Below are 47,107 nucleotides of genomic sequence, written 5' to 3'. Positions count from 1 at the left end.
CCAGCGTTCAATCTGAGCCATGATCAAACTCTTCAATTAAAAGTTTTTTGAAACCTAAGTTTCAGCTCAATGAATCCTGATTGTTTGTTTCTACTTTTAAAAAAGTAAAATCAAAACGAATTGACTATATAGTCACTCAGTTACAATTGAGACTCTGAATTTGTTTGCGTCCCTACCGAAGTAGTTCTGCTGTTAGAACTCAATCTGTACGAGTGCCCACACAGATGATTGCTTCATATTGTTAAAGAACGTGTCGAGCCACTTTCGCGTCTCGAGGGCTGTGCATTTTACTCAACCCCACTTTGTTGTCAACACTTATTTTGAATTTCTTTAGTAAGTTTCAAAGTTCAGTTTTACTTGACTCACATGACTCGTTTGATTGCTTGTTTGTAAGCATTCCGCCGTGTCAGTGGGTGCGCATTATAGGGAGAATCGAAAACGATGCAACCCCTTTTTTAAAGAAAACTTAGAAAAACAGATCGTTCGTATGAAAATACAGCTAAACAGGCCAATATTTACCATTATGTCGCAAGAATAGATCCTTCTAGTTACATTTAACTTTGAAAAAGAGCTTAGTAGATAGTTAGTTATGAAGAGAAATAGCTTGAAATGATATATTTATACGTCGCAAAAGAAAAAGCCGAGCTATTGCTCGGCTTTTTTGTGTTTTACAACACTAATTACTCTGCAGACTGCGCGTCTTCTTGAACTTCTTCAGTCGCTGGGCGATCTAGTAGTTCAATGTAAGCCATTGGAGCGTTGTCACCTGTACGGAAGCCACACTTAAGAATACGAGTGTAACCACCTTGACGATCCGCGAAACGAGGACCAATCTCAGAGAACAATTTACCAACTACTTCTTTATCACGCGTGCGAGCAAACGCTAAACGACGGTTTGCTACGCTGTCAGTCTTAGCCAGTGTGATTAAAGGTTCAATTACACGGCGCAGCTCTTTTGCTTTAGGCAAAGTTGTTTTGATGACTTCGTGCTTCACCAAAGAACCAGCCATGTTGCTGAACATCGCTTTGCGATGGCTGCTGTTACGGTTTAATTGACGACCACTCTTACGATGGCGCATGACCCTATCCTTCTAACTAAACTAATATAGTGATTTAGATTATTCAGCTAGGCTTGCAGGCGGCCAATTTTCTAGGCGCATACCTAGAGAAAGACCACGTGAAGCTAGCACGTCTTTAATTTCAGTTAGAGACTTCTTACCTAAGTTAGGCGTTTTAAGAAGCTCAACTTCAGTGCGCTGAACTAAATCACCGATATATTGAATTTGCTCGGCTTTCAAACAGTTTGCTGAACGTACTGTTAGCTCAAGATCATCAACTGGACGAAGCAGAATAGGATCGAATTCTGGCTTCTCTTCTTTCTCTTCTGGCTCAGTTACATCACGTAAATCTACGAATGCATCTAATTGCTCAGCTAAGATAGTAGACGCACGGCGGATCGCTTCTTCAGGATCTAAAGTGCCGTTTGTTTCCATATCAATGATTAACTTGTCTAAGTCTGTACGTTGCTCAACACGGGCTGATTCAACCGAGTACGCAATACGTTCAACTGGGCTGAATGATGCATCAAGCAGCAGACGACCAATTGGACGCTCATCGTCATCAGAGGATAAACGACTAGATGCCGGCACATAACCGCGACCGCGCTCAACACGAATACGCATGCTGATCTCGCTGCTATCTGTCGTAAGGTGACAGATAACGTGATCTGGGTTGGCGATAGTTACATCACCATCGTGCTGAATATCAGCCGCAGTCACAGGGCCTACACCAGATTTAGTCAGGGTCAGAAAAACTTCATCTTTGCCTTCTAAAGTTACTGCTAGACCTTTAAGGTTTAACAGAATTTCAATGATGTCTTCTTGTACGCCCTCTTTCGCGCTGTACTCATGCAATACACCGTCGATTTCTACTTCAGTTACTGCACATCCAGGCATAGATGATAACAGTATACGGCGTAAGGCATTACCCAAAGTGTGACCGAAGCCACGCTCTAATGGTTCTAAAACTACTTTAGAACGCGTTGGGTTGATAGCGTCGATATCGACTAACCTTGGTTTTAGGAATTCGGTAACAGAACCCTGCATTTTATCCTCTCTTAACTCTTAACTTTACTTAGAGTAAAGTTCGACGATTAGTTGTTCGTTAATGTCCGCAGACAGATCTGAACGCTCAGGTAGGCGCTTGAAGCTACCTTCCATTTTCTTACCGTCAACTTCAACCCAAGTCGGCTTTTCACGTTGCTCAGCCAACTCTAGAGCAGCGATGATACGTGCTTGTGTTTTTGACTTCTCACGAATTACAACAGTATCTTCTGGAGTAATTACGTATGAAGGGATGTTCACTACACGACCATTAACTAAAATCGCTTTGTGGCTTACTAACTGACGTGCTTCAGCGCGTGTGCTAGCAAAACCCATGCGATATACAACATTGTCTAAACGTTGCTCTAAAAGCTGTAACAAGTTTTCACCTGTATTACCTTTAAGGCGAGCAGCTTCTTTGTAGTAGTTACGGAATTGCTTTTCTAATACACCGTAGATACGACGTACTTTTTGCTTTTCACGTAGCTGTAAACCGTAATCAGATAAGCGACCTTTACGAGCGCCGTGCTGACCAGGTGCAGTCTCAAGTTTACACTTAGAGTCGATAGCTCTTACGCCGCTCTTAAGGAACAGGTCAGTACCTTCACGACGACTCAGCTTGAGCTTAGGGCCCAAATATCTTGCCATGTTATTTCTCCTAACCTATTGTTAAACGCGACGTTTCTTCGGTGGACGACAACCATTATGAGGGATTGGCGTCACGTCAGTGATGTTGGTGATACGGTAACCAGCAGCATTCAAAGCACGTACAGCAGATTCACGACCTGGACCTGGACCTTTGATGAAAACTTCTAGATTTTTTAAACCGTATTCTTGAGCAGCAGTACCTGCACGCTCTGCAGCAACCTGAGCCGCGAATGGAGTAGATTTACGTGAACCACGGAAACCTGAACCACCTGCTGTTGCCCAAGATAGTGCATTACCTTGACGGTCGGTAATTGTTACAATAGTGTTGTTGAAAGAAGCATGAACGTGAGCCATACCATCAGCAACTTGCTTTTTAACCTTCTTACGACGAATTGGTGCTTTAGCCATAATCTACCCCACCTTATTTCTTGATAGGCTTGCGAGGACCCTTACGAGTACGCGCGTTAGTCTTAGTACGTTGACCACGTAGTGGTAACGAACGACGGTGACGTAGGCCACGGAAACAACCAAGGTCCATAAGGCGCTTGATATTTAATGTAACTTCACGACGAAGGTCACCTTCTACAGTGTACTTGCCAACTGCTTCACGCAATACGTCAAGTGTTTCGTCTGAAAGTTCACCGATTTTTGTGGTCTCGGCGATACCAGTCGCTGCTAAGATTTCCTTAGAGCGAGTCTTACCTATGCCATAAATAGCAGTTAAACCGATAACTGCATGTTTATGATCAGGGACGTTAATGCCAGCGATACGGGCCACTAACACATCTCCTATATTTGAATTTGGTAATCATCTGTTTGAAAAGCCCGTAAGGATACTCAAACGAAGACCAAATCACAACTAAAAACACAGGCCGAGTAAATAACTCAGCCTGCACGACTGTTTAATTAGCCTTGCCTTTGCTTGTGCTTAGGCTCACTGCAAATTACGCGTACTACACCAGCACGTTTAATAACTTTACAGTTACGGCATATTTTCTTAACGGAAGCACGTACTTTCATTGCTCAACTCCGTAAACTGACCTTATCGGCCGTAGCCTTTAAGGTTCGCTTTTTTCAGCACAGAATCATACTGATGTGACATCAGATGCGTCTGTACTTGTGCCATAAAGTCCATGATTACAACAACGATAATCAAAATTGATGTACCGCCGAAATAGAATGGCGTTTGCCATGCCATAGTCATGAATTCGGGCACCAGACAGATAAAGGTTATATACAAAGCACCTGCCAATGTCAGGCGTGTCATCACTTTATCAATGTATTTAGATGTCTGCTCACCTGGACGAATACCTGGGATAAATGCGCCAGATTTTTTCAGGTTATCTGCTGTTTCACGCGGGTTAAATACCAACGCGGTGTAGAAAAAGCAGAAGAAGATAATAGCCGCAGCTAAAACCATCGCATATAAAGGTTGACCTGGAGTCAACGTTGTAGCGATTGCTTGTAGCACATCAGCGACCGGACCTTCACCCTGGCCGAACCAGCTTGCAATTGTACCAGGGAACAGAATTATACTGCTAGCAAAGATTGGTGGAATAACACCCGCCATGTTTACTTTCAGTGGTAAGTGCGTGCTTTGAGCAGCAAATACCTGACGACCTTGTTGACGCTTTGCATAGTTAACGACGATACGACGTTGACCACGTTCAAAGAATACAACTAGGTAAGTAACAGCGAATACGATTACAGCAATCAATAACAGTACAAGTACATTCAGATCACCTTGGCGCGCCATTTCGGCTGTCGAACCAATAGCAGACGGCAGGTTAGCTACGATACCAACAAAAATCAGAACTGAGATACCGTTACCGATACCACGTTCTGTAATTTGTTCGCCCAACCACATTAGGAACATAGTACCAGTTACTAAACTCACTACAGCAGTGAAGTAGAAACCGATACCAGGGTTAACAACTAACCCGTCCATCATGCCCGGTAAGCTTGTAGCAATACCGATTGATTGGATTGTAGCAAGCACAAGCGTGCCGTAGCGTGTGTACTGGCTAATTTTCTTACGCCCTTGCTCACCTTCTTTCTTAAGCTCTATAAACGGCGGATACATATGCGTTAATAGTTGCGTAATAATCGAAGCCGAGATATACGGCATAATACCCAGTGCTAACACTGAAGCTCGCTCAAGCGCACCACCGCTGAACATGTTAAACATTTCAACAATGGTGCCCTTTTGTTGCTCGAAGAAATCGGCAAGTACAGCGGCGTCAATCCCAGGGATCGGCACAAATGAACCTAGACGGTAAATAATGATAGCACCCAATACGAATAGTAATCGACGTTTCAATTCCGAAAGTCCACCTTGTGCACTTTTCATATCTTGACCTGGTTTAGCCATTAGTACTTCCTTAGTCTTCTACCTTGCCTCCGGCAGCTTCGATAGCTTCGCGTGCACCTTTAGACACTTTAATGCCTTTAACGGTAACAGCGCGTGAAACTTCGCCAGATTTTACAACTTTAACGAACTGGATGTTCTTTTTAATGATACCAGCTGCCTGTAACGCGTTCATATCTACCACATCGCCTTCAACTTTAGCGATTTCGTATAGATTTACTTCTTTAGACACAAGAGACTTGCGTGAAGTGAAACCAAACTTTGGTAGACGTTGTTGCATAGGCATTTGACCGCCTTCGAAACCAACGCGTACTTTACCACCAGAACGTGATTTTTGACCTTTGTGACCACGACCACCAGTCTTACCAAGACCAGAACCGATACCACGGCCAACACGCTTACCAGCGGCTTTTGAACCTGCAGCAGGTGAAAGTGTATTCAAGTTCATCGAATTACCCCTCAACCTTAACCATGTAAGAAACTTGGTTGATCATACCGCGAACTGCTGGCGTGTCTTCTAGCTCAACAGTGTGGTTGATACGACGTAAACCAAGGCCACGTAATGTAGCTTTATGTTTCGGTAAACGACCGATTGAGCTACGTACTTGAGTTACTTTTACTGTATTTGCCATGGTGTCTTACCCCAAGATTTCGTCAACGCTAAGACCACGCTTCGCTGCAATACCTTGTGGAGAATTCATGTTCTCTAGGGCTGCAATCGTTGCGCGAACGATGTTGATCGGGTTAGTTGAACCGTATGCTTTAGATAGTACGTTTTGTACGCCAGTAACTTCTAGTACTGCACGCATCGCACCACCGGCGATGATACCTGTACCTTCAGATGCAGGCTGCATGTAAACTTTTGAACCCGCGTGGCGACCCTTGATTGGGTGCTGTAGCGTGTTACCGTTTAGTTCAACAGAGATCATGTTGCGACGTGCTTTTTCCATTGCTTTTTGAATAGCAGCAGGAACTTCACGTGCTTTACCATAACCAAAACCTACTTTACCTGCGCCATCACCAACTACTGTTAGTGCAGTGAAGCTAAAGATACGACCACCTTTAACCACTTTAGACACACGGTTTACCGCGATTAGCTTTTCAGCCAAATCAGGCTGTTGTTGCTTTGCTTCTACGTTAGCCATTGTCTACTCCTAGAATTGCAGACCGGCTTCACGCGCTGCATCAGCAAGCGCCTTCACACGGCCGTGATATTTAAAGCCACTGCGATCAAAAGCAATCTTTTCGATGCCTTTGTCAGCTGCACGTTCAGCAACCGCTTTACCAACTGCTTGAGCAGCTGCAACGTTACCTGTGCCTTTAACTGTTTCGCTAATTGCTTTTTCAACAGTAGAAGCAGCAGCCAGTACAGTACCCTCAGCAGTAACTACTTGAGCGTAAATGTGACGTGGCGTGCGGTGGATAACAAGACGCGTTGTGCCTTGTTCAATATAATTTCTACGAGTGCGTTTAGCACGACGTAGACGAGCTGTTTTTTTATCCATCGTCTTACCTTACTTCTTCTTAGCCTCTTTACGGCGTACATTCTCATCTGAGTAACGAACACCTTTACCTTTATAAGGCTCAGGTTTACGGTATGCACGAATGTTAGCAGCTGTTTGACCAACTAACTGCTTGTCTACGCCCTTAACTAGAACTTCTGTTTGGCTTGGAGTTTCAATCGTAATTCCCTCAGGTACTTCGAAATTAACTGGGTGCGAGAAACCAAGTGTTAAGTCTAAAACTTTACCCTTAGCTGCTGCACGGTAACCAACACCTACTAACTGAAGTTTCTTCTCGTAACCTTCATGCGTACCAACAACCATGTTGTTGATTAGAGCGCGAGCAGTACCTGCTTGTGCCCATGCATTAGCTACGCCTTCACGAGGTAAAGTTGTAATAACGTTGTCGTTAACTTGTACTTCAACAGCGTCGTTGATAGTACGAGTTAATTCACCGTTTTTGCCTTTAACTGTGATGTCCTGGCCTTTTAATGTAACTTCTACACCGGCAGGAACATTGATTGGTGCCTTTGCTATGCGAGACATAGTTCCCCTCCGATTAAGCTACAAAGCCAATGATCTCACCACCAACGCCGGCACTACGTGCTGCGCGGTCTGTCATTAGGCCTTTAGAAGTTGATACGATAGCGATACCAAGACCACCCATTACCTTTGGTAATTCGTCACGTTTCTTATAGATACGTAGACCAGGGCGGCTAACACGCTGGATATTTTCAATAACAGCTTTGCCTTCGAAATATTTTAAATCGATAGAAAGCTCAGGCTTCGCTTCACCGCTTACAGCGTAATCTGCGATATAACCTTCATCTTTTAATACTTTAGCTACTGCTACTTTCAGTTTTGAAGTTGGCATCGTTACTGATACTTTCTTCGCTGACTGACCGTTACGGATACGTGTAAACAAATCCGCAATAGGATCTTGCAAGCTCATAGTCTTACTCCCGTGATACTATTACCAGCTAGCCTTTTTAAGGCCAGGAATTTCACCGCGCATAGCTGCTTCGCGAACTTTGATACGGCTCATGCCGAATTTGCGAAGGTAACCATGTGGGCGGCCCGTAACGTTACAACGATTACGTTGACGTGAAGAGCTAGAATCACGTGGTAAAGCTTGTAGCTTTAATACCGCGTCCCAACGATCATCGTCAGATGTATTAACATCACTGATGATAGCTTTTAGTGCCGCACGCTTTTCAGCGAACTGAGCAACTAATTTCGCACGCTTTGCTTCGCGCGCTTTCATAGAATTCTTTGCCATAACCCTACCCTTATTTCTTGAATGGGAAGTTAAACGCTTCTAACAACGCACGGCCTTCCTCATCTGTTTTCGCAGAAGTAGTGATTGTGATATCCATACCGCGTACACGGTCTACTTTATCATAATCAATTTCTGGGAAGATGATTTGTTCACGTACGCCCATGCTGTAGTTACCACGTCCATCAAAAGACTTAGCACTTACACCACGGAAGTCACGGATACGTGGGATAGCGATTGAAACCAAACGCTCAAAAAAGTCCCACATACGCTCGCCACGTAGGGTTACTTTACAACCAATTGGGTAACCTTCACGCACTTTGAAGCCAGCAACTGATTTGCGTGCTTTAGTGATTAGAGGTTTCTGACCAGAGATTGCTTCTAGATCCGCAACAGCGTTATCTAGGATCTTCTTGTCAGCTAGAGCTTCGCCCACACCCATGTTTAATGTGATCTTTTCGATCTGAGGGACTTGCATGACAGAGCTGAAACCAAACTTCTCTTGAAGCTCAGCAACTACTTTGTCTTTATATACTTCATGCAGTTTCGCCATCATTCTACTCCAACTATTAGATAGTTTTACCAGTAGATTTAAAGATACGTAATTTCTTACCATCTTCAATCTTGAAACCTACACGATCTGCTTTACCCGTTTCCGAGTTGTAGATCGCAACGTTTGATACGTCGATAGACGCTTCTTTCTCAACAATACCGCCAGCTTGGTTCAACTGAGGAACAGGCTTTTGGTGCTTCTTGATTAAGTTGATGCCTTCGACAAATACTCGACCAGATTCAGCAACAACTGAAAGCACTTTACCGCGCTTACCTTTGTCTTTGCCTGCTAGTACGATTACTTCGTCATCACGACGGATTTTTGCTGCCATGATAGACTCCTTATAGTACTTCTGGTGCTAGTGAAACGATTTTCATGAACTTTTCAGTACGAAGTTCACGAGTCACAGGGCCGAAGATACGAGTACCAATTGGCTGTAAGTTATCGTTTAAGATAACAGCCGCATTGCTATCGAAACGGATCAAAGAACCGTCCGGACGACGAACGCCTTTTTTAGTACGCACAACTACCGCGTTTTTAACATCACCTTTCTTCACTTTACCGCGAGGAATAGCTTCTTTTACAGAAACTTTGATGATATCGCCAACCGCTGCATAGCGACGGTGCGAACCGCCAAGGACTTTAATACACTGCACTTTGCGAGCGCCGCTGTTATCAGCAACGTCCAGCTGAGTTTGCATTTGGATCATCTTAATGAGCTCCGGTGTAGTTACAACTCGCCGAGATCTTGTTCAAAATCAAGGCATTTAGGTTAAATTCCACTCAAAAAACTGTGTTTATGTCTTTCAAGGGCGGGCAATTGTACCAGCAATGTCGCGTCAAAGATAGGTCAATTTTTAATTAATTTAGCGTGTTAACGTGACGTACCGATTACAGTTTTGAGATATGGTGGCAAGCAATAAAGAATTCAACAACTTGCACAAATAACAACCAACTCTATTAATTAAGGCTTTGCTTCTAGCTTCACCTAAGTGAACAAATACAAGCAGCTATTGGTAAAAACTCGCCTCAATTAGTCTGCCTTTGCCGCTTTATATAATCAGCAACATTGCTCACCGTATCCAACCAATAGCCATTTTTGGGGTTCTTCAAGTAGCTTACCAGCTCTGCTAGCATCTGTTCATCGACGCTATACCTGCCTTTTTCACCGACATCGTGGCCAGCCAGTATTATCCAACTGTTGTTCACCCGGAGTGTATCTAATAGCGCTTTTAGCTCACTAAAACTCATGCCATCCATTCTTATCCCTGTTAGCTGAGCCAAGTCAGTATAACTGGGGTGATTAGCCGTCTCATCTAGCCAAGTGCGGCCAGTGAAGAAGTGCTTTGCTATTAAGGGCACGTAGCTTTTTACCTTAGCACCACGTCCTACAAAGGTATTACCGCAGGGGTAAGCAAAGCTGCGCGGGGTGACGCCTAAGTGTTGCTTAATATATTCAGTAGTGGTGATTATGTCGCGCTCAATGTCGGCTAAGTCCACTTGCTCTAGACCTTTTCCTTGCGCCCTAAGCCATGGGAAGTTGCCAGTGCACAAGTGCTCACTGGTATGGTTCCCTATTTCATGACCTTGCTTTGCTGCCGCTTGCCACAGTGCCAGCTTATCCTTTACTCGGTCAGGCATAACATAAAAAGTCGCGTTTACTTGCTGGCGATTCAAAAGTGGTAGCGCAATTTCCACTTGGCTTGGCCTGGCATCATCAAAGGATAAGCTGATTGCATTACGAGCATTATTTGGATAACTAAAGGTTTTCTCTGTCGTTGCCGCTAAAGTATCTACACTGTAAAGTAACGTGCTTAAAAGTAGAGTGACTATGAACAAGCTGAGCTGAGCGAGTCTTATTATTACCATCGGCTTTCCTTAAAGTGATGAGAGTAGCACTAAGGTATACAAAGCGTTAGTGCTGGCAAAGTGGTAAATTTTCAACTTGATATTTACCCTACTTGCCATCGCAAACAGTACTAATTCAGAGTTTTTAACGATACACTTACCCCAACAACAATGAGAAAGACAGCGCTGTGTTGAAGTTAGAAGAATATTATCAGGACGTTATCTTGCTTGCCGAAGGTGGTATGAGCAAGGTGTACCTTGCCACCGATAAAAAGCTCGGTCGTCGCGTCGCCGTCAAGGTTCTTGAGCTTAGCCCACACACTCAGTCTGATCCTCTCAACGAAGCGCGTCTATTAGCACGCTTTAACCATCCCAACATAGTACAAATTTACGATGCCTTTGAAAGCGATGGTCAAATAGCCTTAGAAATGGAGTATGTGCAAGGCGCAACCTTACAGCACTATACAAAGACACACGTATTAAATACCGAACAAAAAATTGAGCTACTCAGTGATATTGCCGCGGGTTTAGCCTCGGCGCATAGCCAAAATATTCTTCATCTAGACTTAAAACCGGGTAATGTTTTAGTGAATGAGCAGGGCACGGCGAAAATAGCCGACTTTGGTATTTCACAACTAGAAGACCACCCAGCCGCTCACCCCCACACCAGCTACGGTAGTCTCACCGCTATGTCTCCTGAGCAACTTAGGGGCGAAACACTTGATGGCCGCAGTGATTTATTCTCATTTGGATTGATTGCATATCAACTATTAGCCGAGCACCACCCTTATAGTCAACAAGCTGACGATAGCAGTGATCAGGCTATTGCTGAACAGATAAAGTTCCAGCCTTTAAAAACCAGCGCTAAACGTATTTTAGGTATTCCCCCAGCATTGGCACAGCTCATTGACCGCTTGTTGCAATACGATAAAAACGCTCGCCCAACTAGCGCCGGCGAAGTCAGCCAGCAGTTAAAGCAAATATTGCATTCTCTTAGCTATGATAACAGCGAAGCAACGTTATCCCTTGAAGAGATAGAGCTGCAAGATAAAGCCAGAGAAAAAGCCCAAGCACGAAAAAAACAGCTCGGCATTGCAACACTATTCAGCTTTTTGCTGTGCTTGATCGTTGGCGGATATTGGTATTGGCAGGAAACCAAACCTAAGACCTATATTGCGGCACTGCCAATTGAGTTTATTGGCCAAGGTGGCATACCAAACTCCCATAAGCAGATAGTAAAACAAGCCGTTGAGGATGCCATCTATCAGTTTCTCATTACCAGTAAAGACTATGAGCCAGTTGCAAAGAAAGAAGTAAAACAAACCTTAGCGTCGTTAGGCCAAACCGCTAAACCTTCTGATATTTCTCGCTCTTTACAAGTCGATAAGTTATTCATTCCCACCGGGGAGTGTAATAATTACAGCTGTACCATCCAACTCGAATTGCTAGGTAAATCTGGGAAAGTCGTTGAGTTTACAGAACGTATCACAGTAATAAACACGCAAATTTCTGCCACCTTTATTTCTGTTTCTCAAACGTTATCCAAAGCACTTGATAGCACTGATACTTCAGAGCAATTAATGGACGACAACTTTAATAGTGCCTATTCCGCGCTTATCGAGCAATTACACCAAGAAAACGCTGTCAGTATTGAGTTAATCAACCAGCTTAGAGAGTTCATTAAGGCATACCCTAACTACTTTTCTCTCTACACAACCTATACCAAAGGTAGCCTCAGATTATATAATCGAACTCTAGACATGGAGATTATAAACGAATTACAAGACGTCTTGGATTCAAGCCCTCAAGCATATAAAAAGACCTTAGACTACCTCGCCAATAAAACTTCGCTATTGCTAGTTCTGAATAAGAAAGACGAGATTGAGAAGCTATTAAACAACTACCAAGGTAATAACAGTAATTCATATGAGCTACTTAACCTTAAAGGGAGCGTATATCAAAAGTTAGGTAGGTATGATCAAGCGAAAGCAGCATTTAATAAAGCATACAAATTCAAACCGACCTTGGTTGTTTTAAGGAACCTTGTAAAAATCCATGCGATAACAGGAAACTTCTCTGAAGCCCTGCATTTCGCCGATAAAGCGTTATCAATTACGCAACAAGATCATCAGCTCATCAAAATTACCGCTGATATTTCATTAATCACAGGCAACCTTAATAGAGCAATTAAGTACTATGAGAGGTTAGTGGAATTTGATAGTAATAATGCCAACTATCTAACCAACTTGAGTACCGCCTTGAGTTTAATGAAGCAGCAAGAGTTATCTCTGGACTATGCAACTAAGGCGTATAAGGTAAATAAGCAAAGAGCGGATATTGTACTCAACTATGCTGACGCCTTAGCTTTAGCTGATAAAAATGCCTCTCAAGCCTACACCAAGGTCATAGAGCTTTTGGAGAGCCCAAATAAGCCAATCAATAAATTAATAAAAGCGCAGGCGCTGGCCCACCTGGGCTATAGTATTGAAGCACTGAAATTAATTCAGCAGGTAAAATCAGAAGCTCCAGAATTATATGAGCTGCCTTTTGTAAGCGCCCTTATTATGACTTTAGTAGGGGATAAAAGCTCTGCAATCATACAAATAGAAGCGAGCTTAGACTCAGGCTGGGCAGTGCAGTTTTTTAACTTGCGATGGTTTGATCCTCTGTGCGGAATAGACGAATTTCACACTCTGCTAGAGAAACACAACTATTCAGAGCGCTGTAGCGCTCTGAATTAAACCTCTAATTTGGCTCCGTGTCTTCGATAACAATCGTTGGATCTTGAGAAAAGTAACGCATTTGTGGATCGCTTTTATGCTTTGCGATGAGTCGATAAGCAATCTGAAAGTTGTCGTTAGAGTGCAAAGGGATTGCAAAGCCAGAGTCTAGGTGCTCAGCCATTTCCTGAACAGCACTTTCTAGAATCGTTTTCGACGACTCAATGCTAGTGATACTAACAATCATACTGCGACCACCATTAGCCACAATACTACTCACCTGATAGTTAAAATTATCTTGTGCATTAACAAATAGCGTACCGTTATCAGCGAACTGCCAACCGCTGTCGACGCTTTCAGGGTCAAGCTCATAATATAAGTTAACTGGCTTACCTGATAAATCAGCAATGTCGATAACGACCTTGTCTATATCTTGGTGTTGACGGTTAGTGATTGCCCAAGAGGAAGTTGGAGTCGCCTCTTGTGAGTTTCCTACACCTGGTAAAAAGCCAGGAGAAACTATAAAACTGAGTGACTGTTGCGCCATCTGTAATATCCTTCGTTTGTTTGTAGAGCTATTTACACTTATATAACCACATGAACCGCACGAATGCCATTACAATAGCTTACGGCATGCAGCGCGGCGTAAATCCGTTGAATTGTAAACAATTCATTTATCTGAGGAAGTGCCTAGAGCTTGTATAGAGTGCCGTAGCACACCGCAATATCGCCCTCGAATTGGATAGGGCCATGTTTAAGTGTGTACGTCGCTCAATTTCCACTTTAAATTATATCGGTTAGTTTAATGGCGTTGGATATAACAAAGGCCGCCACTGGCGACCTTTGCAAAGCGGAGCATTGACCGCACCAGTTAGCCGCCGAATAGGCCCTTTAGCTTGTCTTTTACCTTATCCTTTACCTTGTCTTTGGCTTTGTCTTTTGCCGCTTCTTTGAGGTCTAGACTGGTTTCAACTTGGTGGAATGGGCCTTTGATCCGCACTGGGATCTTAAAGCCAGTACTGTCATCGCTGCTAGCTTGACCTTCAATGGTATCAACAATGCCGGTGACCACACGGTAATCAACCAAGGTCTGTGGCAAGTCTACGGTGCCTTTACCTGTTACCCGTAATAGTGGGCTTGCCAAAGAGAAGTCATTGTTTTGACCAACGCCATCCGTAAACTCAAATGTCCCACTCATGGCTGAGAAATCGGTTTTTTGCTCAGGGTTGAAGTTGGCATTTAAGCCTTCAGAAACAGAAGAAAAGTCACCTTTGAGCATGTCTTTGCCTTTGCGGATCATCTCGGCAAGATTAGCCCCTTTTACACCACCGTCTTTAAACTCAAAGCCCAATTGGCCATCGAGGGCATTTACAAACTGCTTTTGACTGACCCCTTGGGTGTTTAGCTCCCAGTTTAGACTGCCTTTACCCAACACTTTGTCAAAGCCAATGGCGTCGGTCAAAAGTGGTTCAGCATTGATTGCCGTTAACGCAAAGTCAGTAGCAATGGTATAAGGTGTTGTTGCTGCATTGACAATAACTTTGCCCTTGCCTTGTCCTTCATAAGCTTGAAACTTATCCAAGCTAAGTGTCGCTTTGCCGGCGTTAAGCACTAGGCTGATTTGGTTTGCGCCTAACTTTATTTCCCTTGCACGCAGCCCTGTTGCAGTAATTTGCACATTGGCATTGAGACTATTAAGTGCAGATAAGTCGATAGCCGTGTCATCCCACACGATAGGCTGAGCAGGGGCATCCTTTGACTCAGATTGGGTTTGCTGTTTTTCTACCGGCTCTGGCAGGTAGGGGTTAAGATCTAACATGCCTAGGTCAACGGTTGCGGAAATATCTGGTTTATCAGTCAGTGCGACTTTACTTTGCCCTTTAATTACTAACTCGTCCAAAGTCGCCTCTAACGCCTCCAGCGTAAACACTTGCTCTTGCATGGTCATGCTGGCATTGAGGCTAAAGTCATTAAAGGCATTGTCTTTGGCTTTTAAATCAACGCCCTGCCACTGCGCTAGCGATTTCACTGAGTCGCCCGTCAATGCTAACTGGCCGCGGATCATTTTGCCTTGCTCGGCAATGTCACCATTATAGTCAAGCTCAAACAGCGCCGACTTCACTTGTTGCTCAACCTTAAAGGTATTGCCCTCAATCGCATTTGCGGGGTTATCGAGTGTGGTAGTTAAGTTGAACACTTGCCCTTGGAAGGTCAGCTCACCATCGACTTTTAGCGGTTGGTATAACGAAGACAGCATCACACTAATATCTAAATCACTTACTTGATACTGGGCGCCTGTGACACCGTCAAGGTAGGTAACTGAGCCACCATAAATGGCGACTTCACCGAGGCTAATATCTAAGCCTTCAGGTAGTTGCACGTTACCTTTTGCATTGGTTTGCGCCGCAGGCGTTTGCTCGGCGCTGCTTGCTAACAACTGCCAATTGGCATTGCCCTGCTGATCTGTTTCTAAAATTATGTCGGGGTTATTAATAACGAAACGCTCAAGCTTGGCTTCTCCAGATAAAGCACTGAGCCAAGCAATATGGATATCAAGTTGCTCCATGGTGAACATGTCTGGGCGACTGCCGCTGGCCATATTGGCAAAGCTCACCTGATTCAGCTCTAGCCGTAACGTTGGAAAGACGCCAATTTGGGTTTCGCCATTGATACTCAGCGTTCTCCCAGTTACCGACTCAACCTCTGTGGTTACTTGGTTAATAATGGCCTGTTTCGGTATTAAAAACGGGGCAGCGATAATGACAATGATGATAAGCGCGATAATGGCGCCAACTACTTTAACCAGCCGATTCATTGCTTTTCCTTATTCTAGAGCAAGCTATGTTCTTTATGATAACGGCTAAAGACGAATATACCATGAATATGACTAAATAATTTTACAACAGCGATTGCAACCGCTCGGCTAATCGGTATGATCCACGCCCTTGCCAGATTTTAGCTACGGTAGCTATAGTTATATGGCTGGTTATTAATCACACTTGGAGTACCTAACCCACATGAAGAAACTGCTCATATCACCGTCAAACATGGCCTTGGGCGAACAAGAAAGTCAGATTTATCAAAATATTTTAAAGCAAGCTACGGAGATCAGCCTCAACCTGATGGCGGTTAAAGTAGAGAATCACCCTGAAGATTTTCTTGGTTGGTGTTATGAACTACTTGATGTGGCAAAAAATCGCATCAACTTTGATCTCCTCGACGACCACCAATTACCTACCATTAAAAAGCTTCAAGACTTACTGATCTCCGCCATTAGCTTTTTACAGTTAAAAACGTTGCGCATTGCCCCTTGGCCTATGGTGACGGCTTTTATTAATGATCATAAAACTATTTTGGTATTGGAAGAACAACTTAAGTTAATGGAGTATTTGCAGCCACTACGCGAACAGCCGCTGGCGACCATGAGCAAAGAAGATCGCCTCGCCTTTACGGGCAAACATGCCGCCAGCCTAGATACCAGTGTTTATCAATTTGATGTTGAATGGTTTGCCAGCACTAAGAATGCCAAAGCTTTCCACCAGCTGTTGGATGATCTTCCCAGTGCTTTTGATAAGGCATTGGCAGAAATTCCCAGCACCGGTGAAGTGACGCTGGCGCATTACCAGCAGTTCACCATTGCTTATTTAAGTGCTTTTGCCGACAGCTCAGACAAACCGACCTTAGCTCCAGCAACACGCCTGTTGGCGATGCGCCGCCCAGATATCTTCACCCCGATCACGCCAAGTAAGCTAGAGCCACTGTGCCAAGCTTTGGGCATTACCAAACTGAGCAATCGAGACTTTGAGCGTTATTGGAGTGATATTGTTTGTAATATCACGACCCTACCTTGGTTTATGAAGCCCACACCAGTTGATGAGCTAGAGCAAAACTTAGCTGCCATTAAAGCACTATTACCTTGCCTATTTTATTATGCTGATGAAAATACCGCGAGCAGCTCTAATTACTATAAGTTATTGCATAAGCCGAAGCGGAGCAGCACTGCAAAGAAAGCGACTCGACGTGGTAAGGAGTCGGCTACTGCGCTGGTCGACCGTGCCCTAGAGGACGATTCCATCCCTGAACATATTCGCGCCAAGCGGGACTCAATTATCAGTGAAGTTGAGAAAGGTCGTAGCGTGGCGGACACCATTAGCCTAATGCGCACTATTTTTGGCTAATCACTTGTACAGCTTGCATTATTGCTGTGCAAGCTGTGTCCTTTTGCACCAGCGCCGTGCAAGACTTCTCTTTTGGCGATCTTAGTCATATTTCTACATAGAAAATAAATTCCAATATTTACAAAAAGATAGAATAAATATTCACTTTTTTTTGCGATTGGCCCACCCCTTGCAGATTAGACACTGACAACACAGCAATAATAACTCTGCGTTCAATGGGGAAAACAGGATGAAAAACAAATCTTTACTTATGCTGCTCGGCGGCCTCACCGCGTGCTTTTGTGTCTCTGCTCAAGCGGAGGTCACCGCCAACATCGCTGCCAGCTCTAACTATTACTGGCGCGGCATCACGCAAACCGATGACGGGGCAGCCGTTTCTGGTGGCTTGGATTACAGCAATGAGTCAGGGTTTTATGCTGGTACTTGGGTGTCTAATATCGACTTTGGTGACTCGGCCAGCTATGAAATGGATTTGTACGCAGGGTATGCTGGTGAAATTAAGGGCATGAGCTTTGATTTTGGTTATATTCACTATGGTTACCCAGACGCCAGTGGCGACATTGATTTTGGTGAAATCTATGCCGCCTTGGGATGGCAATACTTTACATTTAAACTCAGCCATTTAGCTACAGCACAAAGCGACTCGACCACGGAAGAAGACATGCTGTACGCCGAAGTGTCGGCGAGTTTCCCGGTATTTACTGACAGTGAGCTAACACTGCACCTTGGCCGTTCAAGTGGCGACACAGTCATGGAGTGGACTGGTGAAGATGACACTTATATGGACTATGGCGTGAGCCTCTCGACGCAAGGCTTTACCTTTGGCTTAGTCAAAACCGACTTAGACAGTGGCGATGACCTCAAAGCCTATGTCAGCTACGGACTCGATTTTAATTTATGATTTCAAGGCTGGCGGTTACTGTGACGACCGCCGCGCCTTATTTTTATTTACTTGCTGCAACACTACAGGGCCGGAAGGCCCTTTTTTCATGCCGTTTTAATCACACCCGCTAATTAAGGTACGCTATGACCGCTTGAAGCAGTCCAAATACGATACCACTGCTCGCGACTCATGCTAAGTGACTGTGAAGCAACCGCGCTGGCAACTCGAGTAATATTTCCAGTGCCCAGTACCGTGGCTGGTTGCGATGGATGCATTGCCAGCCAAGCATAGATCACCTGGTCAATTGCAGTGCTGCCAATCTCTTCACCTACTTGCTGTAACACTGCACGCAGCCGCGTCGCTTTGCTATCGTCACTTGAGAAAATGCGGCCACCAGCTAAAGGCGACCACAGCATAGGATTAATTCCACGCTGCTGACACTGATCAAGCGTGCCGTCATCCAGTGCTTTCATTTCATAGGGTGAAAATTCAATTTGATTGGTCACTAAACTAAAGTCGAGCCGAGATTGTAATAAATCAAACTGACTGGGCGTAAAGTTAGAGACACCAAAATGCAATACATCACCATTTTGCTTAAGCGTATTAAAGGCATCAGCCACTTCATCGGCATCCATCAGATAATCCGGGCGATGAATTAACAAGACATCCAACCTGTCGGTGCCGAAGTGTTTTAACGACTGCTGAGCTTGAGCAATAATATGCGCCTTACTGGAATCATAGTGATTGGCTTTTCCGGCCAATCCAAGGCTGGGAAATGCGGGTTTAATACCACACTTAGTAATAATACGTATTTGCTCGCGAGTGCTGGGTTCAATAGCTAACGCTTTGCCAAACTCGGCTTCACACTGGTACTCACCGTAGATATCGGCATGATCGGTATCTCGGATCCCAAGCTCAATAGCTTGCTTTAAAAAGCTCAAGTTTTGTTGTGGCGTCACCTGCCAATCCAGCAGCCGCCAAAAACCTAAAACCAGCGGGTCAATGATTCGGGGGGATGTTTTCAAAGCGTTACTCCTATTTTTGCCACCACTTGCTTGGCCTTCTCTACTGCGCTTTCAGCAGAATCTGAACGCGCTAACGCCACGCCCATGCGGCGCTTGCCGCTTACCTCGGGTTTACCAAACAAGCGAATATCAGTTAAAGGTTCTGCTAGGGCCTGTGCAATATGGTTAAATTGCACTTGTTGAGACTCTCCCTCAACCAGGATCACACTGGATGCCGATGGCCCATAAAAGTCAATGGCGGGAATGGGTAAACCTAAAATTGCGCGCGCGTGCAGCGCAAACTCACTTAAATCTTGCGAGATTAACGTTACCATACCGGTATCATGAGGACGTGGTGATACTTCACTAAAGTAGACTTCATCCCCTTTAATAAACAGCTCGACTCCAAATACCCCTCTGCCACCGAGTGCGGCAGTGACCTTTTCTGCCATCGCCTTACTGCGCTCAAGCGCCAGCTCAGACATTGCTTGCGGTTGCCAGCTTTGTTGGTAGTCGCCATCTTGTTGCACGTGGCCAATGGGCTGGCAAAAACTAGTGCCATCGACATGACGAACGGTTAGCAAGGTGATCTCATAGTCAAAGTCGACAAAGCCCTCAACAATGACTCGACCTTGCCCAGCTCTTCCGCCTTGCTGAGCGTAATGCCAAGCCGGCTCGATATCGGTGACACTGTGGATCACACTTTGCCCCTTACCTGAGGAGCTCATGATTGGCTTCACCACACAAGGCATGCCAATGTGAGTTACTGCAGCCTTAAAGTCTGCAAGGGTATCGACAAACTGATAAGGCGAAGTAGCCAAACCTAACTCTTGTGCCGCCAAACGACGGATCCCTTCACGGTTCATGGTTAACTGAGTCGCTTTAGCACTGGGTACCACAGTAAACCCTTGCGCTTCTAACTCCACCAACTTATCCGTGGCAATCGCTTCTATCTCTGGGACAATATAGTCGGGCTGTTCCTGTGCAATAATGGCGCCCAGTTTGTCACCATCTAACATGGATATGGTGTAACTGCGGTCGGCCACTTGCATAGCGGGTGCATGCTCATACCTATCCAGTACCACCACCTCGGCACCGAGACGCTTAAATTCAATCACCACTTCTTTGCCTAACTCACCACCACCGCACAGTAAAATCTTACATGCAGTGTTAGAGAAAGGGGTACCTAACGGCTTGATTTTCATAATTGTTCCTTGGTTAAGGTAATAGTCCCATGGTAGCGGCTTTTAACGCCTCACAAAAGGGCTCTAACTTAGCTGAGCTGCACCTGCGCTTGCCATGGTTGCTGATTTTCCAGTTGCAATGTTAACGCATCGCCATCGGTCAAACGGCCCACCCCTTGTGGGGTCCCAGTTAACACGATATCACCTGGCATCAGGGTAAAGTATTGGCTTATCTCTTGTAACAACGAAGTCATTGAGAAAATCATTAAGCGTGATTCGCCGTGCTGGCGCAGCAAGCCGTTTTGCCAAAAGCGATACTCTATATTATCTGCTAAGGTCGCTTCATTACAGCGCACAAATGGACTAATGGGACAGCTACCATCATAGGCTTTGGCACGCTCCCAAGGATGACCTTGAGCCTTAAGCTGTGCTTGCACCTCGCGCAAAGTCAGGTCTAGCGCCAACCCTAAGCCGCAGATATGACGCAACGGATTATCGCTTGTGGCATCAATGGTATTGCCCACTAACAGTGCTAGCTCCGCTTCATAATGGTGGTCACCTAGGGATTTTTTTAACGCTATGTTTTGCTCAAAGGCCACCAAGCTGGTCGCCGGTTTTATAAACAAAAGCGGTTTCTCGGGCACTGGGTTATTAAGCTCTTCGGCATGGGCAACATAGTTTCTACCTACACACACCACCTTGCCCAGTGGTAGGTTTATCGGCTCGCCTGTGTGCCATTGATAGGTATTCATATATTCTCCTTGATTTGCTGCTTGTTAATGTACCACAAGTTACTTAGTTTGAACTTGACTCAACGCGTATCTCGCCTAAGATGTTTCTAAAACGAAACGGGTTAACATTAATTTATCAACCGTAATAATTACCTGCTTATGCGCAAATAAATTAATACAACCTCGCTAGCACCAAGGACCCAAAATAATGCAAGAACACGCAAACCAACCGCTTTGTGACTTTGTTGAATACCCACAACAAGAAATGCTAAGTCGCGCCGAGGACTTTTTAGCTAACAGTAAAAGGCGCCATAGCATCCGCGCCTTTAGTGATAGAGCTGTGCCTCAGGAGATCATCGAGGCCTGTATTAAAGCCGCCGGCACGGCGCCGAGTGGAGCTAACCACCAGCCCTGGCATTTTGTTGCCATCAGTAACCCAGAAAAGAAAAAGCAAATCCGTGTCGCTGCTGAAGAATTGGAACAGTCCTTTTACCAAGGGCGAGCTGGCGATGAATGGCTCGATGCGTTAAAACCACTGGGCACCGACGCGCAAAAACCCTACTTGGAGCATGCACCATGGTTGATTGCTATTTTTAGCCAGAAAAAAGGTGGAGTTCATGCACAAGACCAGCACACCAATTACTATGTCCACGAGTCTGTGGGGATTGCTACCGGCTTTTTGATCCAAGCCTTACACAATGCAGGGCTTGCTACCTTAACGCACACCCCAAAACCGATGAGCTTTTTAACTGAGCTGTGTGGCCGCAATCGCGATAATGAACGGCCCTATATGCTGTTGGTTGCCGGATACCCCAGTGAAGATGCCACTATCCCCGAGCATGCTACGGTTAAGAAATCACTCTCGGAAATTGCGACCTTTATATAAAAAAGGGGCTGGCGCATTATTTTTACTATGCCAGCCCACGGTGTAGCCAATTAAAGAGCCAGGGTCTCCCCGGCTTCAAGTCCACTGATGATGTGAGTGCGATTATCTCGGGTTTCACCGACACGTACATAGCGTTTGTGGATCTTACCTTGTGCAACCACTTTCACCATGGCTAACTGCCCTTGACGCAGTATGTATTGGCTCGGAATGGTGATCGCACTTTGCTCATTGAGCGGCAAATCAACGAGGGCATACATGCCTGGTATCACTTTTGGCATTAATGCCATATCCAGCTTAATCATAAAGTTGCGAGCCTGGCTATTAGCCAGTGGGTGCATCTCCGTGACCTTCGCTGGTTGGGTGATGTTCAGTGCAGGAATATGAACAGTGAATTGTTGGCCCAAATTCACCGCCGTAATTTGACTCTCTCTAACGGCGACTTGTACTTGCAGTTGCAGCGGATTAAGCAATGACACAATCGCTGTACCAGGGCTAAGTAAACTGCCCGGCTCTTTTAGGCGCTCGACGACTTTACCTGAAATAGGCGCCACAATCTGAGTGTAGCCCAGAGCGACTTCTGCACTGCGATACGCCTCACTGAGCGCTTGCCCCTGCGCTGTCAGCTCATTCACTCTGGCTTGCCATTCATCCACTTGATTAATGGCCACCAAGCCTTGCTCATTTAGTGCTTTACTGCGGGCAAGCTGCTTCTTTGCTTGCGTTAGCTTAGCAGTATTGGCAGCCTGCTCTGCGGCCACTCGCTGTAATTGTGCCTTTAGCTCAGCATCATCTAGCGTTGCGAGTAGCTGTCCGGCTTGCACTTGATCTCCTGCGCGTACATTTAAGGTTTTAAGCTCAGCCAGTAAGCGACTCGACACCAGTGTGTTTTGCTTTGCCACCACACTGGCTGGCAGTTGCTCAATCACCTGAAGAGGCGCTTTCTCAACCACGTAAGTCTGCCCTTGATACGCGCTTGGTAACGGTTTTTCACCGGGAGCCAGCTTGTCAGCGAAGCCTCCCGCAAGCCAAACCACCAGCAACAGTAAACCGATAATAGCTAAGAGGGGATAAATAAACTGTTTACGAAGCATGATGCGACTCCTGAGTTGACGAGGTGTTGGATGGATTAGCAAGTTCCGGTTTATTACGAAAGACTAGGTAATACACCACGGGTACCACTAACAGCGAAAACAAGGTTGATGCGATGATGCCAAAAATAATTGCCAACGCTAAGCCACTGAATACGGGGTCTAAAATAATCACTAAGTTCCCCAATAGCGTGGTGCCTGCGGTGAGCAAGACCGGCCTCATTCTGACACTTCCAGCTGCAATAAGCGCATCCAGTAATGCCATACCTGAAGCTCGTGATTGATTAATAAACTCGACTAAGATCAGTGAGTTTCTCACCACGATCCCAGCCAGCGCTATCATCCCTATCATTGCCGTAGCGGTAAATAATACCGGCTCGGGCGCGCCGGCGATGACCCGCTCACCAAACTGATTCAATAACCAAAAGCCCGGCATAATCCCTATCATCGTTAATGGAATAGCCGACATAATAATCAGCGACAAGCTGCTGGATGCCGTTTGCAATCGTAAAATGACAAAAATGGCCGCCAGCGCGAAAGCAAAAGCAATGCCCATATCACGGAATACATCAATGGTAATGCGCCACTCCCCTTCACCGGTAAAGGTATACTCGGTTCCCTCAGGCATAGACCAGCTCTGGCCACCACCACTATTTAAGAAGGTGCGTTGCGACCAGTGTGTCTGCTCGTTATGACCATTTTCATCTGCCACCACATCAGCGATAACGGCGGCTGGAGTACGACCATTGAGCTCTGCAAAGACATAAATCACTTCTTTGAGATCCTTGCGGTGGATAATGGGAGCGCTGGCAATGGTGGTCAACTCACCCAACTCAGCAATAGCAACCAAAGGCTGGGCTGCTTGTTCTAAGCCATACGCTTGCGTGGTTTTAGCCAACTCTTGACGACCACGCACCTGCAGCGCTAATAGGTTCTGCCACTGATTGCGCTCTTGATAACTCACCATTAGCTGCAAAGGCACTGGCGCGGCTTCGTTTTCCACGTATAAATACCCGGCCTGCACGCCACTGCTGGCAATGTTGAGCGCTTGGTTAACATCTTGAGTAGCGACCCCAGATAACGCAGCTTTGTGCTTATCCACCACAAAACGCTGCAACACAGTGGGGTGTGCCATCGAAGTATCGACTTCAACCACATGTGGTTCGCGCTTTAGGCGTTCAGCTAACTGCTGTGCTGCCAATTGTTGTTGCTCTCGAGGCACAAAAGGATCGGCATACACCTCTGCAGCAAGGGTGCTCAAAACGGGAGGGCCCGGCGGCACTTCAACGACTTTAATGCGGGTCAATGGCTGATTCAGATGCTGCAGCTTTTCACGTAAGCGCATCACTACAGCATGCGATTGGTGTTCACGCTCAGCTTTATCCACAAGCAATACTCGTAACTCAGCCAAGTGACTGCCATAGCGTCGATAGTATCCCCTGACCATGCCATTAAAGTCCATACTTGAAGGTTTACCAACGTACGCGGCAATATCCGTAACTTCTGCAACAGACCAAACAATGTCTTGTACCTTACGTGTCATTGCTGCAGTGGTTTCTAAACTGGTGCCCTCAGGCATGTCGATCAATACCTGTATTTCGCTTTTATTATCAAATGGTAGTAACTTAAGTGGCACGGCACGAAAAACCGGCAAGCTGGCACTTGCCACAAACAGCCCAAGTACCCCCCACAATACCCATTTAGCGCGTTTTGGCCGAGCTAAAATCGGCAGCATAATACGGCCATAGAGAGACTGCTTGGGGCTCTGCTGCACTGGCATCACTTGCTTCTTTAACAGCTTTTTAGCGAGCCACGGCGTGACTAAAAAGGCCACTAAAGTGGACGCAATCACACTGACTGGCACATTAAATGCCATTGGCGCCATATAAGGGCCCATCATGCCGGTGATAAAGGCCAGAGGAATAAATGCCATAACAATAGTTAGGGTCGACATTAACAGCGCCGACTTTATTTCGGTCATCGCGGCAATGATGCTACCGTCTTTATCGTCATCATCGCTATTGTGAATAAAGCGGCTAATGTTATCGATACCAGTGATGGGGTCGTCCACCAGCAACCCAAGAGAGAGGATCAAAGCAAATAAGGTAACGCGATTAATGGTATAGCCAAAAGCAAAATCCAGCCCTAGGGTAATGCCATAACAAATGGGTACGGCAAGGCCCACCACCAGCGCTGGGCGCCAGCCTAAAAAGACCCCGACAAAGACCACCACAGTAAACACCGCAAATGCCAGACTTGAGGTCAGGTTATTGACTTTGTCATCGGCGGTATCACCGTAGTTACGTAGCACCGTAACCTTCACCTCAGGCGGCAAGAGTTGTTGCTGCAGCTCGCTCATGAGCGCCAAACTTTGTTCTGCCACCGTCACCGCATTACTGCCTTTTTGTTTCGCGATACTGAGCGTGACCATAGGGGCATTTTGTTGCTTACCTTGGCTTGCTAACCACTGATAACTGGTGGCTTCCGTTGGACCATCGATAATAGTGGCAACGTCTTTTAAGTAGACGCTCTGGCCATTAATGACATTCACCACTAACTGCTCGAGTGCCTTTTTGTTACGCAGCACATCGCCAGATTCAAAACGGATTGCCTGACTCCCTGCGACGACTTGGCCCACCTGCTCGACCTGATTTGATGCTTGAATGGCGCTGAGGATATCCATAGGGGTGGTTTGATGCGCCGCTAATGCAGTTAAATTCAACTCAACCCGCAGTGCACGAGTTCGGCCTGAGATCACCGTCACTTCGTTGGTGTCGGCAATGGTTTGTAACTCTATAGATAGCTCTTGGGCAAAGCGTGTGAGTTCATAATCACCATAACGTTCAGGATTTTCGCTGCTGAGCCCTAACATTAATATCGGCACATCATCCACTTCAATAGGCCGAACTTGCCAACCCTTCACCAATCCCGGCATCTGATGTTGGTTCGCATACAGTTTAGTGTAAGTATTGAGGATGGCTTTCTCGCGGTCTTCACCAACATGGAAGCGCAAAGTGACGACCGCACCACCGGTTTGCGTGGTAGAGTACACATGCTCCACACCGGGTATTTGCAGCAGTAATTTTTCCAATGGAGTTGTCACCAAACGCGCCACTTCTGGTGAAGCGGTGTTAGGCACTTCAACATGAATATCCAGCATGGGCACCACAATCTGCGGCTCTTCCTCGCGAGGTGTCATTTGCAGCGCAAAAACTCCCACCAGCACAGCAATAAGGAAGAGCATAACAGGTATGCTCCCCTGTAAACTGCGTTTAATGGCACTATCTACTTTTTCCATAACCACTCTTAACCTACTTGCTCTTAGGCACAAAATAATTGATATAAGCTTTCCAGTAACAGCGCGACTTTGGGATCACTGACACGATAGTAAATCGTGGCTCCCTCGCGCCGCGTGGTCACTATTTCTGCCTTTCTCATACTCGCCAAATGCTGCGACAGTGCCGACTGCGCTAAGGGCACGGCCTGATTTAATTCACTGACGCTCAGTTCTTGCTTTTGCAGTGAGCATAAAATCATTAAGCGATTTTTATTGGCCATTAATTTCAGCAGAGCTTCCGCTTGTTCAGCGTTCTCAGCCATTTGCGACAGGTCCATAACGGCTCCTCAGATTTATTTTAGAACAAAGTATAGACAAAAAGATTAGCAAAGTCTAATATTAGAAAATACTAATATTATGGAGCGACTTATGACACTACATCCTTTATTGCGCCTGATAGCTGGCGTTATGTTTGCAGTATCACTGCTATTAACCCACTATGTTGATCCTAATTGGGTTTGGTTCAGTGTTTTTATTTGTGTAAACCTGGTGCAGTCTGCATTCACTCGCTGGTGCCCCATGATCACCATTTTGAAAAAGTTGGGTATTCAAGAAGGCTAATGCCATACTGAACAGCAATTAGCAGAAAAAGGAGAGTATCATGCTCAATTCAGTGCAAGATGTATTAAAAACGGTCAAGCCCAATCAACGTTGTGTCGATGCTAAACAGGCAAAGGCGGAAATTGCCCAAAATCAGGGGTTACTGATTGATGTTAGAGAACCTGGAGAGCATCAGCAAAAGGCAGCCAACGAGGCGCTCAATATTCCCCGTGGATTATTAGAATTTAAGCTGCCGGAAATTGAGAAAGACGCCAATAGGCCGATTTATTTGCATTGTGCAGCAGGTGGGCGAGCGGTATTTGCCGCTGAGCAGCTCACCCGTCTTGGCTACACCAACGTCACTGTCATTACTTGTAAAGCCGACGTGGTTTGTGACACTTTTTAATTAAGAACTGAAAACGAGAGTAATCACTTACTCTCGTTTTCAGTCTTTCATTTATGAGGCGCGGTTAGGGACAATCTTTATTTCAACGCGACGGTTTTGCGCCCGCCCTTGCTCAGTACTGTTACTGGCTATTGGTTGAGTTTCTCCCATCCCTTCAGCATATAATCGCGCTGCTAATACTTGCTGTGATAGCAAATAGCGTTTTACGCTCTCAGCTCGCTGCTCTGACAAGGTTTGGTTAAAGCTGGCAGTGCCAGTGGAGTCGGTATGACCAATGATGTTAAGGTAGGTTTTATCGTACTGCTTCATTACCTTCGCAATCCCTTGTAAGGTGCTGTAAAAGTTAGGGCTAATACTGGCTTGCTCAGTTGCGAACGTAATATTAGAGGGTAAGATCAGGCGCATTTCATTGCCTTCACGCACTACCTTCACCCCACTGCCCGCTAACTCTTGATTCATTGCCGCTTCTTGCTTATCCATATAATTGCCGATCGCGGCGCCAGCAATAGCTCCTACCGCAGCACCAATGGCTAAGCGTTTATCTTTGTGATTACCCGTTGCTTTACCCAGCACGGCACCTGCTGCCGCACCGATGGCAGCCCCTTTGCCAGTATTATTCATTTCACAGCCAGATAACGCTACGGCAACCGCAGCACCAATCAATACTTTTTTTGCCAACATAACACGCATCCATTTATTTAAAGTTAATACTATTGTTGCAACGTCGTATGAATACTTGCTGAAGCATCTGAGGATTAGGGGTTAGTTTCTCCCGCTGGGGTGTCAGCATTATCCATTGTGACGGGGGGAAGTTGATATTTAGCCACTATGGCATCTAGCTGCTTTGAACTCGCAAACTGCTTCATCGAACTGCGAATTTTCTCTGCCAGCTCTGTCTTATGGAATGCTTTACTCATCGCCATATAGCCATAAATTGGCTGGGTATGGCGATAATCCATTTTACGCAGCCGTTCGATTGGTTGCTGCAGTACCGCCATGGCCACCTCAGCGGTATCTTCCACGGCAATAACCAAATCAACCCGCCCTTTAAGTAATAGGTCAAACGCAACCTGCTCGCTAAATACCGGCACTTTGTTAAGTTGTCTGTCGTCATCGAATCGGGGGTAAAAAGCCCCACCGCGCATCACCGCAATGCGCTTAGCGTACAAGTCTTGGTAGCTTTCTACCTGAATATCGCTGTCACGGTTGGCGTAAAAAACAAAGGAAGAATAGAGCGTCATATAGGGTGGCTCGACAAACTCTATGATTTTTTGTCGTTGTGCCGTTTTAATCAAGCCGCCCATCACATCCACCTCACCACGCGCTAACATTCTAACGCAACGAGAAAAGGGGCAAGGCACTGGGTTGAGGGTAAAGCCGGACTTACTATGAGCATTAATGCTGGCAAGAATATCAAGTATTAATCCTTCAGGCTTAGTATCGCCTTCAACAGTGCTGTAAGGTGGTGCATGGTCGATAGCAACGTTAATCTCAGTTGCCATGCTTGAGGTATTAGCAAGCAATACAACGATAAATGTAAAAAGTTTAAAGCCCATACACTTTATCCCACCTGCGCTTTCATAGTAGAAAGTCATAATACTGTAATAAAAAACTGTAAGGATATAAGGTTAACAATATCACAAGGTGAACTATGTTTCTGAGAATTTTTTATCAATTTTTTCTACTTGGGTGCACCAGCTTTGGTGGTCCAGCTGCGCATTTAAGCTTCTTCAAAAAGCACTTTGTTGATAACTTACAGTGGCTCAGCGCAGAGCGTTACGCCAACATGATAAGTCTATCGCAGATTTTACCAGGCCCGGGGTCAAGTCAAGTGGGTTTCGCCATTGGCTTAGAAAAAGGCGGAGCCCTCGGTGGTCTAGCTGCATTTTTAGGCTTTACTCTCCCCTCCTTTTTAATTATGACCGTTTTGGCACTCACGGCAGAGCAATTAACCGGCTCAACATTAGCCATTATCTATGGCTTAAAACTCTTTGCGGTGGTGATTGTTGCCGATGCAGTATTAGGTATGGCAAAAAGCTTTTGCAAAACCACAGCACTCAAAGTGGTGACCTTTTTAGCCACTCTCACATTGCTATTTTTACCTAGCCTCAGTTCTCAGCTTGGGGTTTTAGTGGCCATTGCCATCGCTGGGTATTTTTATTCCTTCAGCAATGCGCCTACAGAACAAAGTGCCACATCAAGCAACACCAACTGGGCTGTACTCGCGCTGTTCTCAGTGCTATTCCTGCTTACCTTTTTACAGTTGCCGAATACCATTTTCGCCGAGTTTTATCAGGCTGGAGCCTTAGTGTTTGGCGGCGGCCATGTGGTACTTCCACTGCTGCAGACCAGTGTAGATAATCTCCCGCAAGAAAGCTTTTTAACCGCTTATGCCGCCGCGCAAGCAATCCCAGGTCCGATGTTTACCATCGCCAGCTTTTTAGGGGCGGAGGTGACCACCAGCCATCCATTAATCGGTGCCAGTATTGCTACTGTGGCTATCTTTTTACCGGGTTTACTGCTTATGTGGGCCTTCATTAATCAATGGCAACGGCTTATTGCCATGCCGAAGTTTGCCAGCATTAGCGCTGCTCTAAACGCTGGTGTGGTGGGGATTTTAGCGGCTGCATTTTATCAACCAATCTGGCTTGCAGCAGTGCACAGTGTCACGGATATTGTTGCTGTGGCATTAGGCTTTGCGGTATTAAAATGGCTCAAGCCAGCCATTTGGCAACTGTTGCTGGGTTTTGTGGTATACGGTTTAGTGATCGGTAACTTATAACCAGCCAGAGGCCCAAGTGGGCCTCTGTATTATTTCCCTAGTTTCATTGCTTATCAGGGTTGCTCGCCGAGGCTTTAACTTTTACTCGATGGGCACCAAAATAGTCGCTGACACTTTGATAAGGTCTGAGGCCAAAGCTTGGCATCACACTTAACATATAATCCAGTATATCAGCCTGCAAGTGCTCATAAAAAACCCAACGTTTATCACTGCTAAAGCAATAGAATTCCAATGGTAAACCATGGTGCGTTGGTGCCAGCTCCCTCACCATGCATAAACAATCTGGACTGATGGCTTCATGCTGTTTTAAATAAGCCTCGGCATAGCGCCGGAAAAGCCCTAGGTTAGTGATGTCTGTTGGCACAGATTCAAGCTCACTAAGTAATGAGTATTGCTGGTATAGCTGTGCTTTTCTATCCTCGTCTAAGAGTTCAATACTGGTAAAATCGATATGTATCGCACGCTTGATGCGCCGCCCCGCAGACTCTTGCATGGCACGCCAATTTTTAAATGAGTCGGAGATCAGCATATAGGTAGGGATGGTCGTCACGGTATTATCCCAGTTCTGAACTCTCACCGTGTTCAACCCCAAATCAATGACCTCACCATCCGCCCCAAAAGCATCTACTTGGATCCAGTCACCGGTGGTCACCAAGCGGTTTGCCGCAATTTGGATACTGGCAACCAAACCTAAAATGGTGTCTTTGAAGACCAGTATGATCACTGCAGCAATCGCACCAAAACCAGATAAGATATAGGTTGGCGACTTATCGACTAAAATACTGACGACTAATATCGTACAAACAATAAAAATCATCAGCTTAATCACTTGAACAATGCCTTGTATAGGCACTTCTTTGGCAAATGGGAAGAGGTTATAAACGCCGTTGCCAAGGTTAACTAGGCTACTGAGTAAGAACCCTGCAGCAATCACCAACAATAAATAGGCGAACGTTTCAATGACCCTAAACACCCACTGCGGCGCCACAAACAAGCGCTCATGATACGCCGAGAAAACCAATAAACACAGTACCAGCGCAAAGCGGCCACTGAACTTGCTCAGTTGTGGCCCGAGGTGACCAATTTTGCGCGGTGATACCCGCGTCAATAAACTCTCAACATTCGGTAAAACCAAACGGCGAACGACCCAGTAAAGTAACATTAACCCCAGCGCCGCAACGCCATTGGTTACCAATGCGCTAATGACTGTGCCTTGGGGAACGGCTTCAAGCCAAGGCTGTACAACATCATGAAGGTGATCAAACTTCATAGTTGCTCTAGCTCCTCATTTAGCGGCTGTTCAAGCCTTGCCTGTTCTAACCGGTGGGCTTCAAGTTGGCTATCTTTTTGCAGCCAAAGCTGATTAATAAAAGCTTGGAATTGCACCCGATAGGCTTTGTCTTGTTGGTAGTTTCCCAATGGGACTTGGCTCATGTCGAGGAACTCCAACTTGACATCAATGGCAGCCAGCCGCCCTTGCATAAAGGAGCGGCAAATATGCTCACCTTCAAGATCATAGGCGAGCGTCGCATTGAGCATACCATCAAGCTGCTCTGCCAACACTTCTAAAGCAAAGGCCACACCACCGGCTTTGGGTTTTAGTAAGTGTTTAAAGCGACTTTGCTGCTTATGATGCTTACTTCTAGTATAGCGTGTGCCCTCAACAAAATTAATTACAGTGGTGGGATGGTCTTTAAAGTTACGACAGCTGGCTTTGGTTCGCGCCACGTCCATGCCTTTGAGTTTAGGGTTTTTGGCGATCTGTGCTTTGCTAGCGCGCTTCATAAATGGCATCCCCATCGCCCACGCGCCAGTGCCAATAAATGGCACGTACTTTAATTCATCTTTTAAGAAAAATTTGGGGGCTGGTAACACTTCTAACGCACTGAGTACCACAATATCTAACCAGCTTAGGTGATTGGCAATAAGCAAATACCACCCCTGCGACTGCAATTCTTTAGGTAGCTTAACCGAGATAGTGTCGCAGGCGATCTTAAGCCCGATGTAATTGCCTTTACACCACATACCGTAAAAGAAATGCAATGCGGTGGAGATAAACTTAAGCGGTAGCAATAGTTTTACAACGCCAAATAGCAACACCAATAAGCCACAAACAAAAGTATTCATTAACAACCAAGCACTGGCTGATAGGCCTAAAAACCACTTTGGTAATACTTGCTTTAACATTACTCTATCCCTCTACTATTGTTTGTTGGCAAGCTCCGCAATTTGCGCATCTTTGGCTTGCCACAAGGTATTAAGCTCCGACTGAAAGCGAACCCTAAACTCAGGGTCGTTACTATAATCACCGATTAAGTTTGCACTGACCGGCATTACTTCCACCTGAACATTCACTGACTTTACCTTGCCGGCAATGAAATCTGCAAACGTTGGTACGCCCTCAGGATAATGAATAGTGACATTCACGACCTTGCTGATTTGCTCCCCCATGGCCTGCATTACAAACGCAATTCCCCCCGCTTTAGGCTTTAGCAGGTGGTTAAAGGGACTTTTTTGCTTACTGTGCTTGTACTCGGTGAAGCGAGTTCCCTCAACAAAGTTGACAATACTGACCGGCATGGTTTTGAACTTTTCACAGGCTTTACGGGTTGTTTCAATGTCCTTACCACGCAATTTCGGGTTCTTTTTTAACTGTGATTTGCTGGTACGTGTCATAAATGGGAAGTCTAGCGCCCACCAAGCCAAGCCTAATATTGGCACATACAGCAGCTCCTTTTTTAAGAAAAAGTTCAGAAACGGGATCTTGTTATGAAAGACCCGTTGTAATACTAGGATGTCCACCCAACTTTGATGGTTGGCGATCACCAAGTACCAATCTTTTGGTTTTAACTCATCTAGCCCAGATACATTCAGCTGGTATGGCGCAATTAAGTTCTGGCTTAGGGAGTTGCAAGCGACCCACTTGTTGGCGCACCACTTAGCGACCAAGCTCATCGTCTTTTGTAGCAATGGAATTGGCAATAACTTGATCAAGCCACAAATAAAAATGGGCACAAACCAAAAAATGGTGTTGATGGTATAAAGTAGCAAACTAAGCAGCTTACGAATTAACGACATGCATTCCCTCATCGCATTACAGTATTCATTATTATTGGCGTATGGCGTTATCATACCGCGAAAGTTGGTGACAATTAAGCCGACCAGTTAGTCGGCTCGCTTGTTATCAACAAAATTTCAGTAAGACGGTACTAGTCCTCAAAATAGGTATAGCCTTGCAAACCGGCATTTAGTTCTTGCAGGTACTGTGATTTAATGGCTTCTGGCAACGTCAGTGCAGCGATTTTCTGCGCGTAATTACGTGACAAATCGTCCTTATCGTAGTGAACAAACTTGAGCACATCTTCCACACTGTCGCCTTTAATGGCATTAGTCAGCTTGTAGCCATCGTCACTGAGCTCAAGGTGAACTGAATCGGTATCGCCAAAGAGGTTATGTAAGTCTCCTAAAATTTCCTGGTAAGCACCCACTAAGAACATCGCAATGTGATACTGCTCACCGTGCTTGTACTCAGGAATGGGTAAGCTAGATTCAATGCCTGCGCCCTCCACATAACTGTTGATCTGACCATCCGAGTCACAGGTAATATCTTGAATAACCGCACGTTGCGTCAGTGGTTGGTTTAACTTATCAATCGGCATTACGGGAAACAACTGATCGATCCCCCAGACATCAGGCAATGATTGAAACAGTGAAAAATTCACAAACAGTTTATCGGCGAGTTTTTCGTTTAGCTCATCCAATACCTCACGATGAGCGCGGGCATTGTCGGTTAGACTATCACGCACACGATGTAACGTAGTGAAATAAAGCTGCTCCAGTTGCGCCCACTCTTGCATACTGATTAGACCATGAACATATTGATCATGAGCGTCAGAAAATAAGTGCATTGCATCATGGTAGGTCTCTAACGCCATTCTTGGCGTTAACCGAGTTAACGACTGCCATAGCTCCTGTAACACCAACGGAGAGGAGGCATGAGGCTGCACAGGCTCTAATTGGTTTGGTGCTTTTTCAATGTCGATAACATCGGTGATCAGCATGGCATGATGTGCCGTCAGTGCTCGGCCAGACTCAGTAATAATATCAGGGTGGGGTAACTGATTGAGCTCAGCCACCTCATGAAACGCATGCACCACATTTTTAGCGTATTCCGCCACGCTGTAGTTCATAGAGCAAGCACTGCGTGAACCCGAGCCCTCATAGTCGACACCTAAGCCACCCCCAACATCGACAGTGCGCAGCGGCACGCCCATTTGATATAACTCAGCGTAATGTCGTGCACATTCTTTTAAGGCTCGTTGAATATCGCGAATATTCGCTACTTGAGAGCCAATATGAAAGTGCACCAATTGCATTAAATGCAAGCGGTTATGCGACTTAAGTAACTCAATGGCTTGTAATACTTGGCTGGCAGTCAAGCCAAACTTGCCTTTCTCGCCGCCGGTATTTTGCCATTTGCCTTTACCGACAGAGTTTAAGCGAATGCGAATGCCAATCGCCGGTTCAACCCCTAAGTCCTCAATTTCTTGCAATAGGGTGTCTAACTCGGAGAGCTTTTCTACCACAATGTTAACGTGGTGGCCCATGGCTTGACCAATACAGGCTAAGCGCAAAAACTCGCTGTCTTTGTAACCATTACAAACAATAGTGATGGGCTGTTCGGCAATGCCAAGAATGGCCATCAATTCAGGCTTTGAGCCGGCCTCTAGCCCCACTAAACCACTGGGGTGAGCTAACAATTTACTGACCACAGAGCGCTGCTGGTTAACTTTGATTGGGTAAACGCAGGTGTATTGACCTTGATAGTCTCGTTGCGCTCTTGCCTGAGTAAATGCTTGAGTTAAGGTATCGACTCGGTGCTTTAAAATATCGGTAAATCGAACTAACACAGGCAAGGTGAGCCCTTGTGCTTTGAACTGCTCAGTCAGTTCTAATAGAGTAATGGCAGGTTTGGTTCGATCGCCATCCGGAAACGCCACCAATTGGCCTTGGTCATTAATATCAAAATAGCCGTCACTCCAATGAGTAACATTATAAACAGAACGTGCGCTTTGCAGACCCCAAGTCATTACAACTCTCGATTAGTGCTTCATAAAACCTCATTCTAATACGCGTGTAGCCCCTTTGCGACCAAAAAATAAAGACGTAGATAAATTTTGTCTTGTTTGCAAAAAGCCGACACTAAACACGACAAAGTTGCCATTGTTGACTAAAATCATTTGAGCAAACCAGCAAGCGCTGGCAAAATTGCGACAACTAAACTCGAGTGTGAAAACAATCATGGCAAATTTAGAAGCAAACCGTTGGTTTACCGAAATTAGCGACCGCGATGGCAGCGCTTTTTCGCTCCGGATCAACAAAAAATTAGATGAAATTCAATCGCCATTTCAAAACGTTGAAATGTTCGAAACCACTGACTTTGGTAACCTGATGATCATTGACGGCTGTACTATGGTAAGTAGTCGTGAAAACTTCTTCTACCATGAGATGATGAGTCACCCGGCATTGTTCTCACACCCGGCTCCAAAAAATGTGGTCATTATTGGCGGTGGTGACTGTGGTACTTTACGAGAAGTGCTAAAGCACCCAGAGGTGGAGCAAGTCACACAAATTGATATCGATGAAGTCGTGACGCAAATGGCGTTGAAATACTTCCCTGAGCTCTGTGAAGCGAATGACGATCCTCGTGCCACTATAATGTTCGATGACGGCATTAAGTATATGCGTGAAGCCGAGGCCAACTCAGTAGACGTGATTATTGTCGATGGCACCGATCCTGTGGGGCCAGGAGAAGGCTTGTTTAACCACGCTTTCTATCAAAGCTGTTTAGCCGCACTTCGCGATGGCGGGATTTTGGTGCAACAAAGTGAGTCGCCACTGATGCATATGCCGCTGCTATTGGAAATGCGTGATGCCATGATCGACGTCGGCTTTGTCGACTTGCAAACATTACCGTTCCCACAGCCTATTTACCCAAGCGGATTATGGTCTGCAACCATGGCAAGAAAAGCACAGAAATTTACTCACTTCCGTGAGCAAGATGCCGATGCAGCCACCTTTAATACCGAATATTATAATTCAGGTATTCATAAAGGAGCGCTTGCCACACCTAACTTTATGAAACGCGCGTTTAGCAAATAACGTAAACCGGCCGTGCCCATAACAAAAAAGGAGCCTGAAGGCTCCTTTTTTGGGTTTTATTTATATTACTTTTGATGATACTGACGGCTGAATTCATGCACCGCGTTAATAAAGACACCTGCATTTTCTGGGTCGACATCTGGAGTAATACCGTGGCCCAGGTTGAACACATGGCCTTCGCCTTCACCAAAGCCGGCAAGAATGTGCTGCACTTCTTCACGAATACGTTCAGGTGTACCGTGTAGCATTGATGGGTCCATATTGCCCTGTAGCGCAACTTTATCACCAACACGACGTTTAGCATCGGCAATATCAATGGTCCAATCTAGTCCCACAGCATCACAGCCCGTTGCCGCAATGGCTTCAATCCATTGACCACCATTTTTGGTAAATAGCGTCACAGGTACCTTGCGACCATCGTTCTCACGAATTAAGCCATCAACAATTTTTTGCATGTATTGCAGTGAGAACTCTTGATAATCACGCGGGCTCAATACCCCACCCCAAGAGTCAAATATCATCAAAGATTGCGCACCGGCTTGCACTTGCGCGTTTAAGTAGTCGATAACCGAATCGGCAACTTTATCTAGCAATAAGTGCAGTGTTTGTGGCTCGGCAAATGCCATTTTTTTGATTTTACCAAAGGTTTTGCTGCTGCCACCTTCAATCATGTAAGTGGCCAGCGTCCATGGTGAACCAGAAAAACCTATCAGCGGAACTTCGCCTTTTAGCTCGCGACGAATTGTGCTCACCGCATTCATAACATACCCGAGCTCATCATTAGGATCGAGCTTAGGCAGTTTTTTTACGTCATCAAGTGATTGGATTGGACGCTCGAACTTAGGTCCTTCACCGGTTTCAAAATACAAGCCTAAGCCCATCGCATCAGGGATAGTTAAAATGTCGCTAAACAAAATAGCAGCATCTAGCGGGTAACGACGCAAAGGTTGCAAGGTCACTTCGCAGGCTAATTCGGCATTTTTACATAGGCTCATAAAGTCACCAGCTTGTGCTCTCGTAGCACGATATTCTGGTAGATAACGACCAGCTTGGCGCATCATCCATACTGGCGTGACGTCAACAGGTTGCTTTAGTAGCGCTCGTAAATAACGATCGTTCTTTAATTCGCTCATAGCGTCTCAGTTCCAATACTAATTTAATTGGCCAAATTGTATCACTAAGTGGACAGTGGCACTATCTAAACTAAGCACGGAAATGGTCCAATGTGATCTAGATTAAATTCAGCCGGATACGAGGTTTATGCCAAGTTTGATTACAAAAAATTAGAAACACGCAATTAAACTGTTTGCAACACGGTTAAAAGGTTGGTATAAAATTACCGCGTTATAAAAATAACAATAAAAAAACACCTTCTATAATATTAAAGACAACAAATACGCAACAAGCTAAACTGCTATCTTGAACCACCTTGAGGTTACCTCTTGGTGGTTTTTATTTTATATCCCTATGAATTTTCTAATATTCCACTCTCAATAAAGCACGAGTATGTTGATCTTTTTCAACATTTAGAGAAAAAGAGGTTGACCTTTGCGGCCGTTTCCCTTTCCATAGAGATAAGTTACCCGCTTTAGGAGAATCACTATGCTTTCGCAGTTAGAACAAGCCCAACAAAAATGGGGAGGCAGCCATAGTGTAATTGATGCATGGTTAGCAGAGCGTCAGGAACTATTGGTCTTATATTATAAAGTTGCAGGATGCTCACCTTCTCGAAATGGCAAAGCGCTACCTGAACAGGTCGATATCCAATCGTTTTGTCAAATCTTGATGGACTACTTGTCAGCAGGACACTTCGAAATTTATGACAACATTGTCGAAGCCTGCCAAGAAAAGGGGCCAGAAAGTGCCAAGCTGGCACAATCTCTGTACCCAAGAATTACCGAAACCACGGACGTCGCGCTAGACTTCAATGATAAATACGCTGAAGTAAGCCAAGATACCCAAATGCTAGAGGACTTTGATGCCGATTTGTCGACTTTAGGTGAGACACTGGAGTTGCGCTTTGAACTTGAAGACGAGTTAATCGATAACCTTTACGCCAACCATAGCGACGACTAGCCAAATCAGCGGGAACCAAGCACAAAAAAAGGTGAGATTGCTATCTCACCTTTTTTGTATCTAGTGTCTATATCATCTTGCTTTGTTGCGAAGAACCCAGTTAGCGCTCGGCGTAACACCTCAAGCTAATACCAACCCGCATTAATACCTGCTCAATTTGAGGGAGCAAATTCGACGCTAACTGCGTTAAAAATTTCTTATTTAGAACAACTAAATAGCAAAATTTTCGCCTTGTTATCGACAGAATTTTCTTGCCTCAAATAGACCACTTAATTAAGCGAATTGGTATAACAGGGCGTTAAGACACTATAGTATTATTCAGCCGGCTTTTCTGCTTCGCCATCTTCGATTTCAAGCAGTTCAACCTCAAATACTAGCGTTGAGTTAGCTGGGATCTTACCAAGGTCACGCTCACCGTACGCCAGCTCTGAAGGAATAGTAAATTTGTACTTTGAGCCGACGTTCATCAGCTGCAAGCCTTCAGTCCAGCCTGGAATAACTTGGTTTAAACGGAATGAAGCTGGCTCGTTGCGCGAGTATGAGCTGTCAAATTCACTACCATCTAGCAAGGTGCCTTTGTAGTGTACTTTTACCATATCGGTAGCGACTGGCTTTTCACCATCGCCTTCCGTCATCACTTCATACTGTAAGCCAGAATCCGTTACCGTCACGCCTTCTTTTTTGGCGTTTTCAGCTAGGTACTTTTCACCTTCAGCTTTGTGCTTCTTAGCATCAGCTTCGGCTTTCGCTGCTTGCTTTTCACGTACAGACGAGTCAAGCGCTGTTAATACTTCACGGATTTTTGCTTCATCTAATTTAGCTTCACCGGCAAGTGCGTCTTCAAAGCCGCGCATTAATAACGCTTGATCCAGCTCGACACCCAATTCTTTTTTGTCAGCCAGATCTTTTTGTAGGAAGTTACCTACTGATGCACCAATACCGTACGCTTGTTGCTGTGCTTCAGTTTCCAGTTTAACTTCCGCTGGTTTTTGTTCTTCTGCTTGTTTGTTGCATGCTACTAGTGCTAAAACTGATGCTGCAACCAGTGACAATTTGATCGTCTGTTTCATTCTCAACTCTCCGACAGTCCCTACTATCAAAGCAATTACACTCATTGGCGCATGCCCGATATCCGGTGTCATTGTTAATTTTATATTAATAAGAAAAGGGGTTAGTCACACTAACATTCTCAACTTAAATTGCCAATATACTTGGCGCAATTCGCGCTCAGGTAAGATTGGCAGCTGACTAATTATTATCGCGTAACGACATTACGCTTTTAATACGCTAATATCAAAAATAATATCTTGTTTTTAAGGTCTTTAGTTTACCTTGGGTCGACACTGGAGTTAACAGGAACATACCTATTATATGGTCATTAAAACCAGCACAACGCGGTCTTTAACACTCTTTTCCAGCTTAATTGTTGTATTGCTACTTTCAGCCTGTGGCAGTGACACCTCAAAGGCAACGCTGACCGTTGAGCACGCCAGTCGCGGTGCTTTTTCTGCAGCGCTCTCAGCCGATGGCCGCTACAGTTTAGTGTCATCCATAGAGCATGGGGCCATGCTTTGGGATAATCAAGAGCACGGCTTAAAATACCAATGGCGACACTCATCAGAGCCAGACGAGCTGATCCACTCACTGGCCATCGCCAATGATAACTCCACAGCCGTCACCGCTGCCGATACCACCTTCGCTATTTGGAGTATCGATAGTGGCGAAAACCTCGGTTACTATGAAATCGAAACCGCCACCATTCGAGATGTCGCCATTAGCAACAGGGGCCAATTTTTATTAATCGCGCGCAGCGACAATGTCGTCGTTCACCTCGACTTAGAGAGCGGCAGGCGCATAGAGTTCCTCGGACACCAAGAAAATATCAACTCCATTGCCATGTCCCCTAATGGCCGTTTCGCGCTTACCGGCGGCAATGACTACAGTGCCTACTTTTGGGATACCAGAACCGGCCAAGTGATCCACCGCTTTAACCACCCCAGTCGGGTGACCAAAGTGGCACTGGATAATCAGGGCCGTTATGCATTTACCGCAGACAGTATGAAAAAAGCCAGTATTTGGCAGCTCACAACGGGTGAATTAAAGACGCAATTACAGTATATTGCCAGACAGAAGATATTCAGTGCCGTGCGCTTTAATGACAGCGCCACTTTGCTTGCCACCGGCTCTCCGAACCGCGAATTAATTTTGTGGCGGATTGAAGATGGTAAACGCCTGCAGACCTGGCGCGTACAACCCAGAGAAGGCAGTCGCCCCAAATCTGCCGTGGTATTCGATGTCGCTTTTCAGCAACAAGGTAAGGCATTACTAACAGAAAGCTCTAGCGGCTTATTAGAGAAATTTGAACAGGTGAAACACCATGAATGAATTAGAAAACCGGATCACCGAGCTCGAAGCAAAAATTGCTTTTCAAGACGATACCATTGAAACGCTTAATGATGAGCTAAAAACCCACCAACAGCGCATGGCAAAAATGCAACGTCAAATTGAGCTATTAGCAGAAAAAATTAAGGAAGGAAAGGATCCCGGCATGATGCCTCTGCATCAAGAGCCACCGCCGCCTCACTACTAATTGGTAGGAGGCAGTGCGACTGACTTGAACTACTCTGGGGTAAATACCCCGATCACTTGCTCGAATTGACGAGTTGAGGCTTGGACCGCATCTTTAGGCTGGGTCATCACGTGGCCACATTCCACGCACTCAACTTTCTCTACCTCATTCTCTTTGTAGAGCATCATTACATCCAGCTTTTGGCATTCTGGACAGCTGGCACCCGCAATAAAACGTTTTTTAACTTTCAATTTATCAGCCTCAATAGTTTATGCTGTAACAAGTGGCATCGCGCACAATTAGTACTATTTTACCCTAGTTTTAAATCTCTTGATACGCTTGTGGTTGCGGATCCGATCCGTGTTATCATGCCGGCAGAATACATAGGTCTTGAGAATTATGATCCAATTAACCGACATCGAGCTGCTACGTGGCAGTAAGACATTACTTAAACAAGCCAATGCCACTCTCTACCCACAACATAAAGTGGGGTTAGTAGGCGCCAATGGCTGTGGTAAATCTTCTTTGTTTGCGCTGCTCAAAGGCGAATTACAACTGGATGCCGGAGAGTTTAACCTGCCTAAAGACTGGTCCATTGCCTCGGTTAAGCAAGAAACTCCCGCATTAGATATCAGTGCCTTGGAGTATGTGCTGCAAGGACACCCAGAGTATTACCAATTGCGCACCATGTTACAGCAAGCCGAGCGCGATCAAGATGGTGATAAACAAGCTTATGCCCACCAACAGCTTGAGCATATTCAAGGCTACAGTATTGAGGCCAAAGCAGGTGAGTTACTCCATGGCTTAGGGTTTAGTAATGAGCAAATTGACTTTGCTGTCAGCGAATTCTCCGGTGGTTGGCGTATGCGACTTAACTTGGCGCAAGCACTGATCCGCAATGCGGACTTGCTACTCCTCGATGAGCCCACCAACCACTTAGACCTAGATGCGGTGTATTGGCTGGAACGCTTTTTACGCGGCTTTCAAGGCACACTGGTATTGATCTCCCACGACCGAGAGTTTCTCGACGCCGTAGTAGGAGAAATTTGGCATATTGATCAACAGCAAATCAATGTCTATAAAGGCCACTACTCGCAGTTTGAGCGGCAAAAAGCGGAACGCATGGCACAACAACAAGCTTTATACCAAAAGCAGCAAGAGACCATTGCTCACCTTGAGCAGTTCATTACTCGTTTTAAAGCCAAAGCCAGCAAAGCCAAACAAGCACAAAGCCGAGTCAAAGCGCTAGAAAGAATGGAGATGTTAGCACCGGCCCATGCAGACTCTCCATTCAACTTTGAATTTGCTAACCCGACTAGCTTGCCGAACCCTTTAATGACCTTAGAGCATGCCAAAGCCAGCTACGGTGATATCACTATACTGCATGATATCAAGCTCAACTTGGTGCCAGGCAGTCGCATCGCCTTGTTGGGGCGCAACGGTGCCGGTAAGTCGACCTTGATAAAATTATTAGCCGGTGACATCACTCCACAGGCTGGAGAAGTTTTTCAACATCAAGGACTCAACGTCGGCTATTTTGCTCAGCATCAATTAGAATCACTGGACTTGAATGCCAGCGCCGTAACCCACATTCAACGCCTTGATCCTGAAGCGCCAGAGCAAGTACTGCGTGATTTTCTTGGCGGTTTTGCATTTCATGGCGACAAGGCGCTCGAGCCCGTAGCGCCGTTTTCCGGTGGTGAGAAAGCCCGCTTAGTGTTAGCCATGTTAGTGTACCAAAAGCCAAACCTACTGCTATTAGATGAGCCAACCAACCACCTCGATTTAGAGATGCGTCATGCGCTGGTAATGGCATTACAAGGCTTTGAAGGAGCCATGGTGACGGTGTCGCACGACCGTCATATGTTAAAAAATACCGCGGATGAATTTTACTTGGTTGATAATGGCACGGTGTCACAGTTTGGCTATGACCTGGAGGCCTACTATCAGTGGTTAATGGAAGCCAACAAAGCCCAAAGTAAGGTAACTGACACCGGTGGCGAACAAAAACAGCATTCGAACGCTAACCGCAAAGAGCAAAAGCGCCTTGAAGCTGAGTTTAGAAAGGCAGTTCAGCCACTGAAAAAGTCCATCGATAAACTCGAAAAGCAATTAGATAAGCTCACTGCTCAAGCACAAGAAATAGAGCTCGCACTGGCAGACAACAGTCTCTACAGCGATGATAATAAGGCCAAGCTTAATCAGCTACTCGCTCAGCAAGCAGAGGTTACACCGGCGCTGAACGATACGGAAGAGGCCTTGTTGCTGGCACTAGAAGAGCTGGAGGAAAAGCAACTCCACTTCGACAGCACAGGCGAGATATGTTAAGTCGCAGCGATTTTTGGCAATTTGCCTGCGACTGTTATGCCCGCCCGGGGATGCAACAGGCATTACTGGCCTTGCAAGATAAGGCCGCTAAGAATGTCAATCTCTGCTTGCTGTTATGTTACCTCGATGTCCTTGGCTACACCTTAGACCAAGAAATAGTGAAGCGCTTAACTGACGCAGCGGAGGCGTTTGATAACCAAGTGCTGCGGCCACAGCGCGCAATCCGCCAACAGCTTAAGGCACACCACCAAGATTATGATAACTACGCCGCTATGCGCGGCGCACTGCTTAATGCCGAGCTCACCTTGGAGCAGCGACAGCAAGATTTATTGTTGAGGGTATTGGAGCAGCACTCACTGCCGTCAATGCCGCAAAAAAACCGCACCAGCAACCTTCATCTCTACCTCTGTGAGACGCAAACACAACAGCTGCTAGCCCTGTTGTAGCCGTTTGTCATCGCAAAACCTGATCGAGATCAAGCCTCAGCATAAGTATCGCTTAACTGCACTGTGAAACTTGATCTTGATCATGTCAGCCACGGCGTACCTCATCTACTATTTAGTCATCGACAAGTTAGGAGGCACGCAGCCATGAACGTATTCTTTAGAGACTTTTTTTCCGACCCTGTGTTGTTTTTGTCTTTTGGTATCTTAGGCATCGTTATTTTGCTGTGCTGCTACTACGTCTACTTCTTCGTTAAAAAAGTAATGGACGCTGAAGTACCAAACGAACAATAAGATGAATTTTTAAGTTTGATGAGCTAATCGTCAACTCAATAACAGTTCCCCAACGTTAAGAATTAAGCACGACGCACAAAGCACCTTATCAGCTCAGCTGGTCGGGTGCTTTTTATTTTACTGGCTTAACTCCGCTGGGATATTAAGTTAAACTGCTTGGAATATGCAGCAAAGTGTAGACTTTATCTCTTTGGCTTAACTAAGTGGTAATATGAACCAAGCAATCAAACCCGCAATCGCGCAACAATTCGATTTTACCCCAGCATGGTGGATGCGTAATCGTCATGCACAAACCATCTTGCCGCGCTTCTTTCGTCCAAGGTTATCGGTGGAAGTGACTTTTGAGGCACTCGAAACGCCCGATAATGACTTTTTAGAATTAGCTTGGGCAGCACATGGCAACCCTAATGCGCCTCTGGTGGTCGTGTTGCATGGCTTAGAAGGCAATATTAACAGTTTTTATGCCAAAGGCTTATTAAAGGCGCTAACACAAAACGGGTTCGATGCCGTATTAATGCACTTTCGTAACTGCTCAAGAGAACCCAATCGTCAAGCTCGCGCCTATCACAGCGGTGAAACCAGTGATCTAGCATTTGTGATTGATACCTTAACGCAGCGCTTTGCTGGCCGCACCTTATATGCCGTTGGTTTTTCACTTGGTGGTAATGTGTTAGCAAAATATTTGGGTGAGAAACAACAGCACAGTGGTCTTGCTGCTGGGGTGGTGGTATCAGCGCCCTATCATCTGTCTTCTTCTTGCCAGGTGATCCGCAAAAGCTGTTTTAAGCTATATCAAAAGTATTTGCTAGATCGGATGAAAAAGTCTTTTTCTCGCAAGTTAGACACGCTCACAGATCAAATTAATATCAACCGTGAGACGCTATTTAAGATCAACGATTTATGGCAGTTTGATGACCAAATCACGGCGCCGCTACATGGCTTTGATGGCGCAGAAGATTACTACCAACAAGCCAGCGCGCAACCGTACCTGAAACACATTACCACCCCTACACTGTTGATCCATGCCGAAGATGACCCCATGTTATCTCGTCAAGCCGTTCCCCTACAGGAGCAGGTAAACTCACCAGTAACACTGGCGGTGAGTAAGCACGGTGGTCACGTTGGTTTTATTAGTGGTAACAACCCGTTACGACCCATATTTTGGTTAGAGCAAGTGATCCCAGAGTATTTGCAACAATTCCACAGCAAGGCAAAGTAGTATGATTATTCCTTACCAGCAAATCGCCGCAGACACCTTAGAGAGCCTAATAGAACATTATGTGCTGCGTGAAGGCACCGATTATGGCGATGTGGAAGTCAGTACCGAACAAAAAGTCGCCGAGGTTAAAGCACAATTAAAATCTGGTGAAGCACTGATTGTTTTTTCTGAGCTGCACGAGTCAGTCAACATTGTTAGCAAAGCCCAGTTCCAAGCCATGCAAAGCGAGGAGCAATACTCGCAATATTGAGCGTTGCGACATCAATCGCAAACAGTTGTGCACATGGCGGGACTTGTTACAATCAAAGCTCAATAACTATAAAGGAAAGGTATTTTTATGAAGCTCGCCACTACGCTTTGCAGTTTGGCACTGGCTGTCTCAACAGCCTACGCAACTGAGTATAAAGCCTCAGAACGTGCAGTAAAACTTGCTCAAGATAACATCCTCATCGACACCCATATTGATGTCCCCTACCGTATTCAAGACACTTGGGATGACGTCAGTAAGGCCACCGAGGGTGGCGACTTCGATTACCCCAGAGCGGTGCAAGGTGGCCTCAACGCCCCGTTTATGTCTATTTATATTCCCGCCAACCTAGAGTTTGAAGGCAAAGGCAAAAGCTATCAACTAGCCAACCAGCTGATTGATGGCATGGAAGCTTTGGTTTACCGTGCTCCTGATAAGTTTGCCATGGCTTACAACACGGATGATATTTACCAGCAATTTGATAAGGGCTTAATGTCTATTGCCATGGGGATGGAAAACGGCTCCCCTATTGAAGGCGACATGGCCAACTTAAAACACTTCTACGACCGTGGTGTACGTTATATCACCTTAGCACACTCACAAAGCAACCATATTTCAGACTCATCCTATGATATCCGCCGTAAGTGGAAAGGCCTTAGTCCATTTGGCAAAGAGTTGGTGGTCGAGATGAATAAAATCGGTATGCTCATCGATGTCTCACACATCTCTGATGATGCCTTTTACCAGGTGATGGAAATCTCGAAAGTACCGGTTGTGGCATCACACTCTTCATTACGTAAGTACACACCTGGGTTTGAGCGCAATATGGACGACGACATGCTCAAAGCGCTGGCCAAAAATGGTGGCGTAATCCAAATCAACTTTGGCTCGAGCTTTGTAACAGCCAAAGCTGGCGCTTGGTATGACAAGCGCGATGAAGCGCAAAAAGCAGCGAAAGGCCAGCCTAAAACGGACTTTAGAGCAGCATTTAGAGCGAAAAACCCATTCCCCTACGCCACCCTAGAGCAGGTGCTCGACCATATTGATCACGTGGTTAAGCTCATTGGTATTGAGCACGTTGGTATTGGTTCTGATTATGACGGCGTAGGCGACTCGCTACCTATTGGGCTAAAAGACGTTTCTACCTACCCAAATCTAGTACAGGGACTATTAGATAGAGGGTACAGCGACGCTGATATTAAACTTATCCTAGGTGGTAATACTCTGCGCGTTTGGCAACAAGCAGAAGAGTACGCTAAGAAATTCTAATTGCACTAATACCATGCGTCATCGAATAGGTGGCGCAATTACCAGCAACACCTTCCATTAAACTGCGTAAACGGTTTTATTTTGAAAGTTATGTAATTGAAATTGGAAATGTTTTGGTAATAGTGTGAGTGATACAGGAATGTGGAGTTATGAGGGCCACTTTGTAAAAAGTGGTTGCGGGAGCCGGATTTGAACCGACGACCTTCGGGTTATGAGCCCGACGAGCTACCAGGCTGCTCCATCCCGCGCCTGTAAATTTTGTGTTGAACCAAACACGTCGGTGTCCGACGACCTTCGGCTCTTTCCAGGTTTAGCGAGTCCGACGAATGATTTATCATTCTGCTCCATCCCGCGCCTGTATTTTTACTAATTTAAAGTCATGTAAAACTGACTGCATATAGCCACAAAAAGTGGTTGCGGGAGCCGGATTTGAACCGACGACCTTCGGGTTATGAGCCCGACGA

52 protein-coding genes and 1 tRNA gene are annotated in these 47,107 nt (G+C 45.6%); 17 read left to right on the top strand and 36 right to left on the bottom strand.

Going from position 1 to position 47,107, the window contains the following annotated elements; all coding sequences use genetic code 11:
• Positions 1–680 precede the first annotated feature (680 nt).
• The 18 genes from rplQ to ACNKW2_RS14180 all read right to left on the bottom strand — a co-directional run bounded on the left by rplQ (position 681) and on the right by ACNKW2_RS14180 (position 10,318).
• Positions 681–1,079 carry a 50S ribosomal protein L17 gene (gene rplQ / locus ACNKW2_RS14265; RefSeq protein ID WP_336568388.1) on the bottom strand — a complete coding sequence of 133 codons (399 nt, stop codon included), beginning with the start codon at positions 1,077–1,079 and terminating at the stop codon, positions 681–683.
• 39 nt (positions 1,080–1,118) lie between these two features.
• Positions 1,119–2,105, bottom strand: coding sequence for a DNA-directed RNA polymerase subunit alpha (locus ACNKW2_RS14260; protein WP_004589198.1), 987 nt, complete (start codon positions 2,103–2,105; stop codon positions 1,119–1,121).
• A gap of 24 nt (positions 2,106–2,129) precedes the next feature.
• The gene (rpsD, locus tag ACNKW2_RS14255) at positions 2,130–2,750 is read right to left on the bottom strand and encodes a 30S ribosomal protein S4 (RefSeq protein ID WP_036974007.1); all 621 of its coding nucleotides are present in this window, start codon (positions 2,748–2,750) and stop codon (positions 2,130–2,132) included.
• Between the two features lie 21 nt (positions 2,751–2,771).
• Complete coding sequence (gene rpsK, locus ACNKW2_RS14250) at positions 2,772–3,158, bottom strand: 30S ribosomal protein S11 (RefSeq protein ID WP_036974009.1); 387 nt, start codon at positions 3,156–3,158, stop codon at positions 2,772–2,774.
• Positions 3,159–3,171: 13 nt separating this feature from the next.
• Positions 3,172–3,528, bottom strand: coding sequence for a 30S ribosomal protein S13 (gene rpsM / locus ACNKW2_RS14245; RefSeq protein WP_054562818.1), 357 nt, complete (start codon positions 3,526–3,528; stop codon positions 3,172–3,174).
• A 128-nt stretch (positions 3,529–3,656) separates the two neighbouring features.
• Complete coding sequence (gene rpmJ, locus ACNKW2_RS14240) at positions 3,657–3,770, bottom strand: 50S ribosomal protein L36 (RefSeq protein WP_002959476.1); 114 nt, start codon at positions 3,768–3,770, stop codon at positions 3,657–3,659.
• A 22-nt stretch (positions 3,771–3,792) separates the two neighbouring features.
• Positions 3,793–5,121, bottom strand: coding sequence for a preprotein translocase subunit SecY (gene secY / locus ACNKW2_RS14235; protein ID WP_419149145.1), 1,329 nt, complete (start codon positions 5,119–5,121; stop codon positions 3,793–3,795).
• Between the two features lie 10 nt (positions 5,122–5,131).
• A complete protein-coding gene (rplO, locus tag ACNKW2_RS14230) occupies positions 5,132–5,566 on the bottom strand; it encodes a 50S ribosomal protein L15 (protein ID WP_336568370.1) in 435 nt (144 codons plus the stop codon).
• A gap of 4 nt (positions 5,567–5,570) precedes the next feature.
• Positions 5,571–5,750: a 50S ribosomal protein L30 gene (gene rpmD / locus ACNKW2_RS14225; RefSeq protein WP_010378276.1), complete on the bottom strand. Its 180-nt coding sequence runs from the start codon at positions 5,748–5,750 to the stop codon at positions 5,571–5,573.
• A 6-nt stretch (positions 5,751–5,756) separates the two neighbouring features.
• Entirely contained in the window at positions 5,757–6,263 is a 507-nt protein-coding gene (gene rpsE, locus ACNKW2_RS14220) for a 30S ribosomal protein S5 (protein ID WP_419149144.1), read from the bottom strand.
• 9 nt (positions 6,264–6,272) lie between these two features.
• Positions 6,273–6,623: a 50S ribosomal protein L18 gene (gene rplR, locus ACNKW2_RS14215; protein ID WP_036974021.1), complete on the bottom strand. Its 351-nt coding sequence runs from the start codon at positions 6,621–6,623 to the stop codon at positions 6,273–6,275.
• Positions 6,624–6,632: 9 nt separating this feature from the next.
• A complete protein-coding gene (gene rplF / locus ACNKW2_RS14210; RefSeq protein WP_419149143.1) occupies positions 6,633–7,166 on the bottom strand; it encodes a 50S ribosomal protein L6 in 534 nt (177 codons plus the stop codon).
• 13 nt (positions 7,167–7,179) lie between these two features.
• Positions 7,180–7,572, bottom strand: coding sequence for a 30S ribosomal protein S8 (gene rpsH, locus ACNKW2_RS14205; RefSeq protein ID WP_054554388.1), 393 nt, complete (start codon positions 7,570–7,572; stop codon positions 7,180–7,182).
• Between the two features lie 21 nt (positions 7,573–7,593).
• Positions 7,594–7,899, bottom strand: coding sequence for a 30S ribosomal protein S14 (gene rpsN, locus ACNKW2_RS14200; protein ID WP_054554389.1), 306 nt, complete (start codon positions 7,897–7,899; stop codon positions 7,594–7,596).
• A gap of 10 nt (positions 7,900–7,909) precedes the next feature.
• The gene (rplE, locus tag ACNKW2_RS14195) at positions 7,910–8,449 is read right to left on the bottom strand and encodes a 50S ribosomal protein L5 (protein WP_036974030.1); all 540 of its coding nucleotides are present in this window, start codon (positions 8,447–8,449) and stop codon (positions 7,910–7,912) included.
• Between the two features lie 16 nt (positions 8,450–8,465).
• Positions 8,466–8,780 carry a 50S ribosomal protein L24 gene (gene rplX / locus ACNKW2_RS14190; RefSeq protein WP_054554391.1) on the bottom strand — a complete coding sequence of 105 codons (315 nt, stop codon included), beginning with the start codon at positions 8,778–8,780 and terminating at the stop codon, positions 8,466–8,468.
• Between the two features lie 10 nt (positions 8,781–8,790).
• A complete protein-coding gene (gene rplN / locus ACNKW2_RS14185) occupies positions 8,791–9,159 on the bottom strand; it encodes a 50S ribosomal protein L14 (RefSeq protein ID WP_010378257.1) in 369 nt (122 codons plus the stop codon).
• 319 nt (positions 9,160–9,478) lie between these two features.
• Positions 9,479–10,318: a polysaccharide deacetylase family protein gene (locus ACNKW2_RS14180; protein WP_419149142.1), complete on the bottom strand. Its 840-nt coding sequence runs from the start codon at positions 10,316–10,318 to the stop codon at positions 9,479–9,481.
• A 167-nt stretch (positions 10,319–10,485) separates the two neighbouring features.
• On the opposite strand from ACNKW2_RS14180, the gene ACNKW2_RS14175 reads away from it, so the two are divergent.
• Positions 10,486–13,038, top strand: coding sequence for a protein kinase domain-containing protein (locus tag ACNKW2_RS14175; protein WP_419149141.1), 2,553 nt, complete (start codon positions 10,486–10,488; stop codon positions 13,036–13,038).
• A gap of 4 nt (positions 13,039–13,042) precedes the next feature.
• Here the strand turns inward: ACNKW2_RS14175 and ACNKW2_RS14170 are convergent, their stop codons facing one another.
• A complete protein-coding gene (locus ACNKW2_RS14170) occupies positions 13,043–13,564 on the bottom strand; it encodes a hypothetical protein (RefSeq protein ID WP_419149140.1) in 522 nt (173 codons plus the stop codon).
• A gap of 324 nt (positions 13,565–13,888) precedes the next feature.
• Positions 13,889–15,832: an AsmA family protein gene (locus tag ACNKW2_RS14165; RefSeq protein WP_419149139.1), complete on the bottom strand. Its 1,944-nt coding sequence runs from the start codon at positions 15,830–15,832 to the stop codon at positions 13,889–13,891.
• A gap of 202 nt (positions 15,833–16,034) precedes the next feature.
• Here ACNKW2_RS14165 and ACNKW2_RS14160 point away from each other — a divergent pair, with 202 nt between their 5' ends.
• Positions 16,035–17,195 carry a hypothetical protein gene (locus tag ACNKW2_RS14160; protein WP_419149138.1) on the top strand — a complete coding sequence of 387 codons (1,161 nt, stop codon included), beginning with the start codon at positions 16,035–16,037 and terminating at the stop codon, positions 17,193–17,195.
• Between the two features lie 229 nt (positions 17,196–17,424).
• The gene (locus tag ACNKW2_RS14155) at positions 17,425–18,096 is read left to right on the top strand and encodes a TorF family putative porin (protein WP_419149137.1); all 672 of its coding nucleotides are present in this window, start codon (positions 17,425–17,427) and stop codon (positions 18,094–18,096) included.
• A 113-nt stretch (positions 18,097–18,209) separates the two neighbouring features.
• Here ACNKW2_RS14155 and ACNKW2_RS14150 read toward each other — a convergent pair whose 3' ends face one another.
• From ACNKW2_RS14150 to ACNKW2_RS14140, 3 genes are all read right to left on the bottom strand, one after another.
• A complete protein-coding gene (locus tag ACNKW2_RS14150) occupies positions 18,210–19,103 on the bottom strand; it encodes an aldo/keto reductase (protein ID WP_419149136.1) in 894 nt (297 codons plus the stop codon).
• A complete protein-coding gene (gene purT, locus ACNKW2_RS14145; protein ID WP_419149135.1) occupies positions 19,100–20,287 on the bottom strand; it encodes a formate-dependent phosphoribosylglycinamide formyltransferase in 1,188 nt (395 codons plus the stop codon). Before purT ends, ACNKW2_RS14150 begins: the two co-directional genes overlap by 4 nt.
• Before the next feature lie 68 nt (positions 20,288–20,355).
• The gene (locus tag ACNKW2_RS14140) at positions 20,356–21,018 is read right to left on the bottom strand and encodes a fumarylacetoacetate hydrolase family protein (RefSeq protein WP_419149134.1); all 663 of its coding nucleotides are present in this window, start codon (positions 21,016–21,018) and stop codon (positions 20,356–20,358) included.
• 187 nt (positions 21,019–21,205) lie between these two features.
• Between ACNKW2_RS14140 and ACNKW2_RS14135 the strand changes: the two genes are divergently transcribed.
• Positions 21,206–21,883, top strand: a complete 678-nt coding sequence (locus ACNKW2_RS14135) for a nitroreductase family protein (RefSeq protein ID WP_419149133.1) — start codon at positions 21,206–21,208, stop codon at positions 21,881–21,883.
• A gap of 50 nt (positions 21,884–21,933) precedes the next feature.
• Here the strand turns inward: ACNKW2_RS14135 and ACNKW2_RS14130 are convergent, their stop codons facing one another.
• From ACNKW2_RS14130 to ACNKW2_RS14120, 3 genes are read right to left on the bottom strand one after another with little or no spacing between them, the layout of a single operon-like run.
• Positions 21,934–22,974 (bottom strand): efflux RND transporter periplasmic adaptor subunit, encoded by a 1,041-nt coding sequence (locus ACNKW2_RS14130; protein ID WP_419149132.1) that lies wholly within the window; start codon positions 22,972–22,974, stop codon positions 21,934–21,936.
• Entirely contained in the window at positions 22,964–26,269 is a 3,306-nt protein-coding gene (locus ACNKW2_RS14125) for an efflux RND transporter permease subunit (protein WP_419149131.1), read from the bottom strand. Before ACNKW2_RS14125 ends, ACNKW2_RS14130 begins: the two co-directional genes overlap by 11 nt.
• Before the next feature lie 23 nt (positions 26,270–26,292).
• Entirely contained in the window at positions 26,293–26,586 is a 294-nt protein-coding gene (locus ACNKW2_RS14120) for an ArsR/SmtB family transcription factor (RefSeq protein WP_419149130.1), read from the bottom strand.
• A gap of 91 nt (positions 26,587–26,677) precedes the next feature.
• Here ACNKW2_RS14120 and ACNKW2_RS14115 point away from each other — a divergent pair, with 91 nt between their 5' ends.
• Both ACNKW2_RS14115 and ACNKW2_RS14110 read left to right on the top strand, forming a co-directional pair.
• On the top strand, positions 26,678–26,869 hold the full coding sequence (locus ACNKW2_RS14115; protein WP_419149129.1) for a YgaP family membrane protein: 192 nt from the start codon (positions 26,678–26,680) through the stop codon (positions 26,867–26,869).
• Positions 26,870–26,909: 40 nt separating this feature from the next.
• A complete protein-coding gene (locus ACNKW2_RS14110; RefSeq protein WP_419149128.1) occupies positions 26,910–27,254 on the top strand; it encodes a rhodanese-like domain-containing protein in 345 nt (114 codons plus the stop codon).
• A gap of 51 nt (positions 27,255–27,305) precedes the next feature.
• Here ACNKW2_RS14110 and ACNKW2_RS14105 read toward each other — a convergent pair whose 3' ends face one another.
• Both ACNKW2_RS14105 and ACNKW2_RS14100 read right to left on the bottom strand, forming a co-directional pair.
• The gene (locus ACNKW2_RS14105; RefSeq protein ID WP_419149127.1) at positions 27,306–27,935 is read right to left on the bottom strand and encodes a YiaD family glycine zipper/OmpA-like lipoprotein; all 630 of its coding nucleotides are present in this window, start codon (positions 27,933–27,935) and stop codon (positions 27,306–27,308) included.
• Between the two features lie 74 nt (positions 27,936–28,009).
• Positions 28,010–28,810, bottom strand: a complete 801-nt coding sequence (locus ACNKW2_RS14100) for a substrate-binding periplasmic protein (protein ID WP_419149126.1) — start codon at positions 28,808–28,810, stop codon at positions 28,010–28,012.
• A 95-nt stretch (positions 28,811–28,905) separates the two neighbouring features.
• Here ACNKW2_RS14100 and chrA point away from each other — a divergent pair, with 95 nt between their 5' ends.
• On the top strand, positions 28,906–30,036 hold the full coding sequence (chrA, locus tag ACNKW2_RS14095) for a chromate efflux transporter (RefSeq protein ID WP_419149125.1): 1,131 nt from the start codon (positions 28,906–28,908) through the stop codon (positions 30,034–30,036).
• Between the two features lie 43 nt (positions 30,037–30,079).
• Here the strand turns inward: chrA and ACNKW2_RS14090 are convergent, their stop codons facing one another.
• The 4 genes from ACNKW2_RS14090 to speA form a co-directional block, all read right to left on the bottom strand.
• Entirely contained in the window at positions 30,080–31,306 is a 1,227-nt protein-coding gene (locus ACNKW2_RS14090; protein ID WP_419149124.1) for a mechanosensitive ion channel family protein, read from the bottom strand.
• On the bottom strand, positions 31,303–32,223 hold the full coding sequence (locus ACNKW2_RS14085; protein ID WP_419149123.1) for an acetyltransferase: 921 nt from the start codon (positions 32,221–32,223) through the stop codon (positions 31,303–31,305). Before ACNKW2_RS14085 ends, ACNKW2_RS14090 begins: the two co-directional genes overlap by 4 nt.
• 15 nt (positions 32,224–32,238) lie before the next feature.
• The gene (locus tag ACNKW2_RS14080) at positions 32,239–33,114 is read right to left on the bottom strand and encodes an acyltransferase (protein ID WP_419149122.1); all 876 of its coding nucleotides are present in this window, start codon (positions 33,112–33,114) and stop codon (positions 32,239–32,241) included.
• A gap of 131 nt (positions 33,115–33,245) precedes the next feature.
• Positions 33,246–35,126 carry a biosynthetic arginine decarboxylase gene (gene speA, locus ACNKW2_RS14075; RefSeq protein WP_419149121.1) on the bottom strand — a complete coding sequence of 627 codons (1,881 nt, stop codon included), beginning with the start codon at positions 35,124–35,126 and terminating at the stop codon, positions 33,246–33,248.
• Between the two features lie 211 nt (positions 35,127–35,337).
• Between speA and speE the strand changes: the two genes are divergently transcribed.
• A complete protein-coding gene (speE, locus tag ACNKW2_RS14070; protein ID WP_419149120.1) occupies positions 35,338–36,198 on the top strand; it encodes a polyamine aminopropyltransferase in 861 nt (286 codons plus the stop codon).
• A gap of 65 nt (positions 36,199–36,263) precedes the next feature.
• Here speE and hemE read toward each other — a convergent pair whose 3' ends face one another.
• Positions 36,264–37,331, bottom strand: a complete 1,068-nt coding sequence (gene hemE / locus ACNKW2_RS14065; protein ID WP_336568318.1) for a uroporphyrinogen decarboxylase — start codon at positions 37,329–37,331, stop codon at positions 36,264–36,266.
• 469 nt (positions 37,332–37,800) lie between these two features.
• Here hemE and rsd point away from each other — a divergent pair, with 469 nt between their 5' ends.
• Positions 37,801–38,274: a sigma D regulator gene (gene rsd / locus ACNKW2_RS14060; RefSeq protein WP_419149119.1), complete on the top strand. Its 474-nt coding sequence runs from the start codon at positions 37,801–37,803 to the stop codon at positions 38,272–38,274.
• Positions 38,275–38,588: 314 nt separating this feature from the next.
• On the opposite strand, the gene fkpA is transcribed toward rsd, so the two are convergent.
• Positions 38,589–39,344 carry an FKBP-type peptidyl-prolyl cis-trans isomerase gene (gene fkpA / locus ACNKW2_RS14055; RefSeq protein ID WP_336568314.1) on the bottom strand — a complete coding sequence of 252 codons (756 nt, stop codon included), beginning with the start codon at positions 39,342–39,344 and terminating at the stop codon, positions 38,589–38,591.
• Positions 39,345–39,645: 301 nt separating this feature from the next.
• Here fkpA and ACNKW2_RS14050 point away from each other — a divergent pair, with 301 nt between their 5' ends.
• Positions 39,646–40,659: a WD40 repeat domain-containing protein gene (locus ACNKW2_RS14050; RefSeq protein WP_419149118.1), complete on the top strand. Its 1,014-nt coding sequence runs from the start codon at positions 39,646–39,648 to the stop codon at positions 40,657–40,659.
• A complete protein-coding gene (locus ACNKW2_RS14045; RefSeq protein ID WP_419149117.1) occupies positions 40,652–40,864 on the top strand; it encodes a SlyX family protein in 213 nt (70 codons plus the stop codon). The genes ACNKW2_RS14050 and ACNKW2_RS14045 overlap by 8 nt, the downstream gene beginning before the upstream one ends.
• A 29-nt stretch (positions 40,865–40,893) precedes the next feature.
• Here the strand turns inward: ACNKW2_RS14045 and ACNKW2_RS14040 are convergent, their stop codons facing one another.
• Positions 40,894–41,094, bottom strand: a complete 201-nt coding sequence (locus ACNKW2_RS14040; RefSeq protein ID WP_336568308.1) for a YheV family putative zinc ribbon protein — start codon at positions 41,092–41,094, stop codon at positions 40,894–40,896.
• A 148-nt stretch (positions 41,095–41,242) separates the two neighbouring features.
• Here ACNKW2_RS14040 and ACNKW2_RS14035 point away from each other — a divergent pair, with 148 nt between their 5' ends.
• From ACNKW2_RS14035 to ACNKW2_RS14010, 6 genes are all read left to right on the top strand, one after another.
• Complete coding sequence (locus ACNKW2_RS14035; protein ID WP_419149116.1) at positions 41,243–43,171, top strand: ATP-binding cassette domain-containing protein; 1,929 nt, start codon at positions 41,243–41,245, stop codon at positions 43,169–43,171.
• The gene (locus ACNKW2_RS14030; RefSeq protein ID WP_419149115.1) at positions 43,165–43,617 is read left to right on the top strand and encodes a TIGR02444 family protein; all 453 of its coding nucleotides are present in this window, start codon (positions 43,165–43,167) and stop codon (positions 43,615–43,617) included. Before ACNKW2_RS14035 ends, ACNKW2_RS14030 begins: the two co-directional genes overlap by 7 nt.
• A gap of 144 nt (positions 43,618–43,761) precedes the next feature.
• Positions 43,762–43,908 (top strand): hypothetical protein, encoded by a 147-nt coding sequence (locus ACNKW2_RS14025; protein ID WP_336568305.1) that lies wholly within the window; start codon positions 43,762–43,764, stop codon positions 43,906–43,908.
• A 211-nt stretch (positions 43,909–44,119) separates the two neighbouring features.
• Positions 44,120–45,127 (top strand): hydrolase, encoded by a 1,008-nt coding sequence (locus ACNKW2_RS14020; protein ID WP_419149114.1) that lies wholly within the window; start codon positions 44,120–44,122, stop codon positions 45,125–45,127.
• Between the two features lies 1 nt (position 45,128).
• The gene (locus tag ACNKW2_RS14015) at positions 45,129–45,377 is read left to right on the top strand and encodes a YheU family protein (RefSeq protein ID WP_336568303.1); all 249 of its coding nucleotides are present in this window, start codon (positions 45,129–45,131) and stop codon (positions 45,375–45,377) included.
• A gap of 87 nt (positions 45,378–45,464) precedes the next feature.
• Positions 45,465–46,643 (top strand): dipeptidase, encoded by a 1,179-nt coding sequence (locus tag ACNKW2_RS14010; protein ID WP_419149113.1) that lies wholly within the window; start codon positions 45,465–45,467, stop codon positions 46,641–46,643.
• Positions 46,644–46,814: 171 nt separating this feature from the next.
• On the opposite strand, the gene ACNKW2_RS14005 is transcribed toward ACNKW2_RS14010, so the two are convergent.
• A tRNA-Met gene (locus ACNKW2_RS14005) sits at positions 46,815–46,891 on the bottom strand.
• Positions 46,892–47,107 lie beyond the last annotated feature (216 nt).

This window comes from Pseudoalteromonas 'SMAR' (genome assembly GCF_048515945.1).
Taxonomy (GTDB): Bacteria; Pseudomonadota; Gammaproteobacteria; order Enterobacterales; family Alteromonadaceae; genus Pseudoalteromonas.
Note: the sequence above shows the minus strand (reverse complement) of the source record. Positions and strands in the feature narration are given on the sequence as shown.

Coding starts and splice junctions, on each gene's coding strand:
- rplQ (WP_336568388.1), bottom strand. CDS start 1,079: ATGCGCCATCGTAAGAGTGGTCGTCAATTAAACCGTAACAGCAGCCAT.
- ACNKW2_RS14260 (WP_004589198.1), bottom strand. CDS start 2,105: ATGCAGGGTTCTGTTACCGAATTCCTAAAACCAAGGTTAGTCGATATC.
- rpsD (WP_036974007.1), bottom strand. CDS start 2,750: ATGGCAAGATATTTGGGCCCTAAGCTCAAGCTGAGTCGTCGTGAAGGT.
- rpsK (WP_036974009.1), bottom strand. CDS start 3,158: ATGGCTAAAGCACCAATTCGTCGTAAGAAGGTTAAAAAGCAAGTTGCT.
- rpmJ (WP_002959476.1), bottom strand. CDS start 3,770: ATGAAAGTACGTGCTTCCGTTAAGAAAATATGCCGTAACTGTAAAGTT.
- secY (WP_419149145.1), bottom strand. CDS start 5,121: ATGGCTAAACCAGGTCAAGATATGAAAAGTGCACAAGGTGGACTTTCG.
- rplO (WP_336568370.1), bottom strand. CDS start 5,566: ATGAACTTGAATACACTTTCACCTGCTGCAGGTTCAAAAGCCGCTGGT.
- rpmD (WP_010378276.1), bottom strand. CDS start 5,750: ATGGCAAATACAGTAAAAGTAACTCAAGTACGTAGCTCAATCGGTCGT.
- rpsE (WP_419149144.1), bottom strand. CDS start 6,263: ATGGCTAACGTAGAAGCAAAGCAACAACAGCCTGATTTGGCTGAAAAG.
- rplR (WP_036974021.1), bottom strand. CDS start 6,623: ATGGATAAAAAAACAGCTCGTCTACGTCGTGCTAAACGCACTCGTAGA.
- rplF (WP_419149143.1), bottom strand. CDS start 7,166: ATGTCTCGCATAGCAAAGGCACCAATCAATGTTCCTGCCGGTGTAGAA.
- rpsH (WP_054554388.1), bottom strand. CDS start 7,572: ATGAGCTTGCAAGATCCTATTGCGGATTTGTTTACACGTATCCGTAAC.
- rpsN (WP_054554389.1), bottom strand. CDS start 7,899: ATGGCAAAGAATTCTATGAAAGCGCGCGAAGCAAAGCGTGCGAAATTA.
- rplE (WP_036974030.1), bottom strand. CDS start 8,449: ATGGCGAAACTGCATGAAGTATATAAAGACAAAGTAGTTGCTGAGCTT.
- rplX (WP_054554391.1), bottom strand. CDS start 8,780: ATGGCAGCAAAAATCCGTCGTGATGACGAAGTAATCGTACTAGCAGGC.
- rplN (WP_010378257.1), bottom strand. CDS start 9,159: ATGATCCAAATGCAAACTCAGCTGGACGTTGCTGATAACAGCGGCGCT.
- ACNKW2_RS14180 (WP_419149142.1), bottom strand. CDS start 10,318: ATGGTAATAATAAGACTCGCTCAGCTCAGCTTGTTCATAGTCACTCTA.
- ACNKW2_RS14170 (WP_419149140.1), bottom strand. CDS start 13,564: ATGGCGCAACAGTCACTCAGTTTTATAGTTTCTCCTGGCTTTTTACCA.
- ACNKW2_RS14165 (WP_419149139.1), bottom strand. CDS start 15,832: ATGAATCGGCTGGTTAAAGTAGTTGGCGCCATTATCGCGCTTATCATC.
- ACNKW2_RS14160 (WP_419149138.1), top strand. CDS start 16,035: ATGAAGAAACTGCTCATATCACCGTCAAACATGGCCTTGGGCGAACAA.
- ACNKW2_RS14155 (WP_419149137.1), top strand. CDS start 17,425: ATGAAAAACAAATCTTTACTTATGCTGCTCGGCGGCCTCACCGCGTGC.
- purT (WP_419149135.1), bottom strand. CDS start 20,287: ATGAAAATCAAGCCGTTAGGTACCCCTTTCTCTAACACTGCATGTAAG.
- ACNKW2_RS14140 (WP_419149134.1), bottom strand. CDS start 21,018: ATGAATACCTATCAATGGCACACAGGCGAGCCGATAAACCTACCACTG.
- ACNKW2_RS14135 (WP_419149133.1), top strand. CDS start 21,206: ATGCAAGAACACGCAAACCAACCGCTTTGTGACTTTGTTGAATACCCA.
- ACNKW2_RS14130 (WP_419149132.1), bottom strand. CDS start 22,974: ATGCTTCGTAAACAGTTTATTTATCCCCTCTTAGCTATTATCGGTTTA.
- ACNKW2_RS14125 (WP_419149131.1), bottom strand. CDS start 26,269: ATGGAAAAAGTAGATAGTGCCATTAAACGCAGTTTACAGGGGAGCATA.
- ACNKW2_RS14120 (WP_419149130.1), bottom strand. CDS start 26,586: ATGGACCTGTCGCAAATGGCTGAGAACGCTGAACAAGCGGAAGCTCTG.
- ACNKW2_RS14115 (WP_419149129.1), top strand. CDS start 26,678: ATGACACTACATCCTTTATTGCGCCTGATAGCTGGCGTTATGTTTGCA.
- ACNKW2_RS14110 (WP_419149128.1), top strand. CDS start 26,910: ATGCTCAATTCAGTGCAAGATGTATTAAAAACGGTCAAGCCCAATCAA.
- ACNKW2_RS14105 (WP_419149127.1), bottom strand. CDS start 27,935: ATGTTGGCAAAAAAAGTATTGATTGGTGCTGCGGTTGCCGTAGCGTTA.
- ACNKW2_RS14100 (WP_419149126.1), bottom strand. CDS start 28,810: ATGGGCTTTAAACTTTTTACATTTATCGTTGTATTGCTTGCTAATACC.
- chrA (WP_419149125.1), top strand. CDS start 28,906: ATGTTTCTGAGAATTTTTTATCAATTTTTTCTACTTGGGTGCACCAGC.
- ACNKW2_RS14090 (WP_419149124.1), bottom strand. CDS start 31,306: ATGAAGTTTGATCACCTTCATGATGTTGTACAGCCTTGGCTTGAAGCC.
- ACNKW2_RS14085 (WP_419149123.1), bottom strand. CDS start 32,223: ATGTTAAAGCAAGTATTACCAAAGTGGTTTTTAGGCCTATCAGCCAGT.
- ACNKW2_RS14080 (WP_419149122.1), bottom strand. CDS start 33,114: ATGTCGTTAATTCGTAAGCTGCTTAGTTTGCTACTTTATACCATCAAC.
- speA (WP_419149121.1), bottom strand. CDS start 35,126: ATGACTTGGGGTCTGCAAAGCGCACGTTCTGTTTATAATGTTACTCAT.
- speE (WP_419149120.1), top strand. CDS start 35,338: ATGGCAAATTTAGAAGCAAACCGTTGGTTTACCGAAATTAGCGACCGC.
- hemE (WP_336568318.1), bottom strand. CDS start 37,331: ATGAGCGAATTAAAGAACGATCGTTATTTACGAGCGCTACTAAAGCAA.
- rsd (WP_419149119.1), top strand. CDS start 37,801: ATGCTTTCGCAGTTAGAACAAGCCCAACAAAAATGGGGAGGCAGCCAT.
- fkpA (WP_336568314.1), bottom strand. CDS start 39,344: ATGAAACAGACGATCAAATTGTCACTGGTTGCAGCATCAGTTTTAGCA.
- ACNKW2_RS14050 (WP_419149118.1), top strand. CDS start 39,646: ATGGTCATTAAAACCAGCACAACGCGGTCTTTAACACTCTTTTCCAGC.
- ACNKW2_RS14045 (WP_419149117.1), top strand. CDS start 40,652: ATGAATGAATTAGAAAACCGGATCACCGAGCTCGAAGCAAAAATTGCT.
- ACNKW2_RS14035 (WP_419149116.1), top strand. CDS start 41,243: ATGATCCAATTAACCGACATCGAGCTGCTACGTGGCAGTAAGACATTA.
- ACNKW2_RS14030 (WP_419149115.1), top strand. CDS start 43,165: ATGTTAAGTCGCAGCGATTTTTGGCAATTTGCCTGCGACTGTTATGCC.
- ACNKW2_RS14025 (WP_336568305.1), top strand. CDS start 43,762: ATGAACGTATTCTTTAGAGACTTTTTTTCCGACCCTGTGTTGTTTTTG.
- ACNKW2_RS14020 (WP_419149114.1), top strand. CDS start 44,120: ATGAACCAAGCAATCAAACCCGCAATCGCGCAACAATTCGATTTTACC.
- ACNKW2_RS14015 (WP_336568303.1), top strand. CDS start 45,129: ATGATTATTCCTTACCAGCAAATCGCCGCAGACACCTTAGAGAGCCTA.
- ACNKW2_RS14010 (WP_419149113.1), top strand. CDS start 45,465: ATGAAGCTCGCCACTACGCTTTGCAGTTTGGCACTGGCTGTCTCAACA.